This window comes from Micromonospora sp. NPDC049175 (assembly GCF_043197345.1).
Classification (GTDB): domain Bacteria; phylum Actinomycetota; class Actinomycetes; order Mycobacteriales; family Micromonosporaceae; genus Micromonospora.
Genome location: NZ_JBICSY010000002.1, coordinates 169115 through 226785 on the forward strand (window position 1 = coordinate 169115; position 57671 = coordinate 226785).

Annotated in this window: 47 protein-coding genes and 1 pseudogene (2 of these 48 running past the window's edge); 26 read left to right on the top strand and 22 right to left on the bottom strand. The window is 70.0% G+C overall.

Going from position 1 to position 57671, the window contains the following annotated elements:
* Nucleotides 1–2686, bottom strand: partial view of a replicative DNA helicase gene (gene dnaB, locus ACGFH8_RS07620; RefSeq protein WP_393364994.1) — the 5' portion only. The gene continues 71 nt to the left of window position 1, outside the view; 2686 of the gene's 2757 nt are visible here — the first part of the coding sequence; its start codon is at nucleotides 2684–2686; the stop codon falls past the left edge of the window.
* 396 nt (nucleotides 2687–3082) lie between these two features.
* Between dnaB and ACGFH8_RS07625 the strand changes: the two genes are divergently transcribed.
* On the top strand, nucleotides 3083–4630 hold the full coding sequence (locus ACGFH8_RS07625; protein ID WP_393364997.1) for a hypothetical protein: 1548 nt from the start codon (nucleotides 3083–3085) through the stop codon (nucleotides 4628–4630).
* A gap of 136 nt (nucleotides 4631–4766) precedes the next feature.
* On the opposite strand, the gene rplI is transcribed toward ACGFH8_RS07625, so the two are convergent.
* The 4 genes from rplI to rpsF form a co-directional block, all read right to left on the bottom strand.
* Nucleotides 4767–5213 carry a 50S ribosomal protein L9 gene (rplI, locus tag ACGFH8_RS07630; protein ID WP_357242916.1) on the bottom strand — a complete coding sequence of 149 codons (447 nt, stop codon included), beginning with the start codon at nucleotides 5211–5213 and terminating at the stop codon, nucleotides 4767–4769.
* 14 nt (nucleotides 5214–5227) lie between these two features.
* Nucleotides 5228–5509 carry a 30S ribosomal protein S18 gene (rpsR, locus tag ACGFH8_RS07635; RefSeq protein WP_051723758.1) on the bottom strand — a complete coding sequence of 94 codons (282 nt, stop codon included), beginning with the start codon at nucleotides 5507–5509 and terminating at the stop codon, nucleotides 5228–5230.
* Nucleotides 5509–6048: a single-stranded DNA-binding protein gene (locus ACGFH8_RS07640; RefSeq protein WP_030487687.1), complete on the bottom strand. Its 540-nt coding sequence runs from the start codon at nucleotides 6046–6048 to the stop codon at nucleotides 5509–5511. Before ACGFH8_RS07640 ends, rpsR begins: the two co-directional genes overlap by 1 nt.
* An 80-nt stretch (nucleotides 6049–6128) precedes the next feature.
* Complete coding sequence (gene rpsF, locus ACGFH8_RS07645; protein WP_036391391.1) at nucleotides 6129–6419, bottom strand: 30S ribosomal protein S6; 291 nt, start codon at nucleotides 6417–6419, stop codon at nucleotides 6129–6131.
* Nucleotides 6420–7056: 637 nt separating this feature from the next.
* Here rpsF and ACGFH8_RS07650 point away from each other — a divergent pair.
* Both ACGFH8_RS07650 and ACGFH8_RS07655 read left to right on the top strand, forming a co-directional pair.
* The gene (locus ACGFH8_RS07650) at nucleotides 7057–7848 is read left to right on the top strand and encodes a deoxyribonuclease IV (protein ID WP_393365002.1); all 792 of its coding nucleotides are present in this window, start codon (nucleotides 7057–7059) and stop codon (nucleotides 7846–7848) included.
* Nucleotides 7845–10427: a hypothetical protein gene (locus ACGFH8_RS07655; RefSeq protein WP_393365005.1), complete on the top strand. Its 2583-nt coding sequence runs from the start codon at nucleotides 7845–7847 to the stop codon at nucleotides 10425–10427. Before ACGFH8_RS07650 ends, ACGFH8_RS07655 begins: the two co-directional genes overlap by 4 nt.
* Before the next feature lie 93 nt (nucleotides 10428–10520).
* Here the strand turns inward: ACGFH8_RS07655 and ACGFH8_RS07660 are convergent, their stop codons facing one another.
* The 3 genes from ACGFH8_RS07660 to ACGFH8_RS07670 all read right to left on the bottom strand — a co-directional run bounded on the left by ACGFH8_RS07660 (nucleotide 10521) and on the right by ACGFH8_RS07670 (nucleotide 15692).
* A complete protein-coding gene (locus ACGFH8_RS07660; protein ID WP_393365007.1) occupies nucleotides 10521–12029 on the bottom strand; it encodes a glycosyltransferase family 87 protein in 1509 nt (502 codons plus the stop codon).
* A 127-nt stretch (nucleotides 12030–12156) separates the two neighbouring features.
* Nucleotides 12157–15045 (bottom strand): transglycosylase domain-containing protein, encoded by a 2889-nt coding sequence (locus ACGFH8_RS07665; RefSeq protein ID WP_393365010.1) that lies wholly within the window; start codon nucleotides 15043–15045, stop codon nucleotides 12157–12159.
* A gap of 197 nt (nucleotides 15046–15242) precedes the next feature.
* Nucleotides 15243–15692, bottom strand: coding sequence for a DUF5318 domain-containing protein (locus ACGFH8_RS07670; RefSeq protein ID WP_393365013.1), 450 nt, complete (start codon nucleotides 15690–15692; stop codon nucleotides 15243–15245).
* Nucleotides 15693–15868: 176 nt separating this feature from the next.
* Between ACGFH8_RS07670 and ACGFH8_RS07675 the strand changes: the two genes are divergently transcribed.
* From ACGFH8_RS07675 to ACGFH8_RS07685, 3 genes are all read left to right on the top strand, one after another.
* Nucleotides 15869–16507 carry a PadR family transcriptional regulator gene (locus ACGFH8_RS07675; protein ID WP_393365016.1) on the top strand — a complete coding sequence of 213 codons (639 nt, stop codon included), beginning with the start codon at nucleotides 15869–15871 and terminating at the stop codon, nucleotides 16505–16507.
* Nucleotides 16508–16530: 23 nt separating this feature from the next.
* Entirely contained in the window at nucleotides 16531–17610 is a 1080-nt protein-coding gene (locus ACGFH8_RS07680) for an inositol-3-phosphate synthase (protein WP_393365019.1), read from the top strand.
* Nucleotides 17611–17774: 164 nt separating this feature from the next.
* A complete protein-coding gene (locus tag ACGFH8_RS07685) occupies nucleotides 17775–18416 on the top strand; it encodes a hypothetical protein (RefSeq protein WP_393365022.1) in 642 nt (213 codons plus the stop codon).
* Nucleotides 18417–18434: 18 nt separating this feature from the next.
* Here ACGFH8_RS07685 and ACGFH8_RS07690 read toward each other — a convergent pair whose 3' ends face one another.
* On the bottom strand, nucleotides 18435–18914 hold the full coding sequence (locus ACGFH8_RS07690) for a methylated-DNA--[protein]-cysteine S-methyltransferase (RefSeq protein WP_393365025.1): 480 nt from the start codon (nucleotides 18912–18914) through the stop codon (nucleotides 18435–18437).
* 158 nt (nucleotides 18915–19072) lie between these two features.
* Here ACGFH8_RS07690 and ACGFH8_RS07695 point away from each other — a divergent pair, with 158 nt between their 5' ends.
* Genes ACGFH8_RS07695 through ACGFH8_RS07705 form a run of 3 tightly spaced genes read left to right on the top strand, consistent with a single transcriptional unit; the run spans nucleotide 19073 to nucleotide 21379 of the window.
* Complete coding sequence (locus ACGFH8_RS07695) at nucleotides 19073–19270, top strand: hypothetical protein (RefSeq protein ID WP_393365028.1); 198 nt, start codon at nucleotides 19073–19075, stop codon at nucleotides 19268–19270.
* 41 nt (nucleotides 19271–19311) lie between these two features.
* Nucleotides 19312–19833 (top strand): hypothetical protein, encoded by a 522-nt coding sequence (locus ACGFH8_RS07700; RefSeq protein WP_393367007.1) that lies wholly within the window; start codon nucleotides 19312–19314, stop codon nucleotides 19831–19833.
* Between the two features lie 28 nt (nucleotides 19834–19861).
* Complete coding sequence (locus ACGFH8_RS07705; RefSeq protein ID WP_393365031.1) at nucleotides 19862–21379, top strand: flotillin family protein; 1518 nt, start codon at nucleotides 19862–19864, stop codon at nucleotides 21377–21379.
* Nucleotides 21380–21524: 145 nt separating this feature from the next.
* On the opposite strand, the gene ACGFH8_RS07710 is transcribed toward ACGFH8_RS07705, so the two are convergent.
* The gene (locus ACGFH8_RS07710; RefSeq protein ID WP_393365034.1) at nucleotides 21525–22985 is read right to left on the bottom strand and encodes a CCA tRNA nucleotidyltransferase; all 1461 of its coding nucleotides are present in this window, start codon (nucleotides 22983–22985) and stop codon (nucleotides 21525–21527) included.
* A 126-nt stretch (nucleotides 22986–23111) separates the two neighbouring features.
* On the opposite strand from ACGFH8_RS07710, the gene murJ reads away from it, so the two are divergent.
* From murJ to ACGFH8_RS07745, 7 genes are all read left to right on the top strand, one after another.
* On the top strand, nucleotides 23112–24851 hold the full coding sequence (murJ, locus tag ACGFH8_RS07715) for a murein biosynthesis integral membrane protein MurJ (RefSeq protein ID WP_393365037.1): 1740 nt from the start codon (nucleotides 23112–23114) through the stop codon (nucleotides 24849–24851).
* 445 nt (nucleotides 24852–25296) lie between these two features.
* Entirely contained in the window at nucleotides 25297–26898 is a 1602-nt protein-coding gene (locus ACGFH8_RS07720) for a protein kinase family protein (RefSeq protein WP_393365040.1), read from the top strand.
* Between the two features lie 43 nt (nucleotides 26899–26941).
* Nucleotides 26942–27658 (top strand): RNA polymerase sigma factor SigM, encoded by a 717-nt coding sequence (sigM, locus tag ACGFH8_RS07725; RefSeq protein WP_393367009.1) that lies wholly within the window; start codon nucleotides 26942–26944, stop codon nucleotides 27656–27658.
* Nucleotides 27655–28635: a hypothetical protein gene (locus ACGFH8_RS07730; protein ID WP_393365043.1), complete on the top strand. Its 981-nt coding sequence runs from the start codon at nucleotides 27655–27657 to the stop codon at nucleotides 28633–28635. Before sigM ends, ACGFH8_RS07730 begins: the two co-directional genes overlap by 4 nt.
* A 182-nt stretch (nucleotides 28636–28817) precedes the next feature.
* Nucleotides 28818–29768, top strand: a complete 951-nt coding sequence (trxB, locus tag ACGFH8_RS07735; RefSeq protein ID WP_393365046.1) for a thioredoxin-disulfide reductase — start codon at nucleotides 28818–28820, stop codon at nucleotides 29766–29768.
* A 31-nt stretch (nucleotides 29769–29799) separates the two neighbouring features.
* Nucleotides 29800–30123 carry a thioredoxin gene (gene trxA / locus ACGFH8_RS07740; protein WP_053651673.1) on the top strand — a complete coding sequence of 108 codons (324 nt, stop codon included), beginning with the start codon at nucleotides 29800–29802 and terminating at the stop codon, nucleotides 30121–30123.
* 186 nt (nucleotides 30124–30309) lie between these two features.
* Nucleotides 30310–31473 (top strand): N-acetylmuramoyl-L-alanine amidase, encoded by a 1164-nt coding sequence (locus ACGFH8_RS07745; protein WP_393365049.1) that lies wholly within the window; start codon nucleotides 30310–30312, stop codon nucleotides 31471–31473.
* A 16-nt stretch (nucleotides 31474–31489) separates the two neighbouring features.
* On the opposite strand, the gene ACGFH8_RS07750 is transcribed toward ACGFH8_RS07745, so the two are convergent.
* The gene (locus tag ACGFH8_RS07750; protein ID WP_393365052.1) at nucleotides 31490–32155 is read right to left on the bottom strand and encodes a GNAT family N-acetyltransferase; all 666 of its coding nucleotides are present in this window, start codon (nucleotides 32153–32155) and stop codon (nucleotides 31490–31492) included.
* A gap of 293 nt (nucleotides 32156–32448) precedes the next feature.
* Here ACGFH8_RS07750 and ACGFH8_RS07755 point away from each other — a divergent pair, with 293 nt between their 5' ends.
* On the top strand, nucleotides 32449–33762 hold the full coding sequence (locus tag ACGFH8_RS07755) for a PLP-dependent aminotransferase family protein (protein WP_393365054.1): 1314 nt from the start codon (nucleotides 32449–32451) through the stop codon (nucleotides 33760–33762).
* A 7-nt stretch (nucleotides 33763–33769) separates the two neighbouring features.
* Nucleotides 33770–34774, top strand: coding sequence for a D-alanine--D-alanine ligase (locus ACGFH8_RS07760; RefSeq protein WP_393365056.1), 1005 nt, complete (start codon nucleotides 33770–33772; stop codon nucleotides 34772–34774).
* A 640-nt stretch (nucleotides 34775–35414) separates the two neighbouring features.
* Here the strand turns inward: ACGFH8_RS07760 and ACGFH8_RS07765 are convergent.
* From ACGFH8_RS07765 to rpmH, 9 genes and pseudogenes are all read right to left on the bottom strand, one after another.
* Nucleotides 35415–36278: pseudogene (locus ACGFH8_RS07765) on the bottom strand (hypothetical protein); the annotation flags it as partial.
* A gap of 2154 nt (nucleotides 36279–38432) precedes the next feature.
* Nucleotides 38433–39446, bottom strand: coding sequence for a ParB/RepB/Spo0J family partition protein (locus ACGFH8_RS07770; RefSeq protein WP_393365058.1), 1014 nt, complete (start codon nucleotides 39444–39446; stop codon nucleotides 38433–38435).
* 27 nt (nucleotides 39447–39473) lie between these two features.
* Entirely contained in the window at nucleotides 39474–40445 is a 972-nt protein-coding gene (locus ACGFH8_RS07775) for a ParA family protein (protein ID WP_393367011.1), read from the bottom strand.
* Between the two features lie 605 nt (nucleotides 40446–41050).
* A complete protein-coding gene (rsmG, locus tag ACGFH8_RS07780; RefSeq protein WP_393367012.1) occupies nucleotides 41051–41761 on the bottom strand; it encodes a 16S rRNA (guanine(527)-N(7))-methyltransferase RsmG in 711 nt (236 codons plus the stop codon).
* A 142-nt stretch (nucleotides 41762–41903) separates the two neighbouring features.
* Nucleotides 41904–42524: a protein jag gene (locus ACGFH8_RS07785; RefSeq protein WP_393365060.1), complete on the bottom strand. Its 621-nt coding sequence runs from the start codon at nucleotides 42522–42524 to the stop codon at nucleotides 41904–41906.
* 211 nt (nucleotides 42525–42735) lie between these two features.
* Complete coding sequence (yidC, locus tag ACGFH8_RS07790; RefSeq protein WP_393365062.1) at nucleotides 42736–43731, bottom strand: membrane protein insertase YidC; 996 nt, start codon at nucleotides 43729–43731, stop codon at nucleotides 42736–42738.
* 2 nt (nucleotides 43732–43733) lie between these two features.
* Entirely contained in the window at nucleotides 43734–44024 is a 291-nt protein-coding gene (yidD, locus tag ACGFH8_RS07795; RefSeq protein ID WP_393365064.1) for a membrane protein insertion efficiency factor YidD, read from the bottom strand.
* Nucleotides 44021–44437 (bottom strand): ribonuclease P protein component, encoded by a 417-nt coding sequence (rnpA, locus tag ACGFH8_RS07800; RefSeq protein ID WP_393365066.1) that lies wholly within the window; start codon nucleotides 44435–44437, stop codon nucleotides 44021–44023. Before rnpA ends, yidD begins: the two co-directional genes overlap by 4 nt.
* 33 nt (nucleotides 44438–44470) lie before the next feature.
* Complete coding sequence (rpmH, locus tag ACGFH8_RS07805) at nucleotides 44471–44608, bottom strand: 50S ribosomal protein L34 (RefSeq protein WP_007453904.1); 138 nt, start codon at nucleotides 44606–44608, stop codon at nucleotides 44471–44473.
* A gap of 632 nt (nucleotides 44609–45240) precedes the next feature.
* Between rpmH and dnaA the strand changes: the two genes are divergently transcribed.
* The 5 genes from dnaA (at nucleotide 45241) to ACGFH8_RS07830 (ending at nucleotide 51638) form a co-directional block, all read left to right on the top strand.
* The gene (dnaA, locus tag ACGFH8_RS07810) at nucleotides 45241–47067 is read left to right on the top strand and encodes a chromosomal replication initiator protein DnaA (protein ID WP_393365068.1); all 1827 of its coding nucleotides are present in this window, start codon (nucleotides 45241–45243) and stop codon (nucleotides 47065–47067) included.
* 773 nt (nucleotides 47068–47840) lie between these two features.
* On the top strand, nucleotides 47841–48974 hold the full coding sequence (gene dnaN, locus ACGFH8_RS07815; RefSeq protein WP_393365070.1) for a DNA polymerase III subunit beta: 1134 nt from the start codon (nucleotides 47841–47843) through the stop codon (nucleotides 48972–48974).
* 40 nt (nucleotides 48975–49014) lie between these two features.
* A complete protein-coding gene (gnd, locus tag ACGFH8_RS07820) occupies nucleotides 49015–49887 on the top strand; it encodes a phosphogluconate dehydrogenase (NAD(+)-dependent, decarboxylating) (protein WP_393365072.1) in 873 nt (290 codons plus the stop codon).
* 16 nt (nucleotides 49888–49903) lie between these two features.
* Nucleotides 49904–51037: a DNA replication/repair protein RecF gene (gene recF / locus ACGFH8_RS07825; RefSeq protein ID WP_393365074.1), complete on the top strand. Its 1134-nt coding sequence runs from the start codon at nucleotides 49904–49906 to the stop codon at nucleotides 51035–51037.
* On the top strand, nucleotides 51027–51638 hold the full coding sequence (locus tag ACGFH8_RS07830; protein WP_393365076.1) for a DUF721 domain-containing protein: 612 nt from the start codon (nucleotides 51027–51029) through the stop codon (nucleotides 51636–51638). The genes recF and ACGFH8_RS07830 overlap by 11 nt, the downstream gene beginning before the upstream one ends.
* A gap of 9 nt (nucleotides 51639–51647) precedes the next feature.
* On the opposite strand, the gene ACGFH8_RS07835 is transcribed toward ACGFH8_RS07830, so the two are convergent.
* Nucleotides 51648–51872, bottom strand: coding sequence for a hypothetical protein (locus ACGFH8_RS07835; protein WP_393365078.1), 225 nt, complete (start codon nucleotides 51870–51872; stop codon nucleotides 51648–51650).
* 118 nt (nucleotides 51873–51990) lie between these two features.
* Between ACGFH8_RS07835 and ACGFH8_RS07840 the strand changes: the two genes are divergently transcribed.
* Entirely contained in the window at nucleotides 51991–52506 is a 516-nt protein-coding gene (locus ACGFH8_RS07840; protein WP_393365080.1) for a MarR family winged helix-turn-helix transcriptional regulator, read from the top strand.
* On the opposite strand, the gene ACGFH8_RS07845 is transcribed toward ACGFH8_RS07840, so the two are convergent.
* The gene (locus tag ACGFH8_RS07845; protein WP_393365082.1) at nucleotides 52491–53045 is read right to left on the bottom strand and encodes a hypothetical protein; all 555 of its coding nucleotides are present in this window, start codon (nucleotides 53043–53045) and stop codon (nucleotides 52491–52493) included. The genes ACGFH8_RS07840 and ACGFH8_RS07845 overlap by 16 nt on opposite strands.
* 523 nt (nucleotides 53046–53568) lie before the next feature.
* On the opposite strand from ACGFH8_RS07845, the gene gyrB reads away from it, so the two are divergent.
* Together gyrB and gyrA are read left to right on the top strand one after the other, a co-directional pair.
* On the top strand, nucleotides 53569–55515 hold the full coding sequence (gene gyrB / locus ACGFH8_RS07850) for a DNA topoisomerase (ATP-hydrolyzing) subunit B (protein WP_393365084.1): 1947 nt from the start codon (nucleotides 53569–53571) through the stop codon (nucleotides 55513–55515).
* A gap of 130 nt (nucleotides 55516–55645) precedes the next feature.
* On the top strand, nucleotides 55646–57671 hold the 5' portion of the coding sequence (gyrA, locus tag ACGFH8_RS07855) for a DNA gyrase subunit A (protein ID WP_393365086.1). The gene runs 497 nt beyond the window's last position; 2026 of the gene's 2523 nt are visible here — the first part of the coding sequence; the start codon lies at nucleotides 55646–55648; its stop codon lies beyond the right edge, outside the window.

The window sequence follows — 57671 nt, forward strand, 5'->3', positions numbered from 1 at the left end:
CATTCCGATGCTTGGCAATTATGAAATCCGCTTCGCCCGCCCGCGGCGACTCCTTGTCGTAGTAGTCGTCACGATGCAGAAGTATGACAACATCGGCATCTTGCTCAATTGATCCCGATTCCCGCAAATCGGACAACTGGGGTCGCTTGTCGGTACGTTGCTCGGGGCCACGGTTCAGCTGACTCACCGCGATCACCGGACACTCGACCTCCTTGGCCAGCAGCTTCAGGCCACGGGACAGGTCGGCGACCTCCTGCTGGCGGCTCTCGGTGCGCTTCGGCGAGGTCATCAGCTGGAGATAGTCGACGACGATCATCTTGAGGTCGTGCCGCTGCTTGAGCCGCCGAGCCTTCGCCCGGATCTCCATCAGGTTCATGCTCGGTGTGTCGTCGACGAAGAGCGGCGCCTCGCTGATCTCACCCATGCACCGGGCCAGCTTGGTCCAGTCGTCGTCGGAGAGCTGCCCGCTGCGCAGCACGTGCAGTGGCACCCGCGCCTCGGCGGAGAGCAGTCGCATGACGATCTCGACCTTGCTCATTTCCAGGGAGAAGATCGCGGCAGCCTGATTGGCGCGAATAGCAGCATTTCGGGCGAAGTCCATGCTCGCCGTGCTGTTGTGCGTAGGAATCATCGCCCGACCGGCCAGATACAGATGATCGTCGTTGTCAACGGTCACGCACCGCACCGGCACGCTGGGGACCGGGCGGACGTCGACGATGAAGCGGGTTCCGGATCGGGCGGTGCCCTCCCCCCGCCGTCGTGCCGCGTGCAGTTCCCGCTTTCGGGCAAGCCCGAAGACCTGGTCCCTGGTCGTGAAGTTCACGTTGTATGCGACCGACGTCTCCGGCTTGCGCCCGTCGACCGCTCTGCGACTGATCGAGCAGCGGTATCCCAGACTGACGATCAGCTCATACACACCGGCAGCCAGTCGCGCTGAGGTGGTGGTGAATTGCGCATTTCCCGTGCCAGTGACAGTCCCGTCGGTGTCGAGCAGCCCTGCGAGCAGGGCTCGGCGCTGCCCTTCAGACGCGCGCAGGTAGGCATCGGGTATGTGCTTGAAGTTCAGCACTCCCGACTCTCGCAGACTTCGTACCAGGGAGGAAGGGCGGTTCCCGCAGGCCGCGCAGCCATTTCGACGCCTGTCGCAGACCGGGCACTTCCTGGGCAGGATCGTGTAGAGGGTCGAGACAGCGCCTGACTGCCTGACCTCGAAGCCATCCTCTTCGATACGCCGCAAAATACCGGGGTCAACGGTCGTGATCCGGCTGTCGGCGCTGCTGCCGTCACCCAACCACGCCCCGAGCGTGTACGGCGGGATCGGGAGGAGTCGATCGGGAAGGCTGAGAGGGGCCGCGTTCGTAACCGCGTGATTGAGGCGACGATCTGCCGTCTCCGTGCGCAGCGTCGCCCGAATCTGCTCGGTCGTCACGACCCCCGGCTGCATGCTGTCACCGGGGTCAGCGGTCCAGCGCTCAACCCGGTGGAGCAATCCTCCAAGGAGCGCACGGGTGGAATACGCACGCGCGGGACGTTTCCCCGGCCTGCCGCGCATCGAGGAGGAAGCCTCCCGCGGCAACTCACGGGCGACCCTTTGGGCTGTGTGTACGAGCTCTGCGCCGGTCGTGCTGGCCAACTCGTTGATGGTGACGGTGTCAGTGGTCGAGGCGGTCGTGGCGACGGCGCGCAGCCGTTCAACGGTCTCCGGGCGCCATTGGTTGCGACGCCTGTCGTCGCCCGCTCTGCGGCTCGCTCGGGTGGTGGTCTTCCACAGATGCTCAGCGTCCGCCACGATGATGGACCCGTCGGAAAACTCAACCTCGTAACAAGGACGGTCGTGACGCACCTCGAAGGCATGGGTGACAGTGGTGGGACGACCGTTCGCGCCGATGAGCCGGTCACCGACCTGTACCTCACCCATCGTGGTCCAGCCATCGGGGGTCGGCAGGGGTGTGTCGAGCGCGAGCGCCTTTCCCAGACCGGGCCGGCCAGCGACAATAATCAACTGTCCGGCGTGCAGGCCGTTGAGCAGTCGGTCCAGGTCGCTGAAGCCGGTCGGTACGCCGGTCATCATCCCGCCCTGCGCGCCCACCGCCTCGATCTCGTCGAGTGTCGGCTGCAACATGTCGGCCAGGATCGCGAAGTCCTCGCTGACCCGCCGTTCGGTGACGTCGTAGACGGCCTGCTGGGCGAGGTCCACGACGTCGTCGACGTCGCGACTGCCGCCACCGGCGGTGCCGTAGCCCAGTTGCACGATCTTGGTGCCGGCCTCGACCAGCCGGCGCAGCACCGCACGTTCGCTGACGATGCGCGCGTAGTAGGCCGCGTTCGCCGCGGTGGGCACGCTGGCGATGAGGGTGTGCAGGTAGGGCGCGCCGCCGATGCGGGCGAGATCGCCGGAGTCGGTCAGGGCGGCGGCCACGGTGATCGGGTCGGCCGGCTCACCCCGGCCGTAGATGTCGAGGATGATGTCGAAGATGGTGGCGTGCACCGGCCGGTAGAAGTCGTTGGTCTTGAGGATCTCGACGACGTCGGCGATGGCGTCCTTGGAGAGCAGCATGCCGCCGAGGACGCACTGCTCCGCGGCGACGTCCTGGGGTGGGGTCTTGTCGAACTGGCCGTCGCGCGGCGCCTGTGGCTGGCCGCCACCGGACCGTGAGTCCGCCCGCCTGTCGTCGGTGACCGACACGGGTCCCCCTCCAGTGCGTCGGATCTGATTCCAGCTCTACCGCTGGGGTCTGACGATTCCGTCCGACCGGGCCGGTCGATCGGGGGCCATCGCGCCGGCGGTCGGGGGCCAACCATACGGACCCCGAGGTCAGAGACTCAACAACGCCGGTGGACGAGCCTCGGGACAACCTGTGGATGCCGGGGGAGATGATGTGCGCAGGGTGTGCACAGCCTGTGGATAACCATTGGGGAATTCTTGGCCTTAGGTCGTTGACCTGGGAAAACATGCTCCCCAGCCTGTGGAGGAGAATATTTCGGTCGGGCCTGTGACACGATCGTCCCGTACTATCTCCAGCGAACGGCTACACCTGGACAGCGGATTCCGCTTTCGGTTCAGAAGGGTCACACTCCGGCCGTGAGTTACCGGGACTGGGGACGCGGGGATGGCAGCCCGCGCGAGCGCCAGCCGACCGCCTCGTGGGGTGAGCGCGCGGCGTCTCTTCCGGTTGATCCGTACGACGAGGACGGTCGCTACCGCACCTCCAGCCGGCGGCGCGCGTTGGACCGCGGCCAGGACGAGCCCGTCGACGCCTACCTGCCCCGGTGGGCGCTGGAGTCGGGTGTTCGGCACGCTGATGGCGGCGGTCGCCACGCGGCACCGGACGACGAGGAAGAGCCCGAACGCGAACCCGAGCGGCCGAGTTCGGGTGCCGGCCGGCGGTCGATCGAGTCGTCTGGCAGCCGGCGGCGGGGCACCGACACGAGTTGGCGGGAGCAGACGGCGATCGGCGCGGCTCCCGAGTCGGACCACACCCGGGAGTGGACGCTCGACCGTCCGCAGGAGCAGGGGTACGCCGGCCGCCGGCGCGCGGACGCCGGGGAGGACGAGCCGGTTTCCGGTGCTGTCCCGGACCGCCGTCCCCGTCGCGCGCCCGCTGGCCGTCCGCAGGTGGTCTGGTCGGGCGGGGATCTGGAGTCCGCTCCGAGCGAGCCGGTGCCGGGCCCGGAGGTGAGCCGTCCCACCCGGCGCAGCCGCCGTGCGGCGGAGGAGTCGTGGTCCCGGCCGGCGGCCGACCCGTGGGCACGTGGGTCGGATCGGGTGGCTGAGCCCGAGCCGTCGTACCCGCCCGCGGTGGATCCGTGGGACGCCTCTGGGGTGCACGGGTGGCCGCCGGGGCCGGGTGCGGACGGCACGGATCTGAGCGAGCAGTGGTCGGCGGTGGAGAGCGTCGGTGGCTGGGAGCGGTCTGATCGCACCGGTCAGTGGGAGCGGTCCGCGATCGAGGACGACAAGTGGGACCAGACACTGCCGCCGCGCTCGGACCGGGGTGCCGCGGCGGAGGGTTGGCCGGCCCGGGACGACGGGTTCTGGTCCGGCACTCGGCTGGCCGGCGATGATCCCCGGTGGACGGATCCGCTGCCGTCCGCGCCCCGATCGCCGGTGGTGGGTTACACGGCTCCGAGGCCGCGCAGCGCCGCGGTGCCGCCGGTGGGTACGCCACGGCGTCGGGCGGATCGGCCGGCCACCGGGACGGCGTCGGTGCGTCGGCGGGTCGAGTCGGCGGCCACGGGCGCCTGGGCTCGCCGCCTGGAGGACGACCTGCTCGACCCGGATCCGGGTGGACCCTTCCGGCCGCTGCTGTACACGGCGGCCTGTTATCTGACGCCGGCGGTGCTGATCTTCGTGTGGTTGTTGACCTTGGACAGTCAGGCGCCCGCTGGTTGTGTGACAGACATCAGCGGGGGTGGGTGCGACTCACCTCGGTCCCGCGCGTTGGAGTCGTTGCTGGCTGGCTCGCCACGCTTCGGGTTGGCGCTGGTGAGCAGTCTGGTGGTGGCGGCGCTGCTGCGTCGGGTGGGCACGACCTGGCGTTCGGCGACCATCGCGCTCGCCGCCGCGGTGGTGGGCGGCGGTCTGTCCACGGTGCTGATCAGCGCGGTGACCGGCCAGCCGATCGGCTGACCGGGGCGCGGGCAGGCCGGGGCGCGCGCCGGGCCGGGCCGCGGGCGAGGGCGGGGCAGGAGCGAGGGCGGACGGCGTACGCACGAGGGCCCGCACCGATCGCTCGGTGCGGGCCCTCGTGGTGGTGTTGCGGACGTCAGCCCTGAAGGACGTTCAGGTTGAACGACGCGGTCACGTCGGGGTGAAGCTTGATCTTCACCGGGTAGGTGCCGGTCGACTTGATGTGACCGGGCACCTCCAGTCGGCGACGGTCGAGGACCGGGCCGCTGGCCGCCTTGACGGCGTCGACGATCTCGGCCGGAGTGACCGAGCCGAAGAGCCGTCCGCCGTCGCCGGCGCGGACCTTCAGGTTGACCTTGAGACCCTCGAGCTGGGCCTTGACCTCGTTGGCGTGGTCGAGGTCCCGGATCTCGCGAGCCCCACGGGCTCGCTTGATGACGGTGACCTGCTTTTCCGCGCCCTTGGTCCAGGCGATCGCGAAGCCCTGCGGCAGCAGGTAGTTACGGCCGTAGCCGTCCTTGACCTCGACGACGTCGCCCGGGGCACCGAGGCCGGACACTTCCTGAGTCAGGATGATCTTCATATCGGTGCCTCCTCTCAGCGGGTGGTGGCCGTGTACGGCAGGAGCGCCATCTCACGGGCGTTCTTGACCGCACGGGCGATCTGGCGCTGCTGCTGCGAGGTAACGCCGGTCACCCGACGAGCGCGGATCTTGCCGCGATCGGAGATGAACTTGCGCAGCAGCGCGGTGTCCTTGTAATCGATGTAGGCGATCCCGTCCTTGTCGAGCGGGTTCACCTTCTTCTTGGGCTTGCGCAGTGCCGCAGCCTTGGCCGTTGCACGTGCTCCTGGTTTGCGATCGCGAGCGCTAGGCGCCATTAGAACGGTGGCTCCTCATCAAAATTGGCGCCCGAACCGGCACGCGCGGGAGAGGGAGAGGGAGCAGCCGAAGCCCAGGGGTCGTCGAAGTTGCCTCCGCCGCCACCCTGACCGCCGCCACCGCCGCCACCGAAGCCGCCGCCACCGCCGCCGGAGCGGGACATCTTCTGCACCTTCGCCGTGGCGTAGCGCAGCGACGGGCCGATCTCGTCGACCTCAAGCTCGATGACAGTGCGCTTCTCACCCTCGCGGGTCTCGTACGACCGCTGACGCAGCCGGCCCGACACGATCACCCGAGCGCCACGCTGCAGCGACTCGGCGACATGCTCGGCGGCCTGCCGCCACACGGTGCATGCGAGGAACAGCGGCTCGCCGTCCTTCCATTCGTTCGACGCCTTGTCCATGAAACGGGGCGTCGAAGCGACTCGGAACTTGGCGACCGCAGCCCCGGAGGGGGTGAACCGCAACTCGGGGTCATCGGTCAGATTGCCGATGACCGTGATGGTGGTGTCTCCTGCCATGACCATCTCCTCGCGCACTCAGCGTCTCGTCGTACAGGCTCGCAGAGCCGTACGACAGAGTCGCGGAGGCTGATCCGGACGAACCGGGGTTGGATGCTCTAGCGCATTTCCGGTCGGATGACCTTGGTGCGCAGCACGGACTCGTTGAGGCGCAGCTGACGGTCCAGCTCGGCCACCGCAGCAGGCGTGGCCTGCAGGTCGATGACGGCGTAGATGCCCTCGGCCTTTTTGTTGATCTCGTACGCGAGGCGCCGACGGCCCCACACGTCGGTCTTCTCAACCGAGCCACCCGCGGTCCGAATCACGTTCAGGTACGTGTCGAGCGACGGTGCGACGGTGCGCTCCTCGAGGCTGGAGTCGAGGATGACCATTAGTTCGTAGTGACGCAAGACGTGCTCACCTCCTGTGGGCTAAGCGGCCACGGTCCTTCCGTGGCAGGAGGTCTTGTGTCGCTGCCCGCACGCGCCGAGGGAACTCGGCCGGACGCGGACAACCGGACCAGGATACCCGGTCCGAACGATCATGCCCGGGGCGGTCGGGTCAGCACCCGGACACGCTGACGGGGGTCCACCGCCCGACCGTTACCGATCGGTGGTGGACCCCCGTCCAACGAGGCCGCGGGGCGTCCCGTCCGCATTCCTTGGGTGGGACCTGGGGAGGAACGACCACACCGATGAGGTTGGACTGGAGACGCCCCGCGGAGCTTTATCGTGTTGTTATCTGACGATACAACAGCTCTCGTACCTTGTCGGAGCAAAAAGCACAAATTTCCCGGATTCTTCGTCGGTCGGAATCCGCCCGACGAGGGGGCCGCCCCCGCCGCGCCGGGCCGCGTGGCGGAGGCAACCTCGCTGTCGGCCGTCGACCCCGGTCGCCGTACGCGGCGCTCGCACCGCCGGCTGACCCGGCTGTGGTCGCCGGTTCAATCCCATCAACGACCGTCGGTCCGAGCGGTGACGTCAACGTCCCACGACACCGCCCCGACCGTCGCGGCGGCGGTCCGGCCCGCGACGTAGGCTCGCTCGCATGCGTATCGGAGCCCACGTCGACTCGACCGACCCGCTGGCGGAGGCGGCCGCCCGGTCCGCCGACACCGTGCAGTTCTTCCTCGCCGACCCTCAGGGGTGGAAGGCGCCCAAGCCCCGGGAAGACGCCGAGCGGCTGCGCGCGGCCGAGGTCGACCTCTACGTGCACGCGCCGTACGTCATAAACGTGGCGACCCTCAACAACCGCATCCGGATTCCGAGCCGGAAGCTGTTGCTCGGGCATGCCACCGCCGCCGCGGCCATCGGCGCCAAGGGCTTGATCGTCCACGGCGGGCACGTCAACGCCGGGGACGACCTGGCCGTCGGCTTCGACAACTGGCGCAAGACCTTCGCGTACGCGGCCGACTCCGGTGGCTTCGGCGTGCCGGTCCTGATCGAGAACACCGCCGGGGGCGACAACGCGTGCGCCCGCCGACTGGACGCGCTCGCCCGACTCTGGGACGCCATCGGCGACCACGAGGTCGGCTTCTGCCTGGACACCTGCCACGCGTACGCGGGCGGCGAGGAGCTGCTCGGGCTCGTCGACCGGGTCAAGGCGATCACCGGACGGATCGACCTGATCCACGCCAACAACTCCAAGGGCGCGTTCAACTCCGGCCAGGACCGGCACGACAACCTGGACGGCGGGACGATCGACCCGGAACTGGTGGTGGCGGTGATTCGGGCGGCCGGGGCGCCGGTGGTCGTCGAGACACCGGGAGGTGTGGCCGGTCAGACCGCCGACATCGACTTCCTCCGTCAGCAGCTCGGGACGGAGAGCCCGGAAGCATGACGACCGGACAGCCCGGGACCGGCGCGGCCCGGCCCGCCCCCACCGGCGCGAAAGCCGAGAACCAACCCGCCACCGCGTCCACGACGGCCAGCCCGACCCAGCCGGCCGACAGCTCGGGCACCGACAGGGCGCCCGAATCCGCCGAGGCATCGGCCGCGACGACCGCGGAAAGCGCCGAGCGGTCCCCGCGCCCGACCGACGACGCGAAGCCCAAAGCGGCGAGGAACGGCAGGCCCACGAACGCCAGCGCCGCCACCGGTGAGATCGAACCCGCTCCCGAGAAGGACACCGCGGCCAAGACCAGCGGTACGGGAAAAGCCAGCGACACGGCCAAGACCAGCGACACAGGCAAAACCAGCGACACGGCCAAGACCAGCGACACAGCCAAGACCAGCGACACAGCCAAGACCAGCGACACAGCCAAAGCCGGCGATACGGGCAAGACCAGCGACACAGCCAAAGCCAGCGATACGGGCAAGACCAGCGACACAGCCAAAGCCAGCGACGCGGCCAAGACCAGCGACACGGGCAAGACCATCGACGCGGCCCAGGACGTCGCCGGTACGGACGCACCGAAGCGCGGCTGGATCAGCCGCCTGACCAAGCGCGGCAAAGCGGCCAAGGGGGACAGCGCCAAGGCCGGCGCCGTCAAGGTCGGCGACCCGGTCAAGGACGGTGACCCGGTCAAGGACGGCGACTCGAAGGACGGCGACTCGAAGGACGACGCGGCCACGAGCGGTGGCACGGCCAAGAGCGCGAAGGCGAGCGACGCCAACGGTCCGGATGGCGAGGCCAAGCCGGCCGACCCGGATCGCTGGGAGGCGTTCGCTTCCGCTCCGGAGCCGAAACCGTCAATCGTGAGCCGGGCCAGCCGGGCCGTCGGCCGCTTCCTGATCCACGAGTGGACGCTCGCCGCCCTCGGCTCGCTGGCGCTGGCCGTGCTGATGACCTGGCCGACGTTGCGCTACCCGCGTTACACACTCCCGCAGGACTACTGGGACCCGAGCCTGCAGGCCTGGCAGATGGCCTGGTCCGGGCACATCCTGCTGACCGACCCGGCGCACCTGTGGCAGTCCAACACGTTCTTCCCCGAGCTGTGGAGCTTCGCGTTCTCCGACACACTGCTCGGGTACGCCCCGGCCGGGATGCTCGGCAGCGGCCCCGAGGACGCGATTCTTCGCTACAACATCATGTTCGTGCTGGCGCACGCGCTCGCCACGTTCGGGGCGTACGCCCTGGCTCGGCAGTTGGGCGCCGGTCGGATCGGTGCCGCCGTCGCCGGTGTCACCTACACCTACGCGCCGTGGTTGCTGTCCCAGGCCGGGCACCTGCACGTGCTTTCCAACGGCGGGATTCCGCTGGCGTTTGCGATGTTGGCGCGCGGGCACGGCTGGTCTCTGCGGCACGGTTACCGCCCCGAGCGGCGGCACGACGGTTGGGTCTACGGCGGCTGGCTGGTGGCGGCCTGGCAGCTCAGCCTCGGCTTCGGCATCGGGCTGCCGTTCGCGTACTTCCTGGGTGGCGCGGTGCTTGTCGCCGTCGTCCTCTTCTTCGTACGGCGGCTGCGCACCCGCCAGGCCGTGCCCTTCGGTCGTCGGTTGTTCGTCGCGAACGTGCTCGGTGGGGTGTTGTTCGCCGGTGTGGGTGTGCTCCTGGCGCTCCCGTTCTTCCGGGTCACCGAGCTGCACCCGTACGCCGAGCGCACCATCGACGACGTCAGCGTCTTCTCGCCGCCGGCGTCGGGTTTCGTGACGTCACCCGCGGAGTCGTTGATCTGGGGTGGGCTGCACAAGGGCGCCCGTGCGGCGCTGCCGTGGCACCCGGAGATGACGCTGTTGCCGGGCTACGTGCTCTACGCGCTCGCCCTGGGTGGGCTGTTCTTCTCGGTCTGGCGGCTGCGGCACCGACTGCTGCTGCTCACCGGGGTGTTGGTGACGATGGCCTTCGCGATGGGCACCCGGTTCTTCGACGGCACCTTCACCTACGTGCCGCTCTTCGAGCACGTGCCGGGCTGGAGTGCTCTGCGTACCCCCGGTCGGTTGATGTTGTGGACCACGTTGTTGTTGGGCCTGCTCGCGGCGGGAGCGGTCACCGCGCTCACCGATCGGGTCCGCGAGCTGACCGCGCAGCGGATCCCGTCGTGGCCGGGGCCGTGGCTGCGGATGGCCACGTTGCTGCCGCTGCTGTTGGTGACCGTCGAGGGGCTGAACAACACCCCGCACCCGGTGGTGCCGACTCAGCCGGCCGCGCTGCGGGCGGCCGAGGGGCCTCTGCTGGTGCTGCCCAGCAGTCAGAACCTGGACCAGCACGTGATGCTCTGGTCGACCAGCGGGTTCCCCGATGTGGTCAACGGCGGCAGCGGCTTCACGCCCCGTCAGCTTGACGACGTCCGTCGGGTGAGTCAGTCGTTCCCCAACCAGACGAGCGTCGACTACCTGCGCACGCTCGGCGTCCGGACGGTGGTGCTGCTGCGCGGCCAGGTGGCCGGCACGCCGTGGGAGATCACCATCGACGCGCCTGTCGAGTCGCTCGGCATCACCCGGCAGGAAGTCGGCGACGCTGTCGTCTATCGCCTGTGACGCTTTGGGGCGGGTTTTCGGGGGAGCCCCAACCGGCTCCAGGCGGCTCCCCCGAAACTCCTGACGTGGTGTGGGCCGAGTTCGGCCCGACTGTCAGGTGGCCGCGGCGGGCTCGGGTTCGGGTTCGTTTGTCGTCGGGCGGCGGCGCCAGCGGTCCAGCCACGGCGCATCCGGTGCGCCGTCGAGGACGCCGCCGTCCGGGTCGTCCGAGTAGGTGGCCCGCACGGCGTCCCGCTCGGGGTGCAGGATCTCCTTGACCACAAGCACGCAGAGCACCACCACTGTGGTCAGCCGCAACGTCGAGGCCAGCACGAACACCCCCTCCGGGAAGACCGGGCGGCTGGTCGCCGCGCCGAGCAGCTCACCGTAGAAGGCGACGAAGTAGCAGACCTCGGCGATCTGCCAGGCCAGGAAGGCTCCCCACTTCGGCCGGGCCAGCACCACGAGCGGCAGGAGCCACAGCACGAACTGCTGCGACCAGACCTTGCTGAAGATGAGGAACGCCGCGACGACCAGGAAGGCGAGCTGGCCCAGCCGCGGTCGGCGCGGTGCCCGCAACGCCAGCACGGCCACCCCGAGGCAGGCCAGCCCGAACAGCGCGTACGAGATGTTGTTGAGGGTGGGGATGTTGGCGTTCAGCCACTCGAACGGGCCGAGCTGGCCGGGGTCGTTGCCGACCTTGCCGTCCAGGTAGCGCCCGATGTACCAGAGGGTGCCCCAGTCGATCGGCCGGGTGGTGTTCAGCTCGAAGAACCGGTCCCAGTTGTCCGGGTAGGCCCGTGCGGCGGGCAGGTTCACCAGCACCACGGCGGCGACCGCCGTGCCGACGGCGGTGAGTGCGGCACGGAGCCGGCCGGCCCGTAGTCCGAGGACGAGGATCGGCCCGAGCACGAACAGCGGCCACAGTTTCGCCGCGCCGGCCAGCCCGAGCAGGACACCGGCGACCGCAGGTCGTTTTCGGGCCCAGGCCAGCAGGCCGAAGGCGGCCAGCCCGATGGCCAGCAGGTCCCAGTTGACGGTGGCGGTGAGCACCAGCGCCGGGGCGAGTGCGAACAACGCGGCGTCCCAGGGTCGTCTGCGGCGCAGCGCCAGGATCACCGCCACCGTGGCGACCGCGAGCGCGCCGAGCACGAGCGCGTTGAGGTTGTAGAACCACTGGCCCTGGTTGATGCTCGGGTCGCCGTCACCCACGGCGTGCACCGGCAGGCCCAGCGCGCCCATGAAGTAGCCGGTCAGTACTGGGTACTCCACGGGGTGGTCACGGTAGGGAACCTTGCCCTCGTTGAGCCCTTCGGCGTAGTACAGGGCGAGGACGTCGGTGTAGCAGAACCGGTTGTACTGGACGTTGTTCTGCCAGGCGCCGTCCTGGCAGGGCGACTTCTGCACCCAGTGCAGCGCGAGGGTGAGGCAGGCCAGGGCCAGCACGATCCGGACGGCGGTCCAGAAGCGTCGCTCCTGGCCGGCTGGCCGGTCCAGCGCTGTCGCGTGGTCGCCCAGTGGGCCGCCGATGGCGCCGGAGAGGCCGCGGACGAACCCGTCGGACCGGGACGGGTGGTCGGTGGTTCCGGCGTCGTCGATGCCGGGCGTCGACTGGGTGCTCATGAAAAGGCATCCTGCCGTATGACCGGGGTACCCGTCCTGTCCCGACGCGGAGAGATCTGGGTACGGAAACGCCGCCGCCGGCCGAACAGGTCGTCCGGCCGGCGGCGGCGTCGTGTGGAGCTGGGGGTCAGTCCCGGTTGGGCGGTACGCCGGGCAGCAGTCCGCCACCACCACCACCACCGCCGCCCGGGCCACCAGGCCCGCCGGGATTACCACCGGGATTACCACCCGGATTGCCGCCGGGGTTACCACCCGGGTTGCCGCCGGGGACCGTGCAGAACGGGTCGGTCAGCGGGTCGCAGGGAACACCCGGTTGACCCGGGAGACCGGGCAGACCCGGGAGGGTCGGCGGCGGCTCCTTGCCGTTGCCCTTCGTGACGTCACCCTCGCCGGTGACGTTGGGCAGGGGGATCTCCTCCAGGCCCTTGAGCGCGGTGTTCATGTACTTCTCCCAGATCGGGCCGGGGAGCGTCGAACCACCGATGTCCTTGCCGCTGGCGAGCCGGATCTCCGGATGCTTCGGGTCGCGGCTGCCCACCCACACCGCTGTGGCGTTCTGCGGGGTGTAGCCCACCGTCCAGGCGTGCGAGTTGTCGTCCTTGTCGTACTCCCAGGTGCCGGTCTTGGCGGCGGCCTGGCGGCCGTTCTCCAGGGAGATGCTGTTGACGCGCGGGATCTGCTTCAGGACACCTGTCACCTCGTCGGTGACCTTCTTGGGGATCCGCTGATCCACCTTGATGCGCTCGCTGCCGACGACCTTCCACTTGCCGGTGTCCTTGTCCTGCTGCTCCACCTTGATGACGAAGTGAGCCTTGATGTACTTGCCGTCGTTGGCGAAGGTGGCCAAAGCGTTGGCGTGGTCGAACACGGTGATCGGGTACTTGCCGAAACCGGTGTACTGGTCGAACGGGTTCGGCCCCTTCTTCGACAGGTCGAAGGCCTGCGGCGGGTCGACGCCCCACATGGTGGTCACGCCGGCCTTCCGGGCCATGTCGACGACCTTGTCCGCGCCGAGCGTGTCGGCGACCCAGTAGAAGGGCACGTTGTACGACTGGATCGTCGACTCTTCGAGGGTGCAGTACTTGCCGCACTTGAGGTTGGTACGGCCGGCGTTGCCGATCGTGTCCCTGGACTCCTTGGGCTTGTACGGCGTCGGGTCCCAGTGCGACTTGACCGAGATGCCCGCCTCGATGGCGGCGGCCAGGGTGTACACCTTCATCGACGAGCCCGGCTGGTGGCCACCGGTCAGGTCGCCGTTCTTGTCGGTGTTCTTGCCGGCGTAGTCGAAGTCGGCGCCGCTGTCACCGCCGTAGTAGGCGAGCACGCGACCCTTCGACGGGTCGATCGACACCACCGCGGCCATCAGGTTCTTCGGCTGGTCGTTGAGCTCGGAGCCCTTCTTGGACTGCATCGCCGTGTTCTCGGCGGCGGTCTGCAGCTTCGGGTCGATGGTGGTGGTGATCCGGTAGCCGTCGTCGCGCAGCGCGTCCACGCAACTCCTCTTGCCCTCCGCGCCGTTGTCGGAGCAGAGGCCCATCGCGTCCATCTCTTCGCGGACGTAGTTGATGACGTTGCCCCGTGGGCTGTCGACACCGAACCCGTTCCCGCCCTTCTTCGGCGGCAGCACCTTCGGGTACTCGGTCGGCGACGCGGGCTCCCCCGCGGCGTCGACCCAGCCTTCCTTCTTCATGCCGCCGATCACGTAGTCCCACCGCGACTTGGCGTCGGGCAGGTTGACCGCGGGGTCGAAGCCCTGGTGGGTCTTGCTCGGCTGCGGCTGTTTGATGACCGCCGCGAGCACGGCGCCCTCACCCACGGACAGGTCCTTCGCCGCCTTGCCGAAGTACGTCTGTGCCGCGGCCTCGATGCCGTAGGCACCGCGTCCGAAGTAGATGACGTTGAGGTAGTGCTGCATGATCTCCGGCTTGTCGTACTGCTCGCTCAGCTTGGAGGCGAGGATGGCCTCCTTCACCTTCCGGCCGTACGAGTCGTCCTGGAGATTCTCGAACGCGTTGCGGGCGTACTGCTGGGTGATGGTCGAGGCGCCCTGCTTGTCGCCACCGGAGATGTTGTTCCATCCGGCCCGGACGATGCCCTTGTAGTCGACGCCGGAGTGCCGGTAGAAGTTGCGGTCCTCGGCGGCAGCCACCGCGTGCTGCACGTGCACCGGGATCTGGTCGATGGTGACGAAGGTGCGGTTCTCGCTGCCCAGCTTGGCCAACTGCGTCTTGCCGTCCTTGGCGTAGACGGTGGTGGACAGCGGCAGCGGCAACTCGTTGGGCATGACCACGTTCGTCGAGTAGTAGGTGAACCCGACCACGCCGACACCGGCCAGCATGATGAAGATCGCGACTCCGGCGATCAGCAGGTTCATCCGCTTGCGCTTCTTCGACCGCGCCGCACCCGCGCCGCCCGCACCACGACCGCCCCGGCCCGGGCCGTTGGGTCCACCGGGACCGTTGGGTCCACCCGGCCCACCTGGCCCACCGGAGACCGGGGAGACACTCGCTCGGGCGACCGCCGCCCGGCCACCCACCGACGCGGAGCCGACGCTGGCGCGGCCCGCCGAGGCGGATCCCACCGAGGCGGCACCGACCACCGCCCGACCCGCGGGCGCTCCGGGTGCCGGGGACACCGGCACCGAGGCCCGTCCGGCGCCGGCCCGTCCGGCGCCAGCGCGGCCGGCGGCCGCTCCGGGTGCCGGCGACACCGGCACGGAGGCACGTCCCGGTCGGCCCGGGGCTGCCGAGCCCACCGAGGCGGATCCGGCCGCCGCGCCACCGCGCGGTGGCACCGAGGCCGATCCGCCGACCGTGGCCCGCCCACCGGCGGCCGGCGGCGTCACCGAGGCGCGACCCGGTGTTGCCGCTCCGCCCTCCGAAGCCGACCAGCCACCTCCGCGGGAGTCACCGCCGGGCCGGCGGTACGCGTCGTCCGCGCCCGCCCCGGAGTCGCCCGCCGGGCCCGGGTACTGGGCCCGTCCGCGCGCAGAACTGGGATCGCCGTACGAGTTCATTCCTCACACCCTGCCGGTCGCGGTGGGGCGCGACTGCGCCGCCACCGGGTTGCCGTGAGTTGCTTCACCCGGGACAGCGGCACGGGGGTGCCGCCTCGCCGAAGTCAATGCCGTATCAATCGGGCCAATCGGACTATCGAGCGATTGGCCGTCCCGGGTTCTGTCGATGGCCCCGGGGCCGGTCCAACCAGCTGCGATCACCGTTGCGCCTCTCGCCTCCGCCGACCTACACCGTCGACGGCCGCCACACTCTGCTCGCCGGTGCCGTCGCTGTCGCCGGTCAGACCGTCCCGGCCGAGCAGGTACTGCTCGACGAGATGGTTCCAGTCGCAGCCGAGGCACACCTCCACCACAAAGACCTGGAACTCACGCAGCGTCATCGCCAACACGGGCAACTCGGTAAGTGTCCGTGCCTGCCCGGCGGACTGCTTGAGCTCGTCGCCGTAAATGTAGTGGACGAGGGTCAGGTTTTCACTGCGGCAGATCGGGCAGCGCCGGTCGGTCGGCTCGCCGTGGAACCGGGCGGCGTTCTTCAGGTACGGCGACGCGTCGCAGACGTCGTACGTGCCGACCCGGCCGGCCAGGAGCTCACGCAGCACTGCTCGCTTCTGAAGCGAGTAGTCCACGACCTGGCGCTGCGTACGCATGCGGAGAAGGGTACGCGGTCCGGCCCGAGCAGGCGACCATGCTCACGATCCGTGACGAGGACGTCTCGGATCGGGGGTTTGCCCTGGCCGGCGCGACCCGCTAACGTGCGATGTATCGGTCCGATACATCGCGGCGGTTACCGCTCCACGCCGGAGGGGAAAAGAGAGGGTGGCCAGTGCTCGAGTTCGCCATCCTCGGCCTCCTGCAGGAGTCTCCGATGCATGGCTATGAGCTGCGCAAGGAGCTGACCGCCAAACTCGGCGCGATCCGGGCGGCGATCAGCTACGGCTCGCTCTACCCGACCCTACGCAGGCTCCAGGCGGCGGGTTGGATCACCGAAGCTGCTGAGACACCCGCCACTGCCGAGGAGGTTCCCGCGCTGACCAGCCGACGAGGTCGGGTGGTCTACAAAATCACCGCGGACGGCAAGGAACGCTTCGCCCAGCTGATCGCACAGGCCGGGCCCGAGACGTACGACGACACGGGCTTCGGGGTGCACTTCGCGTTCTTCGCCCGTACCGACCAGGCGACCCGACTGCGCATTCTGGAGGGTCGCCGCCGCAAGATCGAGGAGCGTCGCGAAGGGCTTCGCGACGTGCTGGGCCGGGCAGCCGAGCGCCTCGACGCTTACACCTTGGAACTACAGCGCCACGGCCTTGACGCCTGTGAGCGCGAGGTCCGCTGGCTGGAGGAGCTCATCGCCAACGAGCGCTCCGGCCGAGCCCCGACGGTCCCGGACATCGGGACGGCCGGCGGCCGACGAGAAGACAACAGCCCGCCTCCGCCTGGAGAGACCAGGAATGAGCGGCCGTGACAGAAAAGAAGGAGGCAGACGCTATGGGCTCCGTCCGCGTCGCCATCGTCGGTGTGGGTAACTGCGCCTCGTCCCTGGTTCAGGGCGTCGAGTACTACCGGAACGCCAACCCGAACGACCGCGTCCCGGGTCTCATGCACGTCGCCTTCGGCGACTACCACGTCAACACCGTGGAGTTCGTCGCGGCGTTCGACGTGGACGCCAAGAAGGTGGGCATGGACCTCGCGGAGGCGATCGTCGCCAGCGAGAACAACACCATCAAGCTCTGCGACGTGCCGCCGACCGGCGTCAGCGTGCAGCGCGGTCCGACCTTCGACGGTCTGGGCCAGTACTACCGCGAGATCGTCGAGGAGTCCGACGCCACCCCGGTCGACGTGGCGCAGGCGCTGCGCGACGCGCAGGTCGACGTCGTCGTCTGCTACCTCCCGGTCGGCTCCGAGCAGGCCGCCAAGTTCTACGCCCAGGCCGCGATCGACGCCGGCTGCGCGTTCGTCAACGCCCTGCCGGTCTTCATCGCCTCCGACCCGGAGTGGGCCCAGAAGTTCACCGACGCGGGCCTGCCGATCGTCGGCGACGACATCAAGAGCCAGGTCGGCGCCACCATCGTGCACCGCGCGCTGGCGAAGCTCTTCGAGGACCGCGGCGTCGAGCTGCTGCGCACGTACCAGCTCAACTTCGGCGGCAACATGGACTTCATGAACATGCTGGAGCGCAAGCGGCTGGTCTCGAAGAAGATCTCGAAGACCCAGTCGGTCACCTCGCAGATCCCGCACGAGATGAGCAAGAGCGACGTGCACATCGGCCCGTCGGACCACGTGCCGTGGCTGGACGACCGCAAGTGGGCGTACATCCGCCTGGAGGGCCGTTCGTTCGGTGACACCCCGCTGAACGCCGAGCTGAAGCTCGAGGTGTGGGACTCGCCGAACTCGGCCGGCGTCATCATCGACGCGGTCCGCGCCGCGAAGATCGCGCTGGACCGGAAGATCGGCGGCCCGATCCTGTCGGCCTCGTCGTACTTCATGAAGTCCCCGCCGGTGCAGTACGCCGACCACGACGCCCACCAGGCCGTCGAGGAGTTCATCGCCGGCGAGGTCGAGCGCTGACCCGCTGAGCGGCAAGCACGGCCGAGGGCCGGGTCCGTCGGGACCCGGCCCTCGCCGCGTCCAGCTCGACATCTCACCGGTACGCGACAGATTGGTGATCCCTGCCACCGACTTCGGGACAGCAGACGGCCGTCGCCCCGTCCGACACTTGGATCATGCAAGAGATGACAGGCACGGCAACACACCGGGGAGGCCCGGCCCGACCGCCGCGACCCCGAATCGTCACCGTCTCCTGCCTGCTGCTGGCGCTGGCCGCCGTCGCGGAGTTGGCGGTGCTGCCGCTCACCTACTGGCATCAGGCGTTCTTCGAAACCGCCGCCGAGTCCTTCGAACCCGAGAGCGGGGTGGCCTTCGCGGCCGTGGGCAGCGTCGCCGTACTGGGGGCCGACCTGTTGACCGCGGTGCTGGCGATCGGCCTCCTCGTGCTGAGCGCCGTCAACGCCGTCGGCGTGAACGGGGCACGGATCGCCTCCTGGGTGGCGGCACCCCTTTTCGCGTGCTGCGCCACGGTCGGCGTGGCCCGGTCACCGCGACCGCTCTCGTTCATGTACTCCGACGAGAACCTGGACCGGATCACCGCCCTGGCCCGGGACCGCATGCCGGAGTGGTTGGAACCCCTGCTGTTCATCCTGGGCGTGGGCGCGCCATTGGCGGTGACCGTCGCGCTGGTGCTGCTGGCCCTGCCGTCGGCAAACGCGTTCTTCCGGCGGTGGGGGGTCGACCCCGCCTACCCCGAGGTCAGCGTGCCGATGGTTTCCGAAGGTGAACCCATCGGCCGCCCGGACTCGCCATCCGGCAGAGAGTGACGCGCCGCCGGGGCCCGCTCAGGACCAGGCGTGGCGCAGCGCGACCCCGGCCTCCAGCTCCAACAGCTTGACCTTGCGAGCCAAGCCGCCGCCGAACCCGACGAGCTTTCCGCCCGCGCCGACGATGCGGTGGCACGGCACGAGCACCGGGATCGGGTTGCGGTTGCAGGCCACGCCCACCGCTCGTGCCGCCCCGGGATCGCCGAGCAGACGCGCCACCTCGCCGTAGGTGAGCGTCTCGCCGTACGGAATGCGGGTCATCTCCCGCCACACCGCCCGCTCGAACGCCGAGCCGCCCGGCTGCGACATCGGCACCGTGAACGCGGTCAGCTCACCGGCGAAGTACGCCCGCAGCTCGGCCACGGCCAACCGGGCGGGCTCGTCAACGGGCTCGTCGGTCGCCGACTCCACCCTGCCGAAGTGCGCCGCACGAACACCCTCGGCCTCGGTGCCGACCGAGAACTCGCCGATCGGCGAGTCGAGCACAGTCCACCTCATCCCGACATTGTCCCGCGCGGTGAGGCAAAGTTTCCCCTCCGCCGGGCGTCTGAGCTACGGAGGTGGACGGTGGCGGAGATCGACGGGGAGTTCACCGTGTTCGTTCGGGAGCGGGGCGGCGCTCTGCTGCGCGCCAGGGCCAGCAGGAGCCGCTGCTGGTGGAGACGTCCACCGGCCGGGTTGTCAACCCGCTGCCCACCGCCGACGTCACCTGGGTCGGCGACGACCGGCTGCTCTATCGTCCGCCGGACGAGTCGGGCGATTTCGTGCTCGCCGACCCGACGGGTCGTGAGCTGATCCGCCAGCCACTGCCCGAACAGTTGGCCGAGTTGGAGGTGAGCGTGGCGCCACGCTGAGCCGTTCGGCCGATCATGGACCTTTGCACGACGTCGATACCGTGCGGGTCGTGGCCACGGGAACGCTCATCTTTCTGATCATCGGCGGGGCGGGTGTCGGGGTTCTGGCGCTCGCCCTGCTCGGCAGCGAGTTGCTGCACTTCGGGCACGCCGACGTGGACGGGCCGATCTCCACCGAGACGGTCGCGGGGTTCGCCGGCGCGTTCGGATTCGGCGGGGCGATCGTGAACGAGCTGCTCGGCGCGCGTACCCCCGCACTGATCGCGGGCGCGGCGGCCGGCGGCCTGCTCGCGGCCGTGCCCACCGCGTGGTTGGCGTCTCGACTGAGCCGGGCGGCGCGGAACATGCGCACCGATCCCACCCCCACCCGTGACGACCTGGTCGGCGCGCTCGGCCTGGTCGTCACCCCGGTGCCAGCCAACGGGTACGGCGAGGTCCGCGTTCGCCTCGCCGGCCAACCGGTGAAGCTCAGCGCCCGCGCGGACCAGCCGATCCCGCTCGGCGCCCAGGTCTTCGTCGTGCAGGCGTTGAGCGAGACAAGCGTGCACGTCGAGACCTACTGATCCACTCCTCGTAGACGGGACTCCTGATATGGCCCTGCTCATCGCCATCGGTGGCGCGGTTGTCCTCGCGCTCATCCTGGTGCTCTTCGTGCTCTCCCGGATCAAGGTGGCCGGGCCGAACGAGGCGTTCATCGTCACCGGCCGCAAGGGCCGCACCACGCAGACCGCCGACGGCGGCCGGTCGACCGACAACTCCGGGCAGAAGGTCGTGCTGGGCGCCTCGGTCTTCGTGCTGCCGGTGGTGCAGAAGCTCCAGTCGCTCGACCTGTCCAGCCGACGCATCGACGTCGGCATCCGGGGCGCGGTCAGCAAGCAGGGCATCCGCGCCGATCTGCACGGTGTGGCGATCGTCAAGGTCGGCGGCACCGAGGACGCGATCCGGGCCGCCGCCCAGCGGTTCCTGCACCAGCAGGACGAGATCGACAACTTCACCCGGGAGGTCCTGGCCGGCGCGCTGCGGTCGATCGTCGGCCGCCTCACGGTCGAGGAGGTCATCCGGGACCGGGCGGCGTTCGCCAACGCGGTCGCCGAGGAGGCCGAGCACTCGATGACCAACCAGGGTCTGGTGCTGGACACCTTCCAGCTTCAGGACATCCTGGCCGAGGGCTCCTACCTGCAGGACCTGGGCCGGCCCGAGGCCGCCCGGGTGCTCAAGGACGCGGCCATCGCCGAGGCGCGCGCCCGGCAGCAGGCGGAGCAGGAACGCCTGCTCGCCGAGGAGGCCATCGCGGAGGCCAACCGGAACCTGTCCCTGAAGCAGGCCGGCATCCAGGCCGAGATCGACGCGGCGAAGGCGAAGTCCGCGGCCGCCGGGCCGCTCGCCCAGGCGGAGCGGGACCAGGCGATCCTCTCCGAGCAGCAGAAGGTCGCCGAGCGCAACGCCGAACTCAAGCAGCGCCAACTGGACACCGAGGTACGCAAGCCCGCCGACGCGGCCCGGTACAAGGTGGAGCAGGAGGCCGAGGCGTCCCGCGCCGCGGCGGTGCTGCACGCCGACGCGCAGCGGCAGTCCGTGATCGCCGCCGCGCAGGCCTCCGCCGAGCAGGCGCGGCTCACCGGTGAGGGCGAGCGGGCCCGACGTGCCGCGCTCGCCGAGGCGAACGCGATCGAGGGCGCCAAGGAGGGTGAGGCCGAGCAGCGCCGCCGTTCGGCGATCGCCGAGGCGGTGGAGCGGGAGGGTCAGGCCGAGGCCGCGGCCATCCTGGCCCGGGGTGAGGCCGAGGCGGACGCGATGGCGCGCAAGGCCGAGGCGTTCGCCGCGTACGGGGAGGCGGCGGTGTTGGACCTGCTGGTCAAGGTGCTGCCGCAGGTGGTGGAGGCGGCCAGCGCGCCGATCGGGGCGATCGACAAGATGACCGTCATCTCGACCGACGGCGCGTCGTCGCTGACGAAGTCGGTGGCCGGCAACGTGGCCCAGGGGCTCCAACTCGGCAGTGACCTGACCGGCATCGACCTGGCCGGTCTGCTGGCTCGGCTCGGCTCGGCGTCGACGTCGACCGGCAACGGCGCCGTGTCCGTCGACGGGCAGGCCGTCGAGACCCGCTGACGGCGTACGCGACGGGCGTCGCTCCCGGTTCGGGGGTGGCGCCCGTCGGCGTCTTCGCAGATCCACTCGGGTTCCTGGAAATCGGGGCATCCGAGGTGCCCGGACACCGCGACATCACCAAAGCCGAGCCGATCAGGTTCGGCGCTTAGGTGATCAGGCCCTCGGCGCGGGCCCAGCGCAGCAGTTCCGCCTCGGCGGCGTCGCGGTCCAGCGGGCCGTGCTCCAGGCGCTGCTCCTTGAGGTGCTTCCAGGCCCGGCCGACGACCGGCCCCGGAGGTACGCCGAGCAGCTCCATGATCGCGTTGCCGTCCAGGTCGGGGCGGACCCGGGCCAGGTCCTCCTCGGCCTCGATCCGGGCGATCCGCTCCTCCAGCGCGTCGTAGTCGGCCGCGAGCTGGGCGGCCTTGCGCCGGTTACGGGTCGTGCAGTCCGAGCGGGTCAGCTTGTGCAGCCGGGGCAGCAGGTCACCGGCATCGGCGACGTAGCGACGCACCGCCGAGTCGGTCCACTCGCCCCGCCCGTACCCGTAGAAACGCAGGTGCAGCGCGACAAGCGCGGTCACCTTCGCGGTGACGTCCTTGGGGTAACGCATCGCCTTCATCCGGGCCTTGGTCAGCCGAGCGCCGACCACCTCGTGGTGGTGGAAACTGACCCGACCATCGGACCCGACCGCCTTCGTCGCCGGCTTGCCCGCGTCGTGCAGGAGGGCGGCCATCCGCAGGATGAAGTCGCAGCCCTCCTCCTCGTAGGAGACCGCGTTCTCGACGACCGTCAGGGTGTGCTCGTAGACGTCCTTGTGCTGCGCGTGCTCGTCGATCTCCAGCTTCAACCCGGTCAGCTCCGGCAGGAACCGCTCGGCCAGGCCGGTGTCGACGAGCAGCCGGAGCCCGGTGATCGGGTCCGCGCCGCAGAGCAGCTTGGTGAACTCGTCCCGGATCCGCTCGGCGGTGATCCGGTCCAGGTCGGCGGCCATCTCGGTCATGGCCCGGTGCACGTCCGGGTGCACGGCGAAGCGCAACTGGGCGGCGAACCGGGCGGCCCGCAGCATCCGCAACGGGTCGTCACCGAACGACTCACCCGGGGTGCTCGGAGTCCGGATCACCTTTGCCGAGATGTCGCCCAAGCCGCCGTGCGGGTCGGTGAACCGGTGCTCCGGCAGGCTGACCGCCATCGCGTTGATCGTGAAGTCGCGCCGCTTGAGGTCCTCGTCGAGGCTTGTGCCGTACACCACCACCGGGTTGCGGCTGACCTGGTCGTAGGACTCGGCACGGAAGGTGGTGATCTCCAGCCGGAGGCCGTCGCGCTGCGCGCCGATGGTGCCGAACTCGCGACCGGTCTCCCAGATCGACTCGGCCCAACCCTTGATGATCCGCAGCGTCTCGTCGGGGTGCGCGTCGGTGCAGAAGTCGAGGTCGTCACCGAGTCGGCCGAGCAGGGCATCCCGCACCGAACCGCCCACCAGGTGCAACTCGTGGCCGGCGCGGACGAACCGGCGGCCCAACTCGTCGGCGACCGGGGAGACCCGGAGCAGTTCGGCGACGGCGTTGCGCTGCGCGGCGGTGAGTTCGCGGCGGTCGGCGGCGTGGGGAGCGGAGGCTTCGGACATGGGATCGCCAGCCTATCGGGCCGGGGTGTGATCCGATCCGCCGGGCGTGGGTAACGGGTGGGGGTTGACTATGGTCTGTGGCGTGCGGGTCGGTGTCCGGCTCGACGTACCCCTGGGAGGCTGGAGATGAGCGGCGGGCTCTACCGCAGCGCCAACGCCACGCCGGACGGTAACGTGCCGCCGGCTGACGGGGCGGTCTTCATCTCCGCGGAGCCGCTGAACCAGCCCGGGGTGGAGGCCACGGCGCCCCCGCCCGAGGTCGTCGGCGAGACAAGCGCCGCCGCGAACAGCGCCGTCATGGCGATCGGCAGCCTGGTCAGCCGGGGCACCGGCTTCATCCGGAACCTGATGATCGGTGCCGCCCTCGGCAACCTGATCGGCAACGCCTACACGACCGCCATCTTCCTCCCCAACCAGGTGTACGAGTTCCTGCTCGGCGGCGTGCTGACAAGTGTGCTGATCCCGGTGCTGGTCCGTCGGCGCAAGAGCGACGCGGACCGGGGCGAGGCGTACGCGCAGCGGCTGCTCTCCCTCGCGGTGCTGGCACTGGCCGTGGCGGCCCTGATCGCCGTGGTATCGGCGTCCGGGCTGACCGCCATCTACGCCAGCGGCAAGGACGAGGCCTACACCGAACTGATCACACGCCTGTCGTGGCTGGTGCTGCCGATGCTGTTCTTCACCGGCGTCAGCGCGTTGATCGCGGCGGTGCTGAACACCCGGGGCCACTTCGCCGCGCCGATGTGGGCGCCCATCCTCAACAACCTGGTGGTGATCGGCGTCTTCGGTCTCTACATCCTGGTCTACGGGGCGAAGGGGCTGCAGCCGTCGGACATGGGCCTCGGCCGGATCCTGCTTGTCGGCGGCGGCACCCTGCTCGGTGTCGCGGTGCAGACCGCCGGCCTGCTGCCGGCGTTGCGCAAGGTCGGCTTCCGCTGGAAGTGGCGGTTCGACTTCCGCGAGCTGGGGCTGCGTGAGCTGGCCAAGCTCGGCGCCTGGATGTTCTGCTACGTGGCGGTCAACCAGCTCGGCCTCTTCGTGGTGGTCAACCTCCTCACCCGGGCCGCGGGCACGGACCAGGCCGGCATCCTGATCTACAACAACGTCTTCCTGCTGCTGATGATGGCGCACGGCATCATCGCCGTCTCGATCATCACCGCGCTGATGCCCCGGATGGCCGCCGCGGCGGCCGACGGCCGGTTCCACGACGTCACCGCCGACCTTTCCCGGGGTGTCCGGATGGTGACAGCGGTGCTCGCGCCGATCGCGGTCTGCTATGCCGTGCTGTCCACCCCGATCTCGGTCGTGGTCTTCCGGTACGGCGCGTTCACCGCCGAGAACGCTACGGCGACGTCCACCGTGCTGCTGACCGCCGCGCTCGCCCTGGTGCCGTTCGCGATCAGTCAGCTCTTCACCTTCGCCTTCTACGCGCTGCCGGACACCCGCACCCCGGCCCTGATCAACATCCCGGTGGTGGCGCTGCGGGTGGGCGTGCAGATCGTGCTCTTCGCCGCGTTCGCCGCGCACTTCGCGGCGGCCGGGATGATGATCGGCAACGCGGTCTCGTACGTGGCGGCGGCGGTTGCCTCCGCCTGGTTGCTGCGGCCTCGGGTCGGCCGGATCGGGCTGGGCGCCATCATGCGCACCCTCGGCCGGGTCGTGGTCGCCGCGCTCGGCGCGGCGCTGATCGGCTGGCTGGTGCTCGCCCTGCTGCCGGGCGACGACCGGCCGAGCTGGTTCGAGGCAGTGATCCAACTCGTCGTCGGTGGCGCGGTGATCGGCGGGAGCTACCTGGGTCTGGCCACGCTGCTGCGGATCGGCGAGATCACCGAAGTGGTCGGCATGGTCCGTCGCCGCCTCGGTCGCTGACCGCCAGCACCCGATCACAAAAAGTTTGCCCACACACGGAACGTGACCACGGATCACCAGGCTGGGGACACAGCTGTGGATAACTCCGCGATTCGCCGGTCAACTGCCGCATCGGCCTGTGGATAACCAACCGTACGGCTGAGCGTGGCAAGCCGATCGGCGGGAACAGGCACGGTGGCGGGAGCGCCACGCCAGCCCAGCCCCGGCGTCGGTCACTTGCGGTGAAGCCGTAGATTAGCTAGTACATGTGCCAGCAACGTGGCTGACAACGGTCGTAACCGGACGAGTTCTTCGACTGCCGGAAGCCCGTCGGGTACGGCGGGAAGATGACATGTCGGGGAGACGGGCAACCCGGGTAAGGTCGCTCTCGACGGGTACGGCAGGGGCCGACGCTGCGCGTCGACACCGGTCGGCCGGTTCCTTCAACGGCAGAGCGGGAAGCCACATGCCCAGCAGTGCGGGTCCATCGATCGACACGATCACCGAGGGAGGACGGGTGACCCAGGTCGGCGAGGGTCAGGAGGCGGACGAAAGCGCTCCTCCGGTTATGACCTTCGGTGCTCCCACGGCCGGTGAAGTCCTCGCCGAGCGGTACGAACTGGTTGAGCACATCAACAACGACAGCGCGGGTCGGCTGGTCTGGCGCGGGGTCGACGTCATCCTGCGCCGTCCCGTCGCGGTGGTGCTGCGCTACCCGGGTGGCGACTCCGCCACCGAGATGCTCCAGGCCGCCGTCGCGGCCAGCCGGGTCATCCACCCCAACCTGGTCGGCGTCTACGACGCGATCGACGAGGCCGAGCGGGCGTACGTGGTGCGCGAGTGGGTCGACGGGCAGTCCCTGCGCGACCTCGCGGCCGACGGTCCACTGGATCCGGCCCGTGCCACCGCGATCGGTAACGCCGTCGCGAGCGCGCTCGCCGCCGTCCACGCCACAGGCATGGTCCACGGCAACGTCCACCCCGGCACCGTCATGATCAGTGACGAGGGCCGGGTGGTCCTGGCCGACGCCCGCACCGACGGCGCGGACAGCCAGGAGAACGACATCCGGGCGGTCGGCGGCATCCTCTACTTCGCGCTCACCGGCTCGTGGCCACACGCCGAGGCGCCGCTGCACGGCGCCACCGCCGGTCACGGGCGGGCCGCCATCCCGGACGCCGTTCGCGACGCCGGAGGTGGCATCGCCGCGCCACGTCAGGTCCGGGCGGGCGTGCCCGCGTACCTGGACGACCTGACAATGGATCTGCTCGACGCCGAGATCGCGCCGCCGTCGTCCGATGTGCTCGCCGCCGAGCTGGCCCGACTCGACGTGCCGGCCGAGGAGGAGCACTACCTCGAAAACAGCGGCCCGCTGCGGTTCGCCGCCGACACCGGCGAAGAGCCGTCGCCGTTGGCCGCGGCCGGTGGTCGCAAGGTCGCCGTGGGCATCGCCGGCCTGCTGGCGGTAGCCCTGGTGGGTCTGCTGATCGGCATCAGCACGCTTGGCGACAAGGACCCGCAGGCCAGCCAGAGCCCCGCGCCGTCGGCAAGCGCCCCGGCCAACGACGCCACTCCGGCCGCCGTCGCGGTCCGCAAGCTGCCCGTGAAGGATGTTCGGATCATCGACCCGGACAGCAAGAACCGCAGCGAGGTCGGCGGCGCGGAGAAGGTCATCGACGGTGACGAGGACAAGGGCTGGGAGACCGAGACGTACCGCGACCGGCCCAACTTCGGCAACCTGAAGAAGGGCATGGGCGTCTGGATCGACCTCGGCGAGCCGCACAGCGTCAAGTCGGTCCAGGCAGGGCTGTCGGCCACGGGCGCGTCCGCCCAACTCCTCGCCGGCACCACCAACCCGCCGTCAAGTCCCAGCGGCGACAAGCAGCTGGTCGCGGACTACAAGACGCCGATCGGCCAGCCGTTCGAGGATCACGACGGCACCACCATGACGTTCAACGGCTTCGACGCCGACACCAAATACCGGTACCTGCTGTTCTGGATCACCGAGCTGCCGCCGGCCGAGGGTGGTTTCAAGCTGGGGGTGCAGGAGATCACGGTCCAGGGGTCGTGATCCTGGCATCTCCGCCGTGGCACCGCATCCGCAGGACGTGGTGATGGACGGGCGCGCCGCCGCTACCGATCTGGAGCTGCTGCGCGCCCACGTCGACGGCGACGGACAGGCCTTCGCCGAGTTGTTCCACAGGCACCGCGACCGGCTCTGGGCGGTCGCCCTGCGTACGCTCGGTGATCGTGAAGAGGCCGCCGACGCGCTCCAGGACGCGCTGCTCTCCGCGCACCGGGCGGCCGCCCGGTTCCGCGGTGACTCCGCCGTCACCACCTGGATGCACCGGATCGTGGTAAACGCCTGCCTGGATCGGATCCGTCGCCGGCAGGCGCACCCGACCGTGCCGCTGCCGGACGGCAACCGGGCGGGGGACGGCTCGGGCATCGGGGGGATCGAGCCGGTCGCGCCCGCACCGGACCACGACACCGCGCTTGTGGTCCGCGAGGCGTTGGCCGCGCTGCCCCTCGAGCAACGTGCCGCGCTGGTGCTCGTGGACGTGCAGGGCTACCCGGTCGCCGAGGTGGCCCGGATCCTCGGTGTCGCCGAGGGGACGGTGAAGAGTCGGTGCGCCCGGGGGCGGGCGCGGCTGGCCGTGCTGCTCGGGCACCTTCGGCCCGCCGGCACCTCGCCGCCGTCGGCCCGCCCGGACCCGACCGGCCCGACCAGGGAGGTGCCGGGCGTCACGCCGGGGAACCCAGGCCCGGTCGAGGGCGTCGGATCGGGGTCGGTGCGATACCGGCGGGACGCCAACCAGGAGGACACGTGACGACCGAGGGGTTCCGGGAGGTCGACGACGATCTCCTCGCTGACTACCTCGGCGGGGCGTTGGACGGCACCCCGCAGCAGGAGGAGGTCGCCCGGCTGGTGTCCACGGACCCGGCCTGGACCGAGGCGTACGCGCTGCTGGCCCCCGCGCTCGCGGAGGTCCGCGCGGACCTGGGCCGCTGGGCCGAGCCGTCGCCGCGGATGCCGCAGGCGATCACCGACCGTCTCGTCGCCGCGCTTGCCGACGCGGGGCCGTCGGTCGCAGACAGCGACGAGGACACCGCCGACGTCGACTGCCCCACGACATCGCCTGTCGTGCCGGTGCAGGGCGGGTCCCGTCGGTGGGCGACCATCCCCGCACCGGCCCGTGCCGGTCGCCAGGCGTCCACCGGCCCGGGTCGCCGGCACGGTTGGCTCCGTCGTGGCACGCCGGTGGCCGCCGCCGTGATCGCCGTCGTCGCGGTCGGGCTCGGCCTCGACCAGCTGTCGATGCGCGCGAGCGACGACTCCGGCACCAGCGCCATCAATCGGCCGGTCGTCGCGCCCGCGGGCGACGCGGCGGTCCGCACCACCGGCCCGACACTGCGCAGCGGTACGGACTACACCCCGCAGACCCTCGGCAACGCGCCGGCCGTCGACCGGCAGACCACGTCCGGCCAGACGAGCGGCGCCGCGCCTGGTTCGCAGCCGGGGGTGGGCACCGAGCAGGAGCGACGCTCGTCGCCCGACGGGCCGGACCAGTTGGCCCGGCTGACCACCGAGGCCGCACTGAGCACCTGCCTGGCCGAGGTCGCGGCGGAGCACGGATCCGCTCCACTGGCGGTCGAAATGATCGACTACGCGCGTTTCCGGGGCGAGCAGACGCTCATCATCCGATTCAGCGACGCGACCGGGGCCCGCTGGGCCTGGGTGAGCGGCCCGGAGTGCGGAGTGCCGGGGTCCGGCGCGGACAGCCGGTATTCGGCGCGGGTAGGGTGAATCCACGGTCATCGGCACGATGAGCACCCACGTGACCTGACCCACCAGATGCCCGTCTCGGGAATCCACGCTTCGTACGATGACGTTCTGGAAGTCAGCTGTCGACCCCACCCAGGCGTCGGCAACTCGGATCAGCACCGGTGCGCTCACCGACGCTGAACACACACACTCGGGAGACGGCAGTGGACGAGGTCCGCAACCTGATCATCATCGGCTCCGGGCCGGCCGGTTACACCGCGGCGGTCTACGCCGCACGCGCCAACCTGAAGCCACTGATCATTGAGGGCGTGCAGTCCGGTGGCGCGCTGATGACCACCACCGAGGTGGAAAACTTCCCCGGCTTCGCCGACGGCATCCTCGGCCCCGAGCTGATGGACAACATGCGTAAGCAGGCCGAGCGGTTCGGTGCCGAGTTCCTCACCGACGACGTGACCCGGGTCGAGCTGGTCGACACCGGCGACGCCGGTTCCGGCGCGGTGAGCACCGTCTGGGTCGGCGAGACCGCGTACCGGGCCCGATCCATCATCCTCTCCACCGGTTCGGCCTGGCGTCCGCTGGGCGTGCCCGGCGAGCAGGAATACCTGGGCCACGGCGTCTCCTCCTGCGCCACCTGCGACGGCTTCTTTTTCCGCAACCAGCACATCGTCGTCGTCGGCGGCGGCGACTCGGCGATGGAGGAGGCCAGCTTCCTCACCCGCTTCGCGGATTCGGTCACGATCATCCACCGCCGCGACTCGTTCCGGGCCAGCAAGATCATGGCGGAGCGGGCGTTGGGCAACGAGAAGATCAAGGTCGAGTGGAACAGCACCGTCGAGGAGATCCTCGGCGACGACGGCAAGGTCACCGGCGTACGGGTCCGCAACGTGCACACAGGTGACACCAAGGTGCTGGACGTGACAGGCGTGTTCGTGGCCATCGGTCACGACCCCCGCAGCGAACTCTTCCGTGGTCAGGTCGAGATGGACGACGAGGGCTACGTCAAGGTCCAGGCCCCCGGCACCCGCACCAACGTCCCCGGCGTCTTCGCCGCCGGTGACGTGGTCGACCACACCTACCGTCAGGCGATCACCGCGGCCGGCACAGGCTGTGCCGCGGCGCTCGACGCCGAACGGTTCATCGCGACGCTCAGCTGAAACAGGAAACACATCCCGGAGGAGGGGCACAGTGGGAAATACCAAGGCGGTCACCGACAAGAGCTTCGTCGCTGACGTGCTGCAGGCCGACAAGCCGGTTCTGGTGGACTTCTGGGCCGAGTGGTGCGGTCCGTGCCGCAAGGTGTCGCCGCTGCTCGAGGAGATCGCCGGCGAGATGGGCGACCGGGTCAGCATCGTCAAACTCAACATCGACGAGAACCCGGAAACCGCACGCGCCTACCGGGTGATGTCGGTGCCGACGCTCACCGTGTTCAAGAACGGCCAGCCGGTGCAGTCCATCGCCGGCGCCAAGCCGAAGGGCGAGCTGGTCCGACTCATCGAATCGGCTCTCTGACCAACAGGAACATCCACCGAACCCCGCCCCGCTCGTCGGGTGCGGGGTTCGGTGTCTTTCCGGCCGCTGTCTTTCCGGCCGCGCCGCTCGACGTTTTTCCCGGCCACGCCACCTCGCCGCCCGGGAACGCATAGCCTCAACCCTGGGCCGCCCGGCCAGCCAGTGTCGTGCAGAGGGGGTCGTGCCGTGCGTCCGATCCGATCCGGTGACCGGGGCCCCGCGGTCACGGAGATCCGCAGCATCCTGACCGGCCTCGACCTGCTCACCACCGCGGGACCGGCCACCGACGAGTTCGACCTCGACACCGAGCGGGCGGTCCGCGCGTTCCAGCAGTCCCGGGGCCTCAGCGTGGACGGCCGGGTCGGCGCGGAAACCTGGCGCGCCCTGGATGCCGCCCGTTGGCGGCTCGGCGCCCGCACCCTCTACCACGCGGTCCCCGACCCGCTCAGCGGCGAGGACGTCCGGTCACTGCAGGAGCGGCTGCTGGAGATGGGGTACGACGTGGGCCGGGCGGACGCCGTCTACGGCATCCGGACGTCCCGCGCGGTGGCCCAGTTCCAGCGCGAGGTCGGCCTCACCCCCGACGGGTCCTGCGGCCCGCACACGATGAACGCGTTGCGCCGGATCGGCCGCAAGGTGGTCGGTGGCCGACCCCAGTGGCTGCGCGAATCCGACGCGATCCGGCAGTCCGGGCCCGCGCTGGTCGGCAAGACGGTGGTCGTCGACCCCGGGCACGGGGGCACCGATCCCGGGATGGTGGTGCCCGACGGGTCGCTGCGCTGGACGGAGGCGGACCTGGTGCATGACCTGGCCAGCCGGCTGGAAGGGCGACTCGCCGCGACCGGGGTACGGGTGCAGCTCACCCGCGGGCCGTCGCCCGACAGGTGCCTACCGGACACCGACCGGGCCCTGCTGGCCAACTCGCTGGGCGCCGACGTGTTCATCTCGTTGCACCTGGACGGCCACGCCAACCCCGATGCGGAGGGCGTCGCCACCTACCACTACGGCACCGACAACGGCGTGACGTCGGCGACCGGTGAGCGCCTGGCCGGGCTGGTGCAGCGGGAGATCGTCGCCCGGACGGGCCTCCGGGACTGCCGTACCCACGCCAAGACCTGGGACCTGCTGCGGCTGACGCGGATGCCGGCCGTCCGGGTCGAGGTCGGCTACCTCACCTCGCCCACGGACCGCGCCCAACTTGTCGATCCCCGTTTCCGTGACCGGGTCGTGGAGGCGATCGTGGCGGCGGTGCAGCGGATGTACTACCCGATCGAGCGGGACGTGCCCACCGGCTCGCTGGACGTCAGCGAACTGCGTGCCGTCGTGACCGCCGGCACGGTGGTCGACTGATCCGCCGGTTCGGCGATCAGGTGTTCGTGGAGCGGGTGGCCGGAGCGGGGCGGACCGGACGGAGCAGGGTCTCCGGGCTCATCGAGCCGAGCAACTTCTCCAGCGCGTACTCGACGTCGGACTTCCAGCTCAGCGCGGTCCGCAGCTCGAGGCGCAGCCGGGGGAAGCGCGGATGCGGACGTACGGTCTTGAACCCCACCGAGAGGAAGAAGTCGACGGGTGCCACGCAGCCGCCCACGGGGTCGTCCGCGTCGCCGAACTTGGCGTCGCCGAACGCCTCGATGGCCTTGATCCCCCGCTTGGTCAGGTCCCGGGCGACGCCCTGCACCAGCATCCGGCCCAACCCGCCACCGGCGAACGCGGCGACCACGTTTGCGGTCATCAGCAGTGCCGCGTCCGCGGAGACCGGCGAGGTCGGGAACGCCATCGAGCGGGGCACGTAGGCGGGCGGCGCGTACGTCACGAAACCCGCGGGCATGCCGTCGACGTACGCGAGCTTGCCGCAGGAGCCCCACTCCAGCAGCGTCTGGGAGACCCACGCCTCCTTCTCCAAGCCCGGATCGCCGGCGGCGCAGGCCCGGTCGGCGGAGACCGGATCAAGCTCCCAGTAGACGCACTGCCGGCACGGGCGAGGAACGTCTTCCAACGTGTCGAGGGTCAGGCTGACCAGACGTCGCGACATATGGCGCATCCCCACAATAGGCTCGGTGGTAGGTGCGGCCCGTAACGACAGCGCCGCCTTCCTGCTCCGACGAGCGATCGTACGCCGCCAATCGGCGATCCGGGAGGGGACGCGCAGATGCCCACCTCACCGGGGGACGCCCCGCAGGGTCCGCCATGTGGTCGATCCGTATTTGTGGGGCGGCAGCCTGGTTCTGGCGGACTAGGATCGACAATCGGTGTCCCATCGTCATGGTTATCGGTGTATGGGGTACCCGGAGCGGTAGCCGCCCGAGCAGCGATCGAGGTGAGGTCATGACCGGCACGACACTCGACGACTACACCGACCGGTATGCCCGGCGGGTACGCGGGATGACCGCCTCCGAGATTCGAGCACTGTTCGCGGTGGCAAGTCGTCCAGAGGTCGTCTCGCTCGCCGGTGGCGCACCGTACATCGCCGCACTTCCGCTGGACGCGGTCGGTGAGATGCTCGGCCGGCTCGGCTCCGAGCACGGCGTCACCACCCTCCAGTACGGCATCGGCCAGGGCACCCTCGAGCTGCGCGAGCGGATCTGCGAGGTGATGTCGCTCTCCGGGATCGACGCCGCGTGTGGCGCCTCCCCCGAGGACGTCGTGGTCACCGTCGGCGGGCAGCAGGCACTGGACCTGGTGGCTCGGCTCTTCCTCGACCCGGGTGACGTGGTGCTGGCCGAGGGGCCGACGTACGTCGGTGCGCTCGGGGTGTTCCAGGCCGCCCAGGCACAGGTCGTGCACGTGCCGATGGACGCGGACGGGCTGATCCCGGAGGCGCTGGAGACGGCCATCGCCGACCTGGCCCGCGCGGGCCGGCGGGTGAAGTTCCTCTACACGATCCCCACCTACCAGAACCCCGCCGGCGTCACCCTCAGCGAGGAACGCCGCGAACGGGTGCTCGACATCTGTGAGCGCGCCGGCCTGCTCGTCGTCGAGGACGACCCGTACGGTCAGCTCGGGTTCGAGGGTGAGGCCCCGGCGCCCCTGCGGGCCCGCCGCCGCGATGGGGTCTTCTACCTCAGCACCTTCTCCAAGACCTTCGCACCCGGCCTGCGGGTCGGTTGGATCCTGGCGCCGCACGCGGTCCGCGACAAACTCGTCATCGCCAGCGAGGCGCAGATTCTCTGCCCCAGCGTCTATGCCCAGACCGCGGTCTCCACCTACCTGGGCACGATGCCCTGGCGGCAGCAACTCAAGGTCTACCGCGAGGTCTACCGGGAACGCCGGGACGCGCTGCTCGACGCGATGGCCGACCTGATGCCCGAGGGCACCACCTGGACCACGCCGGCCGGCGGTCTCTTCGTGTGGGCCACCCTGCCCGAGGGCCTCGACTCCAAGGCCATGATGCCCCGCGCGGTCGCCGCCCGGGTCGCCTACGTGCCCGGCACCGGCTTCTACGCCGACGGCACCGGCACCGGCGCGATGCGACTCAACTTCAGCTTCCCGCCACCGGAGCGGATCCGCGAGGGCGTCCGTCGGCTGGCCGGTGTGATGGAGCAGGAGATCGCGATGCGCCGGGTCTTCGGTGCCGTGGGCGGCGCCGCCGGCCGACGCGGCCAGGCCGGCTCCGACGTGCCCGGGCCCGACTTGGCATGATGCCGGCATGGGTACGACCGCCGCCGAGCGCCTCCTCGTGACCGATTCCGCCGTTCCGGCCGACCTGCGCGTCGTCGTGCTCGCCGGTGGGCTCTCCTACGAACGGGACGTGTCACTGCGCTCCGGTCGCCGGGTGCTCGACGCGCTGCGCGCCGTCGGCGTGGAGGCCGAGCTGCGGGACGCCGACGTGGCCCTGCTGCCGGCGCTCGCCGCCGACCCGCCGGACGCCGTCGTCATCGCACTGCACGGCGCCACAGGTGAAGACGGATCGCTGCGCGGTGTGCTGGACCTGTGCGACATCCCGTACGTCGGCTGCGACGCCCGAGCTTCCCGGGTCGCCTGGGACAAGCCGTCGGCCAAGGCGGTGCTCCGCGAGGCCGGTATCCCCACCCCGGACTGGGTGGCCCTCCCACACGACCGCTTCTCCGAGCTGGGCGCGGTCGCCGTCCTGGATCGGATCGTCGACCGGCTGGGCCTGCCGCTGATGGTGAAGCCCGCACAGGGCGGGTCGGGGCTGGGAGGCGCGGTGGTCCGGGACGCCGCAGCGCTGCCCGCCGCGATGGTGGGCTGCTTCGCGTACGACTCGACGGCCCTGGTGGAGCGGTACGTGCCCGGCATGGACGTGGCGGTCTCCGTGATCGACCTGGGCAACGGGCCACAGGCGCTGCCACCGGTGGAGATCGTGCCGCGCAACGGGGTGTACGACTACGCGGCCCGCTACACGGCCGGGCGGACCACCTGGCACGCTCCGGCCCGGCTGGACCCGGAGGTGTCCGCCACCGTCGCCGACGTGGCCCTCGCCGCGCACACCGCGCTCGGTCTGCGGGACCTCTCGCGGGTCGACGTCATCGTGGACGCCGCCGGCCAGCCCCACGTGCTCGAGGTCAACGTCTCGCCGGGCATGACGGAGACGTCGCTACTGCCACTCGCCGTGCAGGCAGCGGGGCTGGACTTCGGCCGACTCCTCGGCACCCTGGTCGCCCGTGCGGCGACCCGCGTCACCGCCCCCTGACCAACTTCCCATCACCTCGGCGCGAGCCGACCACGAGGCGTGCGCGGTTGCCGCGCGTCGGGACGGCCGCGCCATCCTCATGGTCGGTCCGCGCTCAGGGAGCCGTCCGTGCGTCGGATGCGCCCGGGCCGTCGGGAAGCGCGGATGCGGCAGGTGAGGCAACCGCAGTCCCGCCGTCCGGTTCGGCGCTGCCGGGGTTGGCGCTGCCGGGTTCGGCGCTGTCGGGGTTGGCGCTGTCGGGGTTGGCGCTGTCGGGGTTGGCGCTGTCGGGGTTGGCGCTGTCGGGGTTGGCGCTGTCGGGGTTGGCGCTGTCCGCTTCGGCGCTGTCGCGGGTGGCGCTGTCGGGGTTGGCGCTGTCGCGGGTGGCCTCCGGGGCGGTCTCGTTGGCCGCGCCGGGGGTGGCTTCGACATCGGTGCTGCCCGCCCGGTCGCGACGGGCCGCGGCACCGCCGAGGTCTGTGGATCCGCCGGGAATTGGCTCCTCGGTGCCAACGACGGCGGATGCTGACGTGCCGGATGTGGGCGCGCCGGCTGCTCGGGTTCCGGCCGCTGAGATGCCAGCAGCTGAGGTGCCGGTCGCTGAGGTGCCGGTCGCTGCGGTGCCGGCTGCTGCGGTGCCGGCTGCTGGGGCGGTGGATGCGCCGTCGGCCGGCTCGTTGGTGGCGGATGCCAAAAGAGCCGGTTCACCCGTCGGTTCGGTGTCCGCCGGCGAGTCGGTGTCCGAGCCCAGGACGACGGGATCGGCTGCGGGTGCCCCGTCACCGTCGGTCTGACCGGCGCTGGCGGTGGGTTCCGGCGCTGGTTCCGGGGTTTCCTCTGCTGCCTCGATGACCGAGGCTGCCGAGGCTGCTGCCTCCGCCGATGCTGCCTGGGCGGCGGCAGCGGCATCCGCAGCGGCGGACTGGGCCAGCAGACTGGACGGCGCCTGCCACTGAATCCGGGGTGGCTCGGCCAGCGGACGGCCGCCGAACTCGGCGAGCCAGGCGGCGACAAGCGCCAGATTCTCCCGCCACTGCGCCTCGGAGATCGGCGGCAGGATCGAATCCCACAGCGACAGGAAGGTGCCCCGCAGTTGGAGACGGCCGTACGGCCGGGCGAGGAACCACATGTGCAGGTGGGCCGAGCCGTCTCCCCACCGGTTCACGTGCACCCGCGCCACGCCGTCGAGCGACCTGATGGCTCGTTCCAGCCGCACGGTCATCACGCCCAGCTCGGCGGCGAGCAGGTTCGGCAGGTCACCAAGGTCGAGGTGCGTTCGCGATTCCAGGATGAGCACCATGGGCAGACCGGTGGGCCGGTCCATGGCACGGACCCGCCACCGCTCGCCGACCCAGATGTAGGCCTCATCGGGTGCGTTGCAAGCGGTGCATTCCCGGAGACCCTCGCCCTTCCGGGGTGGTTCGACCGGGACCGGATCATCGAGTTGCTTCACGTGGAGGTCCCCCTCGAAGGGAAACGACGGCCACTGCGTGAAGTCCGGGACTGAGGGAGGGGTGTCGTGCACGACGCTGACCCTAACCGAGTCTGGCACCGCTGTCCCTACCTGTTTGACCGCTCCCGACCGACCGGATCAGTGCCCTCGGTCGGCCAGGTGTGCCACGTCACCACCGAGCGGCGAACCGATATCCACAGGCTGCCGAGATCGCCAACACAGGCCGTCATCCACAGGCTCGCACCCGCTCTCACGCGCTGTTTCACGTGAAACAGGGGGTGCCTGTGGACAAAGGGTGTGGATAACTTTTCGGCCGGTCGGTCGTTGTCCGCAGGCCGCTGAACCGCGCGGCGACAACCAGTCGACACCGCCGGCTCATCCGCGCCAATCTGCCGTCCTCCGCCGCCGCGAAGGCTGCCCAAACGCGGGGTCGTCGGATGGCGGGTGCCGGGGCGGCGGGGTTCCGGGGCGGCGGGAGTGCCGAGGTCCCGAGGGCGGCCGTCTCGGCCGCGTCTAAAGGAGCACAAGATCGCGCTCGATCATTGATGTAGTGGCTTCTGCCGTCACCGAGGCCACTACATCCTGGTTCGAGCACGATCATGGCCCAGGTGCCAGGTGCCAGGTGCCAGGTGCCAGGTGCCAGGTGCCGGATGCCAGGTGCCGGGTGCCAGGTGCCGGGTGCCGGGTGCCGGATGCCGGGTGCCAGGTGCCGGGTGCCGGGTGCCGGGTGCCGGGTGCCGGGTGCCGGGTGCCGGGTGCCAGGTGCCGGGTATCGGGTATCGGGTGCCGGGTCCACCTGGCGCTGGCTGACCGCCGAACGCCGATAGGCTCCGAGCGTTCCCCGAAGTCGATCTTCGTGCCGAGCCGTAACCCAGGGGGTGTCCACGCCGACGCCTCGTTGAGAAGGTCGCCGCGCCTCCGCTTGACGAGCGCCAGAGGGTGCAGGCGAGTGCTGCGTCCCTCAAGGGATGTGGGGCTGCACCGATCGTCGGACGACACATCACGCCTCGGCTCGGCGTAGAGGGCGCCCAATCGCGGACCACAGGACACAGGCACAGGGCCCGCCGACATCGAGCACGCTGGCACAGAGCACCCGGACACAGAGCAGCCAGACACAGAGCAGCCGAACCTCAGGGCCCGCAGGCACAGAGCCCACGGACACGCAGGACACGGCCTCATCGACGGACCGATGGTCGATGACCCCTCAGCAGAAGGTGAACCCTTCGGAGTGTCAGGGCGACGGGCACGCGAGGCAGCAACCGAGCGACGACGACGGGACGCGCCGGAGGGCGTCACGTACCGACGGCCGGAGGGCAGAGCGGTCGTTCACGGACCAAGACGCGAGGCACGGCCGACCGTCCAACCCCAACGGGGAGCCTGGCCGGCCCGGCCACGAAGCAGAGACGAGAGGCGCGCCGGCGTCACGAAACAAAGACGAGAGGCGCGGCCCGCGCAACGAACCAAGGATGGGAGGCGTGGCCGGCACCAGAACCGGAGACGGGAGGCGCGGCTGACCATCACGCACCAACGACTGGAGTGCCCGCTGGGCCTCGACGCCAGCGGCCGGAAGTTTCTGCTCGCCGTCCTCAGACCACCCGCCGAGCCTTGGACCCGGCGGAACCGTCCGTTGCAGCAGCGCGCTCGCGACGACACCAACGACGGAAGACTCGCCGACCAGAGGAGCGCCAGCGACCGGAAGCACCCGCACCGAGCCGGGAAACCAATGACCGGGAGGCAGCAGCCGAACGTCAGGCGGCAGACGAGGGGAGACAGCGGAGTCGCCGGGGGTCGTATTCGCGCCGAGAGGCCTTCGATGAGGTCTGGGCCAACGGGAGGTCACCCTACGGCGGACGAGGCGGCAGCGGGCCACTCAGCGGCCGCAACGGACCTCATGGTCATTCCGGTGAGTTCGAGGGGTTGCCCACATGGGCCGATCTCCGTTTCACGTGAAACAAGCCCTGCGCACCGCTGCGGTCGTCGGCCCACCGCGTCGAGGAGGATTGACCGCGTCGACTGCCGGACGCCCGAGGGATAGCCCGGACGTTCGATGGCAGGAAATTGTCACGGTCCGCCCCGACCGGCCACCGACCACGAACTCACGCACCAGAGAATCCGAGCTGGACGAGCGTGAAACGGCGCCCGTTTCACGTGAAACACGGCCGGCCGGACGCGGAACGGCCGCGCCACCCGGAGAGGGTGCGCGGCCGTGGGCGAAGGGGTGCGGGCTCAGTCCCCGCTTTCCTCCTGCTGCACTCCGATGATGCCGACGATCCGCTCCAGGTCGTCCACCGTCGCGAACTCGATGGTGATCTTCCCCTTGCTCCGGCCGATGTCGACCTTTACCCGGGTATCGAACCGGTCGGACAGTCGATCGGCGAGATCGGTCAGGGCCGGCGCGTGCGCCTTCGGCCGGCGCTTCGCGGCTTGGTTCTTCGCCGGCCCATCGTTGAGCGTGAGGGCGACGATCTCCTCGGTCGCCCGAACGGACAGGCCCTCCGCCACGATCCGCAATGCCAACTGCTCCTGCGCCTCGGTGCCGTCGAGGCTCAGCAGGGCGCGCGCGTGCCCCGCCGAGAGGATCCCCGCGGCGACCCGGCGCTGCACCTGGGCCGGCAGGTTCAGCAGCCGGATCGTGTTGGAGATCTGCGGGCGGCTCCGGCCGATCCTGCGGGCCAACTCTTCGTGGGTGGCCCCGAACTCCTCCAGCAGTTGCTGGTAGGCGGCGGCCTCTTCGAGAGGGTTCAGGTTGGCTCGGTGGATGTTCTCGAGCAGAGCGTCGCGGAGCATGGCGTCGTCACGGGTGTCCCGGATGATCGCCGGGATACTCTCCCGCCCGACCGCCTGGGCGGCCCGCCAACGCCGCTCGCCCATCACCAGTTCGTACTTCTCGTCGTCGAGTTGCCGGACGACGATGGGCTGGAGGAAGCCGACCTCCTGGATCGAGGTCTTGAGTTCCTCCAAGGCCTCTTCGTCGAACACCTGGCGGGGCTGCTTCGGGTTGGGCAGGATCGCGTCGACGGAGATCTCGGCGAATCGCGCTCCGGGTACCGGGCTGAGCGTGGACTCCGGCTCGTGCACCGTCGCCCCGACGGGCGGCGCCGGGATGGCCGGGGTGCCGGTGTCGTCCGCGTACTCGTTCTCCGGCTCCGCCGTTACGGTCTCGGCGGCATCCGGCACCGGCCCGGTCGGGATCAGCGCTCCCAGGCCCCTACCCAGACCGCCCCGAGGACGGTTCTTCATGCCTCGCCTCCCAGCGACTCGTCCGCACTACGCATTCCGGCCCACCGGCTCCTTGACGCCTCGCTCGGCAATCTCCTGGGCGGCCTCGAAGTAACTCGTGGCTCCCCGCGATCCGGGATCGTAGGTCATCACCGACTGGCCGTAGCTGGGTGCCTCGGAGACCCGGACGTTGCGGGGGATGACCGCCTGGAGAACCTTGTCGCCGAAGTGGTTCCGGACGTCCTGCTCGACGGCGTCGGCCAACCGGGTACGCCTGTCGTACATCGTCAGGAGGATTGTGGAGACGTCGAGCTTCGGGTTGAGGTGTTGGCGTACCAGGTTGATGTTGTTGATCAGCTGGTTGAGCCCTTCCAAGGCGTAGTACTCGCACTGGATCGGGATCAGCACCTCCTGCGCGGCAACGAGGGCGTTGACCGTGAGCAGGCCGAGCGACGGCGGGCAGTCGATGAAGACGTAGTCGAACTCGCCCGGGTAGGCAGCGATGGCCCGGTCCAGGCGCGACTCCCGTGCCACCACCGACACCAGCTCGATCTCGGCGCCGGCCAGGTCGATGGTCGCGGGTACGCACCAGAGGTTGGGGATGCCCTCGACCGCCTGGGCCACCTCGGCCAGGGGGACGCTGTTGATCAGGCAGTCGTAGACGTCCGGGATTCCGGTGTGGTGCGGGACGTTGAGCCCGGTGGAGGCGTTGCCCTGCGGGTCGAGGTCCACCACGAGCACCCGGTTGCCGTGCAGGGCGAGCGCCACTGCAAGGTTGACGGTGGTCGTGGTCTTGCCCACGCCGCCCTTCTGGTTGGCGACGCACATGACCCGGGTCCGGTCGGGCCGAGGCATGGTCACCTCGCCACTGGGATTCAGGATCTGCACGGCGCGCATCGCCTCCATAGCCAACGGTGGGTCATCCTCTTCGCGCGTCGGGGTTTCACGTGAAACGTACGTGGGGTCGGTCGCCACGGCAGCCAACGACTCGGTCGAAGCGACAGGTGGGTCGGCGATCACCGGCGCGGCGTCCCGAACGGCCGCCGCGCTGGGCTGGTGCGGGACCGCCGGCTCGAAGCGAACAGCCCTCGCGCTGTTACGCCGCCCCAATGTCTGCCGCACCTCGACGACATTGGCGGGTCGGGTCGACCCCTCCGGTGCCCGTCGAGCCGCCGCCGGGTCCACGACGTCGGGCCCGGTCGGTTGAGCCGTTGGTTCTCCGGCGAACGCCGGCGGATCGCCGTCCGTAGGTCGGGTCGCTGGCCCGGTCGTACCGGGCGACCAGCTCGGGTAGTCGGTTTCACGTGAAACGGGATCGCCTGTCGACCCGGTCACGCGTGGATCGTCGTACCTGCCGTCGTCATGCACCTGTCATCCCTGCCCGCTTCGGATGGTCGGTCCGCGCCCCGGTCAACTTGGCCACACCCACGCTCGCAACCCAGAGCGTACGGCTCTCGGGAGCGGTCGGAGACCCGCGACGTCCGTCGCCCGCTCCACACTATCGACGCGCGGTCAGCCTACGGCGGACGGGCGCGGCCGGTCCACGTCGGGTTCTCATCCCCTCGTCCATCCGTACCGGTACAACGAGGCAACCCACCCGCCGGAAGCCCACGTGCCACGAGGTGTCAGCGTCGGCGGGGGCGGCTGCTCCGGGAGCGCTTGGTGGCCGCCACCCGCGCCGGGCCGATCATCCGCTCACGAACGATCTCCACGACGGTGGTGGGCGGATCGATCACCCCGGTCCCACAGAGGCGCACCGCCGGCTCCCCGCCACCGAGTCGCGCCACCACCTCGGCGTGCTCCTCGATCTCCGCGGACGCGGACGAACCCTTCAGCGCCAGCAGCCGGCCCCCACGGACCGCCAGGGGGAGACTCCAACCCGCCAGGCGATCCAGTGGCGCGACCGCTCGGGCGGTCACCACGTCGCCGCTTATCGGTTCCCGGCCGCTCGAGCCGGTGGCCGCCTCGTCCGCCCGACCGCGGAACACCCGCACCGACTTGGCCAGACCGAGTCGTTCGACGACCTCGATCAGGAACGACGTGCGTCGGGCCAGCGGCTCGATCAGGGTGACCGTGAGATCCGGGCGCGCGATGGCCAGGACCAGACCCGGCAGTCCGGCTCCGGAGCCGACGTCGAGAACTGTCGCGTCGGACGGGATCAGCTCGGCGACCGCGGCGCAGTTGAGCAGGTGCCGATCCCAGATGCGAGGTGCTTCTCGGGGGCCGATCAGACCGCGGACCACGCCGTCGGTGACCAACAGTTCGGCGTACGCGGCGGCCAGGTCGAGACGATCGCCGAAGAGGGTGAGTGCGGCCGGGGCCAGCTCCGGCGGCACCGCCGCGTCGGCAGGCGACGGGGCGGAGTCGAGCCGGTCTGATTCGGCGCCGGCCCCAGCGGGTTGGACAGCGGACGGCCCGAGCGGCGTGCCGCCCGGGCCGGTCACGGCGTCGGCCGTGTTGTCGTCGTGGGTCACCCGGTCAGTCCGCCGGCCGTACGACGATGCGCCGGTTCGGCTCCACGCCCTCGGACTCGCTCGCCACACCGGACATGGCGTTGACCACGTCGTGCACGCACTTGCGCTCGAACGCGGACATCGCCTCCAGGCGGACCGGCTCGCCGTACTCCTTGACCTTCTCGACGGCGTTCTTGGCGACCGCGGCGAGTTCCTTGCGGCGGTTCGCCCGGTAGCCGCCGACGTCGAGCAGCAGCCGGCTCGGCGTCCCGGTCTGCCGGAAGACGGCGAGGCGGGTCAGCTCCTGGAGCGCCTCCAGGGTGGCCCCCCGCTGGCCGACCAGGTTCTGCAACCGCTCACCGACGACCTCGACCATCGGGCGCCCAGCGGCGACCAACTCGTCGATGTCGCCGTCGTAGTCGAGGATGTCGAGCAGCCCTTCGACGTAGTCGGCCGCGATCTCGCTCTGCCGGAACAGGTCGCTCTCGCTGACCGCCTTCTTCACCCTGCCGCCGGCAGCGGTGTCGGTGTCCTCGTCGGCAGCGTTGTCGTCGTCGGTCTCGGTGTCGTCACCGTCCACCGCGAGCGTTGCGGTCTCCTCCTCGTCCAGGGACTGCTCGGCGTGGGGGATGCTGGTCTCGGTCACGGTCTCATCTCCGTACTCGCTCGGCCGGACCGTCGGGTCCGACTGGTTTCCCGGGGCCGGCGGGAGGTCGCCGGTGCCCGCGGGCACGTCTGTACGGGCAGTGTCGCCCGTGGCCGCAGGATGTGCGGTCGGTTCCGCTCGGCGCCACCGGACGGCGGCTGCACGGTGCGGCACGGGCCGCCGCCGGTCACCCGGCGACGGCCCGCACAGGTCAGCCCTGCCGCTTGGCGGGACGGCTCTTCTTCGGGTTGTTCACCGGCTTGGCCCCTGGCTTCGGCCCGGCCACCTTGGGCGCGGTCGCCTTGACCGGCGCCGGCGGGGCCGCCTTGCCACGACCGAACAGACCACCGGACTTGGCGGGCTGCACCGGGTTGCGCGTCGCCGCGGGGGCGACGGCCTTCTTGGCGGTCACCGGCGGCGGGAACTTCCGCAGCACCCACTGCTGCTGGCCAAGGGTGAAGAGGTTGTTGGTGACCCAGTAGATGATGACGCCGATCGGGAAGATCGCGCCGGAGATCAGCAGCGACGCCGGGATGCCGTAGAGCATCAGCCGCTGGATCATCCGCTGCTGCGGGTCCTCCGCCCAGCCGGTCTTCAGGATCATCTGACGGCTGGTCAGGTAGGTGGTCGCGATCATGATCAGGACCAGGATGCCGGCAATGATCTTGACGGTGCTGCCGGTGGCGCCGAGGCGGGACAACTCGTCGGCCGTCGAGCCGAACTTGCCGGCGATCGGGGCGGTGAAGAGCTTCGCCTGCGAGGCGCTCGTGAACTGGTCGACGCTCCACCCGTACAGGGTCTTGCCCTGGTTCGCCGGGTCCAGTCGCTTCAACGTGTGGAAGAGACCCAGGAAGACCGGGATCTGAAGGAACATCGGAAGGCAACCCATCAGCGGGTTGGCCTTCTCCTTCTTGTAGAGCTCCATCATTTCTTTCTGGAGCGTCTCCCGGTCACCCTTGTGCTTCTCCTGAAGCTCCTTGACCTTGGGCTGGAGCGCCTGCATCGCCCGCTGGGACTTGATCTGCTTGACGAAGACCGGGAACAGGATCACCCGGACGGTGACCACCAGGAAGATGATGGACAGGATCCAGGCGAAGTTGGTGCCGATCACCGCACCAACCGGCACCCCGATGGCGTCCCAGGCGGAGTGCCAGGTCAGCAGGATCCACGAGATCGCGTAGTAGATCCAGTCGAGGCTAAAGTCCACTCTCAGGCTCCAGTCACATCAGCACGACGGCGGCCGCCCGGCTCCGGCACCGGGTCATACCCACCAGGGTGGAAGGGGTGGCAGCGCAACAGCCGCCGGACCGCCAGCGCGGCTCCCCGGAGCGCGCCGTGCCGAGCGACCGCCTCCTGGGCGTACGCGCTGCACGACGGGTAGAACCGACAGCGGGCCGGCAACGCCGGACTTATCCACCGACGGTACGCGATGATGGGCGCGATCAGCACCTTGGCACCGGTTGTCCGCGGACGTGGGTTGGTCTCCTCGGCACCTGTCATCGGGACCGCCGCTCGCGAGGGGACCGGGCGACCGCGATGGCGGCGTCCAGGTCGGTGGCGAGGCGAGGGTACGACGCCTCCGCCGCTGCGGGCAGCGCCCGGACGACGAGGGTGCTGCCGGCGGGCAGGGAGGTCAACCGATCCTGGACCAGGGCCCGCAGCCGACGCTTGACCCGGTTGCGGATCACCGCGTTGCCGACGGCCTTGGACACGACGAAGCCGGCGCGGGACGGCGCGGGTGACTGCTCCGCACTGTCGTCCCGCACCGGCTCCGACGAGGTCGAAAGGTTGGGGTCGACGACCACCGGCACGGTCAGGTGGACCACGACGGCGCCACGTCCGACGCGTCGGCCACCGCGAACCGCTGCGGCGAAGTCAGTGCTGCGCCGCAGTCGCTGCGCGGCGGCCAGCACGACTGCTCACGTCCCCTGACCGGCCCGGTCGGCTCAGGCCGACAGGGTGGTGCGACCCTTGGCGCGACGGCTCGAGAGGATGGCACGGCCGGCACGGGTGCGCATGCGCAGCCGGAAGCCGTGGGTCTTCGCGCGCCGGCGGTTGTTCGGCTGGTAGGTGCGCTTGCTCACGTCAGGCTCTCCGTTTTCGTACGCGCCCCGCGCGACGGGATCGCCGGGGTCGTGTGGTGGTGTCCAGGCCACCTCGACGGTGGCCTCCGATCGGTGCTGTCCGGCGGTGCGGGACCTCGACGATGCGGGGGAATGCGACCGCGGACAGCAAGCACCCATCACCCTAGCAGAGGGCGAGAAAGCAACCGTTCCAGCCTACGCAGGGGGGCAATGACCGTCAAACACCCCGAGGAGCGGCCAACAGGACGCGCCCGAGGCCGAGGGGTGGTTTTCGCTGATGCCGACAAGGGTGTCGCCGCGTCGCCGGTTGATGGCGCAGGGACAACGCTGTTACCGTGCCCGATTGCGGTGAGCGTCTTCAAGCGCCGGTCGTCGCGCAGGCAAGACCGGACAAGGTAGTGAATCGTTCGGCACGGTGAACCCGCTTCAGCGCCCGGTCAGGCAGGGGGCAGGTCCCACCCGCGTCCGGCAGCGGCCACAATCGGTCGGTACACAGGCTGTGGATAACTTGTGGATGACCACCGGTCGGCCGACCGGGTGGGGTGTTGTTCCACCCGCGAACGCGGCGGGCCCGGGATGGCCGGCTGGCAGACAGCGGCGGCCGGGAGCAGAAGCGAGGGGGTGGCACGACGGTGGCCGGTACGACCGACCTTGCCGCAGTGTGGTTAGCGGCGACCGACGAGCTTGCCGACGAGATCATCTCTGCTCAGCAGCGCGCCTACCTCCGACTGACCCGGCTGCGGGCGATCGTCGAGGACACCGCGCTGCTCTCCGTCCCGGACGCGTTCACCCGCGACGTGATCGAGTCACGGCTACGCCCGGCGATCACCGAGGCGCTCACCCGCCGGCTCGGCCGGCCGATCCAGGTGGCGGTCACCGTCCGGGTGGCCGAGGACGCCACGGGCCGACCAGCCGGCACCGTCTACCGCAGCGCCCCGGAGACCAGCCCGTTCGACGTCGAGGGTCCGGCTGCCGCACCCTTCGACGACCACGGCGCACGAGCGCACGCCGACAGCATGATCCCTGAGCAGTCACACGCGCCGCGGACCTCCGAGCCGGTCGCGCCACCCGCACCCGCGGGTCCGCCGCTCGCGCCGAGCGTCGACGCGCATCGTCCCGGGATGATCCCCGCCAGCCGGGACGGGCAGGAGGCGCTGTTCAGCGCCTCCTTCGCGGAACCGATGCGGTCGCCCCGACCAGGGCCGGACCGGCGCGGCTACGACGAGCAGGCCGCCCGCCTCGACCCGCCCGGCCCGGACACCCGGCCCTACGAGCCGCGCTACCGGGAAGATTCGGGGTCGCCACGCGACCAGCACGTGATCCGCTCGATGCCCCGCGACAGCGGCACGGACAGCGGCCCGGGGCGCAGCGGAGTCGACCACCGGGCCGGTGGCCGCGACGATCGCCGGCTGCCCGGCGCCGACACCGGCGGCAACCGACTCAACCCGAAGTACATGTTCGAGACGTTCGTCATCGGGTCGTCCAACCGGTTCGCCCACGCCGCGAGCGTGGCGGTGGCGGAGTCACCGGCGAAGGCGTACAACCCGCTCTTCATCTACGGGCACTCCGGGCTGGGCAAGACGCACCTGCTACACGCCATCGGGCACTACGCCACGACGCTCGGCAACGCCCGCTCGGTCCGGTACGTCTCGACCGAGGAGTTCACGAACGACTTCATCAACTCGCTCCGGGACGACAAGACCAGCGCGTTCCAGCGGCGCTACCGCGACGTCGACATCCTGCTGATCGACGACATCCAGTTCCTGGAGAACCGCGAGCGTACGCAGGAGGAGTTCTTCCACACCTTCAACACCCTGCACAACGCCAACAAGCAGATCGTGATCACCTCCGACCGGTCGCCGCGTCAGCTCGCCACCCTCGAGGACCGGATGCGTACCCGGTTCGAGTGGGGGCTGCTGGCCGACATCCAGCCACCGGACCTGGAGACGCGGATCGCGATCCTGCAGAAGAAGGCGGCGCAGGAGCGGATGTACGCCCCGCCGGACGTGTTGGAGTTCATCGCCTCGCGGGTGTCGAACTCGATCCGGGAACTGGAGGGCGCCCTGATCCGGGTGACGGCGTTCGCCAGCCTGACCCGGTCGACAGTCGAGCTGTCCCTGGCCGAGGAGGTGCTCCGGGACTTCATGCCCGACGGCGCCGGGCCGGAGATCAACGCCGACCAGATCATGGCTTCGACCGCCGACTACTTCGGGGTGAGCCTGGAGGACCTGCGCGGTCAGTCCAGGTCCCGGGTGCTGGTGAACGCTCGGCAGGTGGCCATGTACCTGTGTCGGGAGTTGACCGAGCTGTCGCTGCCCCGGATCGGGCAGGCCTTCGGCGGCCGGGACCACACCACGGTGATGCACGCCGACCGGAAGATCCGTCAGCAGATGGCGGAGCGTCGTTCGCTCTACAACCAGATCGCCGAGCTGACCAACCGGATCAAGCAGAACAGCTGAGGCGTACGCCGCCGTGGCGGCGGCACGCAGCCCAGGAAACGCCCGACCGGATCTCCGGTCGGGCGTTTTTTCGGTCCTCCACCTGGACTCTCGACATGGTGTAGGCCACAGCATGGAGGCCGTGACCGCCTCGACTCCCACTCGTTGTCCACAGCTCGTTGTCCACCGTCGGTGGATAACTACGGTCCGTCCATCTCCGGTTACCCACAGGCTGTGGAGAAACCCTGTGTACGGAGCTGTGGACGCCTGGGGACAACCGTCAGGTTTTCCACCGACGACAGTCGACCTGTGTACGAGCTGTTGAAGGTTCTGGGGATGACGGCAATGGTGATCTTCATCGTCGTCCACAGGCTTGGGGAGAAAGTCGGTGGATTACCGGTGGACAACCGGTGGACAACGGTGGACAACCGAGCGCCGAGATCGGGCTGTGGACAGGCAAGCCGGTTGTACCCCCGGTTCTCCACAGGTAAATCACCTGTAGATAACCTGTCTGAGCTGCGCAAACCCGGGTTTTCCACAGTTTGCACAGGTGCGATGAAGACGATGAGTTATCTCTTCTAAGAGAACAAAAACCAATCATCACCGTTGGGCTTTCTGTGGATCGTGCCGAACGCTGCCCGATCGACAGGTCGGCACCGACACGAAACATGGGGTCGGGCGCACAGCCGATACCCCCGCGCCCTAAGGTGCGATGGGTACCCGCACGGTCGGGCGGGACGGTAGGCAGCGGTCGGCATGAGAGAGTTGTCGCTGACGTCGACGCGGAGGCATTGATGAAGTTCCGAGTGGAGCGCGACGCGCTCGCCGAGGCCGTGGCGTGGACCGCGAAGAGCCTGCCCAACCGGCCATCCGTACCGGTGCTCGCCGGGGTGATGCTCCGGGTCACCGACGGCAACCTGCGGGTTTCCGGGTTCGACTACGAGGTCTCCAGCCAGGTGACCGTCGAGGTGCATGGTGACGCCGACGGCGCCGCCCTCGTCTCCGGCCGCCTGCTCGCCGAGATCACCAAGGCGTTGCCGGCCAAGCCGGTGGACATCGCCGCGGTCGGCGCCCACCTCGAGCTGGTCTGTGGCAGCGCCCGGTTCACCCTGCCCACCATGCCGGTGGAGGACTACCCCGCGCTGCCCGAGATGCCGCAGAGCGCCGGCACCGTCGACGCCGCCGCGTTCGCCACCGCGGTGTCGCAGGTGGCCATCGCCGCCGGCCGGGACGAGACGCTGCCGATGATGACCGGCGTCCGCGTCGAGCTCTCCGGCAACACCCTGTCGATGCTCGCCACCGACCGTTACCGGTTGGCGCTGCGCGAGATCCAGTGGCAGCCGGACGACCCCGAGGTGAGCATCAACGCCCTGGTGCCCGCCCGCACCCTGAACGACACCGCCAAGGCCCTCGGGCCGCTGGGCGGCGAGGTCACCCTCGCCCTCGCCCAGGGCGCTGCCGGCGAGGGCATGGTCGGCCTGGCCGGGGGCACCCGGCGCACCACCAGCCGCCTGCTCGACGGCGCCAACTACCCGCCGGTGCGTTCGCTCTTCCCGGCCACCCACAACGCCGCCGCCCGGGTCTCGGTGAGCACCCTCATCGAGGTGGTCAAGCGGGTCGCGCTCGTCGCCGAGCGGACCACCCCGGTGCTGCTGAGCTTCAGCGCCGACGGCCTGGTGGTCGAGGCGGGCGGTTCCGAGGAGGCGCGGGCCAGCGAGGCGATGGAGGCCACCTTCACCGGTGACGCGCTGACCATCGGCTTCAACCCGCAGTACCTCATCGACGGCCTGGCCAACCTCGGTTCCCAGACCGCCGTGCTCTCGTTCGTCGACGCCTTCAAGCCCGCGGTGATCTCGCCCGCCGGCGAGGATGGAGAGGTCATTCCGGGGTACCGGTACCTCATCATGCCGATCCGCGTCTCGCGCTGATCGCGCCCAGCAACACCCAGATCCACGGAGGTAGAAACACATGCAGCTCGGCCTTGTAGGACTCGGCCGGATGGGCGGCAACATGCGGGAGCGGTTGCGCGCCGCTGGTCACGACGTTGTCGGCTTCGACCACAATGCGCAGATCAGCGACGTGACGAGCCTCGCGGGCCTGGCTGAGAAGCTTGAGTCGCCCCGCGCGGTCTGGGTCATGGTGCCCGCGGGTGTCACCGATGCCACCATCGACGAACTGGCCGAGGTGCTCGGCGAGGGCGACATCATCATCGACGGCGGCAACTCGCGCTTCAGCGACGACGCACCCCGCGCCGAGCGGCTCAACGAGCGGGGCATCGGCTACGTCGACGTCGGCGTCTCCGGCGGCGTCTGGGGCCGGCAGAACGGCTACGGGCTGATGGTCGGCGGCGCCCAGGAGCACGTGGACCGTCTGATGCCGATCTTCAGCGCGCTCAAGCCGGAGGGCGAGTTCGGCTTCGTGCACGCCGGGCCGGTCGGCGCCGGGCACTACTCGAAGATGGTGCACAACGGCATCGAGTACGGCCTGATGCACGCCTACGCCGAGGGCTACGAGCTGATGGCGGCCTCGGAGTTGGTGACGAACGTGCCGGGCGTCATCAAGTCCTGGCGGGAGGGCACAGTCGTCCGTTCCTGGCTGCTCGACCTGCTGGACCGGGCGCTCGACGAGGACCCGGAGCTGGCCGACCTGAGCGGCTACACCGAGGACACCGGCGAGGGCCGGTGGACCGTCGACGAGGCGGTCCGGCTGGGGGTGCCGCTGAACGTCATCACCGCGTCGCTGTTCGCCCGGTTCACCTCGCGGCAGGACGACTCGCCCACCATGAAGGCCGTCTCCGCGCTGCGTCAGCAGTTCGGTGGCCACGCCGTCCACAAGCGCTGAGCGGTATCCACAACCTGTGTATGTCCACCGGCTGGAACTTGTCGACTTCCGCTCGTACGAGCGGGTGGCCGTCGACCTCCAGCCGGGGGCGAACGTCCTGACCGGCCCCAACGGCGTCGGCAAGACGAACCTCGTCGAGGCGCTGGGCTACGTGGCGACCCTGGACTCACACCGGGTCGCCACCGACGCTCCGCTGGTCCGGATGGGCGCCACCGCCGCGGTGATCCGCTGCGCGGTGGTGCACGACGGTCGGGAGCTCCTCGTCGAGTTGGAGATCGTGCCCGGCAAGGCCAACCGGGCCCGGCTGGGCCGCTCGCCGGCGCGGCGGGCCCGGGACGTGCTCGGCGCCCTGCGACTCGTGCTCTTCGCCCCGGAAGACCTTGAGCTGGTCCGGGGCGACCCGTCCGAGCGCCGCCGCTACCTGGACGACCTGCTGGTCAACCGGCAGCCCCGGTACGCGGGCGTGCGGGCCGACTACGAGCGGGTGGTCAAGCAGCGCAACGCCCTGCTGCGCACCGCGTACCTGGCTCGCAAGACCGGCGGGACCCGCGGCGGTGACCTCGGCACCCTCGCCGTCTGGGACACCCACCTGGCCCAGCACGGCGCGGAGCTGCTCGCCGGTCGACTGGAACTCGTGGCCGCGCTCACCCCGCACGTCGCCAAGGCGTACGACGCGGTGGCAGCCGGCCGGGGCGCGGCGAGCATCGCCTACCGACCCTCGATCGAGCTGGCCGAGCCGACCACCGACCGGGCCGCGCTGGCCGACGCGCTGACCACCGCACTGGCCGCGTCCCGCTCCGCCGAGATCGAACGCGGCACCACACTCGTCGGTCCCCACCGTGACGAGCTGGCGCTGGCCCTCGGCCCGCTGCCCGCCAAGGGGTACGCCAGCCACGGCGAGTCCTGGTCGTTCGCGCTCGCGCTGCGGCTGGCCGGGTACGACCTGCTGCGCGCCGACGGGATCGAGCCGGTCCTGGTGCTCGACGACGTCTTCGCGGAGCTGGACACCGGCCGCCGGGAACGGCTGGCGGAGCTGGTCGGCGGGGCGAGTCAACTGCTCGTCACCTGCGCCGTGGACGATGATGTGCCAGCGGCTCTGCGCGGCACCCGCTACCAGGTCGGCGAAGGGACGGTACACCGTGTCGGATGAGCCACGCCCCGGACGACCGGAGACCGGCAAGGGTGACGCCGCAGCCGCGCGTACCCCCGGGGCGGAAGCGACCGGCGGTGAGCCGGCGGCCGCCGGGCCGGAGCTGGCTCGGGCGGTGCTCGACGCGGCGCTGTCCCGCCGGCAGGCGGCGGCCCGTGCCCGGCGTACCCCCGGTGGCGCGGGCGGCGACGCGGCCGGCGGGTCGGGGCGGCGGTTGCGCGGCTACTCCGGGCCCGGCCCCGACCCCCGCGATCCGCAGCCGCTCAGCGCGGTGCTCAACCGGCTGGTGAAGGCGCGGGGCTGGCAGCAGCCGGCGGCGGAGGCCACCGTGTTCGGCGCCTGGGAGCGGGTCGTCGGCGCGGAGGTCGCCCAGCACAGTCGCCCGGTCAAGCTGGAGAACGGCGAGCTGACCGTGGAGGCGCGTTCGACCGCGTGGGCGACCCAGTTGCGTCTGCTCGCCGGCTCGCTGCTCAAGCAGATCGCCAGCGAGGTCGGCCACAACGTGGTGCGCAAGCTGCACATCCACGGCCCGGCCGCGCCCTCCTGGGGGAAGGGGCCACGCCGGGTACGCGGCCGGGGCCCCCGCGACACGTACGGCTGAGGAGCTGCCTCAGCCGTTGCGGGCCTCGCGGGCCGCTCGCCTGCGTTCGCGCTGTTCCCGGGTGTAGCGCTTGCGTTCGGCCAGGTCGCGTTTCCACGCCTCCCGGGCCTCGGTCGAGCCGCCCTGCACCGCACCCTGGACACCCTCGGCCGGGCCGGCGAGGTGCCGGAAGGCCCAGCTCAGGAGTCGGCCGCCCTCGCCCGGGGCCCTGCTGACCGCGCCGTCCTCGCTCATCTGCCGCCCTTTCCCGCTTCGCGTTCGTCCGCCCGCCGCACGAGCAGATGATTGGGGTACCAATGGTTTGTACACCAATGATCGGTAGAGTAGTCACCGTGCCTGGGGAGAGCAACCGATGAACGAACGACCGGATCGCGTCGACCCGTTGGCGCTGGAGCAGCAGGTCTGCTTCGCCCTGTCGGTGGCCGCGCGCAGCGTGGTGGCCGTCTACCGGCCACTCCTGGAACCGATGGGGCTCACCCATCCGCAGTACCTGGTCATGCTGGCGCTCTGGCAGCACGCGCCGCTGTCCGGTCGCGACCTCAGCCGCCTGTTGCAGCTCGACCCGGGCACGCTCTCACCCCTGCTCAAGCGGCTCGAAGCGGCCGGCTACCTACGCCGGGAACGCGACCCCGGCGACGAGCGCAGCCTCGCCGTCACCCTCACCGCCAGTGGCGCCGCGCTGCGGAGCCAGGCGGAGCTGATCCCGGCCGCGATCGTGCGGCGACTCGGGCTGCCCGTCGAGGACCTGCAACACCTGCACGCGGTGCTCACCCAGGTGATCGCCGCTGCCAACCGACCGGGCAGCGACCAGCCCGCGGCGGAGACCGGCGCGGCGGGCAGCGGCGCGGCGGGTCAGGCGTCGGCGTAGACGGCGAAACCACGCTCCGCGCAGCGCCTGTAGAAGGCGGCGAGCACGCCCAACTCGGCGCAGGTGAAGTTCCACTGCGGCGGGTCACCGCGCTCGTCGCGCAGCGCGTCGAGTCGGGTCTCCAGCCACCGCAGCTGCTGCTCGGCCAGCCTGCCGTCGCCGAGCAACGAGCGCAGCACCGTGCTCACCGAGTCGAAGGTGACCGCCTCACCGTGCGCCCGGTGCCCGGCCACGAATCGCTCGATGCCGCTGGCGATCCAGGAGCAGCCGTCCGGGTCGATCACCGGGTCCTCGTCCTCGGCGGCGGCGTCTGTGGCGTACAACACACCTTCCAGGCCGAGCAGCAGATCCACCAACTCGGTGTACGCGGTCGCCCGGATGGTGCCGGTCTTCGCGATCAGCTCGGCCAGCGCCGCCGTCGGTGCGGAGATGCGCGGCAGGTCGACGATCTCGCCGAAGTCGACGAACTCGGCCGGCGCGACCGGATCGTAGAAGCGGCCGGTACGCGGCCAGTGCACCGCGACGTTGTCCAGCCCCATCTGTCACCTCTTAAAGAGCACGTGTCGGGTCGATCGGGTCGATCGTCCCGGTTCCGGCCGGTAAAGATCAAGCCTGGTTCCGGAGCGCCGCAAACGTACGGCACTGAGGCTCCGGCCGCGACCCCCGACCCGCCCGAGCGCGGGTCAACCCGTTCGGGGACGGCGCGTGCGATCGGACCTTGGCGTGTGGGGGGAGTCGCGGGCAACGGGGTTCTGCCGGCTACGGACTTCTCAGCAGCCTCTCTGAGGGTGCCGAGTGGTGGTTCTGTCCCCCGCGCACAGTAGGATTGACGGTGAGACGAAGACCCGGTGCGGGAGAGGGACGGGGCCAGTTGGCCCCAGGTTCATTCTCCACGTCGGGTCGAGCCGATCGCGATCCGCGGGCAACCGCGGCGACCGGCGCGTTCGACCCGCTGTCCGGAGGTCTCCGGCACCGGTCCACGCGCCGACGTCGCGTCCTGTCCGCCGAACCCGCGCCCGACGCGCCCCTACCGGCGCGGCTGACGCGAGAAAGTGGCCGAGGGTGGCAGCGCAGGACAAGCAGGAGTACGGCGCAGAGTCGATCACCGTTCTCGAGGGGCTGGAGGCGGTTCGCAAGCGCCCCGGTATGTACATCGGGTCCACCGGCGAGCGCGGTCTGCACCACCTCGTCTGGGAGGTCGTCGACAACGCGGTGGACGAGGCCCTCGCCGGATACTGCGACACCATCGACGTGGTGCTGCTCGCCGACGGCGGCGTGCGGGTCACCGACAACGGCCGCGGTTTCCCGGTCGACCTCCACCCGAAGCTCAAGAAGCCGGGTGTCGAGGTCGCGTTGACCATCCTGCACGCGGGCGGCAAGTTCGACGGCAAGGCGTACGCGGTCTCCGGCGGTCTGCACGGCGTCGGCGTCTCCGTGGTGAACGCGCTCTCCACCAAGATGTTCGTCGAGATCCACAAGTCCGGCTCGGTGTGGCGGCAGCACTACACCCACTCCAAGCCGAGTCCGCTGGAGAAGGGCGAGACCACCGACCGCACCGGCTCGGCAGTCTCCTTCTGGCCGGACCCCGATGTCTTCGAGACCGTCGACTTCGACTTCCAGACCATCTACCGACGCCTGCAGGAGATGGCCTTCCTCAACCGCGCCCTGCGCATCCACCTGCTCGACGAGCGGGTGGCCGAGGAGGAGGACGGCCGGCAGCGCGAGGTCACCTTCTACTACGAGGGTGGCATCGCCGACTTCGTCCGGCACCTCAACGCCTCCAAGAGCCCGATCCACAAGACAGTGGTCGAGTTCGAGGCCGAGGAAGAGGGCATGTCCCTCGAGATCGCCATGCAGTGGAACGAGTCGTACGGCGAGTCGGTCTACACCTTCGCCAACACGATCAACACCCACGAGGGCGGCACCCACGAGGAGGGCTTCCGGTCGGCGCTGACGAGCGTCGTCAACCGGTACGGCACCGACAAGAAGCTCCTCAAGGGCGACGAGAAGCTCTCCGGCGAGGACATCCGCGAAGGTCTCGCGGCGATCATCTCGGTCAAGCTGGCCAACCCGCAGTTCGAGGGCCAGACCAAGACCAAGCTGGGCAACACCCCGGTGAAGAGCTTCGTGCAGCGGGTCTGCAACGACCGGCTCGTCGACTGGTTCGACCGCAACCCGGCCGAGGCCAAGATGATCATCACGAAGGCCTCCCAGGCGGCTCGGGCCCGCATCGCCGCGCAGCAGGCGCGCAAGCTGGCCCGGCGCAAGTCGCTGCTGGAGTCCGGCTCGATGCCGGGCAAGCTTGCCGACTGCCAGTCGACCGACCCGCGGGAGTCCGAGGTGTTCATCGTCGAGGGTGACTCGGCCGGCGGCTCGGCCAAGCAGGGCCGTGACCCACGGACCCAGGCGATCCTGCCGATCCGCGGCAAGATCCTCAACGTGGAGAAGGCCCGGATCGACCGGGTGCTCAAGAACAACGAGGTCCAGGCGCTGATCACCGCGCTCGGCACCGGCATCCACGACGACTTCGACATGGAGAAGCTGCGGTACCACAAGGTGGTGCTGATGGCCGACGCGGACGTCGACGGCCAGCACATCCAGACGTTGCTGCTCACCCTGCTGTTCCGCTTCATGCGGCCGCTTGTCGAGATGGGCAACGTCTACCTGGCGGCCCCGCCGCTCTACAAGATCAAGTGGAACAAGAAGGGCGACGACGCGCAGTACGCCTACTCCGACCGCGAGCGGGACGGGCTGATCGCGCTGCGCCAGCAGAAGAAGCCGAACGCGAAGCCGGACGACATCCAGCGCTTCAAGGGCCTCGGCGAGATGAACTATCCCGAGCTGTGGGAAACCACTATGAACCCGGCCACGCGTACCCTGCGTCAGGTCACGCTCGACGACGCGGCGACCGCCGACGAGTTGTTCAGCGTGCTGATGGGTGAGGACGTCGAGGCGCGGCGGTCGTTCATCCAGCGCAACGCCAAGGACGTCCGGTTCCTGGACATCTGACGGACTGCGGTGGAGCGGCCGGGCGCTGCCCGGCCGCTCCACCGGTCCACAGAGTTATCCACAGCTTGGCCGGTATCCACAGCGGTTATCCACAGCACGAAAACGACTCTGAGTCTGATAAGGGTATACAGTGACCGATTCTCCCGAGTCCACACCGAACGAGCCCGAGGTCCCCGCCGAGGCCATCGCCGCGGTGGTCGCGCACGACCGGATCGAACCGGTCGGGCTCGAGGTGGAGATGCAGCGCTCCTACCTCGACTACGCGATGAGCGTCATCGTCGGGCGTGCGCTGCCGGACGTCCGGGACGGCCTCAAGCCGGTCCACCGCAAGATCCTCTACGCGATGTTCGACTCCGGCTACCGTCCGGACCGCGGCTACGTGAAGTGCTCCCGCGTCGTCGGCGACGTGATGGGCCAGTTCCACCCGCACGGCGACTCGGCGATCTACGACGCGCTGGTCCGGATGGCGCAGCCCTGGTCACTGCGCTACCCGCTTGTCGACGGCAACGGCAACTTCGGCTCGCCCGGTAACGACCCGGCCGCCGCCATGCGTTACACCGAGTGCAAGCTCGACCCGCTGGCCATGGAGATGCTGCGGGACATCGACGAGGACACCGTCGACCTCCAGGACAACTACGACGGCCGGGCCAAGGAGCCCACGATCCTGCCGTCGCGGATCCCCAACCTGCTGGTGAACGGCTCCGAGGGCATCGCGGTCGGCATGGCCACCAAGATCCCGCCGCACAACCTGCGGGAGATCGGCGCGGCGGTCCAGTGGTGCCTCGACAATCCCGAGGAGGACGAGGAGACCACCCTCGAAGCCCTGCTCGGCATCGTCAAGGGTCCGGACTTCCCGACCTACGGCCTCATCGTCGGCCAGACGGCGATCCAGGACGCGTACCGCACGGGTCGGGGCTCGATCCGGATGCGCGCCGTGGTGGAGGTCGAGGAGGACAAGCGGGGTCGGCCCTGCCTGGTCGTCAGCGAGTTGCCCTACCAGGTCAACCCGGACAACCTCGCCGAGCGGATCGCCGAGCTGATCAAGGAGGGCAAGCTCGCCGGGATCGCCGACATCCGCGACGAGTCCTCCGGCCGTACCGGCATGCGGATCGTGTTGGTGCTCAAGCGCGACGCGGTCGCGAAGGTCGTGCTGAACAACCTCTACAAGCACACCCAGCTCCAGGAGACCTTCGGCGCCAACATGCTGGCCCTGGTCGACGGGGTGCCGCGCACGCTCAACCTGGCGCAGTTCATCCGCTACTACGTCGAGCACCAGATCGACGTGATCCGTCGGCGGACCGCTTTCCGGCTGCGCAAGGCCGAGGAGCGGGCGCACATCCTGCGCGGTCTGGGCAAGGCGCTGGACGCGCTGGACGAGGTGATCGCGCTGATCCGGCGCTCGCCGACCGTCGACGACGCGCGGCAGGGCCTGATCCGGCTGTTGGAGATCGACGAGATCCAGGCGACCGCGATCCTGGACATGCAGCTGCGCCGCCTCGCCGCGTTGGAGCGGCAGCGGATCGTGGACGACCTGGCCAAGCTCGAGATCGAGATCGCCGACCTCAAGGACATCCTGGCCAAGCCGGAGCGGCAGCGGAAGATCGTCTCCGAGGAGCTCGGCGAGATCGTCGCCAAGTGGGGCGACGACAGGCGTACGCAGATCATCCCGTTCGACGGCGAGGTCTCGATGGAGGACCTCATCGCCCGCGAGGATGTGGTCGTCACGATCACCCGGACCGGGTACGCCAAGCGGACCAAGGTCGATCTCTACCGCTCGCAGCGACGCGGGGGGAAGGGCGTCAGTGGCGCTACGCTGCGGCAGGACGACATCGTCAGCCACTTCTTCGTCTGCTCGACCCACGACTGGATCTTGTTCCTGACGAACAAGGGCCGTGTGTACCGGGCCAAGGCGTACGAGTTGCCGGAGGCCAGTAGGGTAGCCAAGGGCCAACACGTGGCCAACCTGCTCGCCTTCCTACCCGACGAGCAGATAGCGCAGATCATTGAGATCCCGAACTACCAGGTAGCCCCCTATCTGGTACTGGCCACGAAGAACGGCCTGGTGAAGAAGACGCGGCTCGAGGAGTTCGACTCCAACCGTTCCGGCGGCATCATCGCGATCAACCTGCGCGATGAGGACGAGCTGGTCGGTGCTG

Excerpts from the sequence above, each read along its gene's own strand:
- rplI (WP_357242916.1), bottom strand. The coding sequence starts at position 5,213 with ATGAAGATCATCCTGACTCAGGAAGTGTCCGGCCTCGGTGCCCCGGGC.
- rpsR (WP_051723758.1), bottom strand. The coding sequence starts at position 5,509 with ATGGCGCCTAGCGCTCGCGATCGCAAACCAGGAGCACGTGCAACGGCC.
- ACGFH8_RS07650 (WP_393365002.1), top strand. The coding sequence starts at position 7,057 with ATGCGTATCGGAGCCCACGTCGACTCGACCGACCCGCTGGCGGAGGCG.
- ACGFH8_RS07655 (WP_393365005.1), top strand. The coding sequence starts at position 7,845 with ATGACGACCGGACAGCCCGGGACCGGCGCGGCCCGGCCCGCCCCCACC.
- ACGFH8_RS07660 (WP_393365007.1), bottom strand. The coding sequence starts at position 12,029 with ATGAGCACCCAGTCGACGCCCGGCATCGACGACGCCGGAACCACCGAC.
- ACGFH8_RS07665 (WP_393365010.1), bottom strand. The coding sequence starts at position 15,045 with ATGAACTCGTACGGCGATCCCAGTTCTGCGCGCGGACGGGCCCAGTAC.
- ACGFH8_RS07670 (WP_393365013.1), bottom strand. The coding sequence starts at position 15,692 with ATGCGTACGCAGCGCCAGGTCGTGGACTACTCGCTTCAGAAGCGAGCA.
- ACGFH8_RS07680 (WP_393365019.1), top strand. The coding sequence starts at position 16,531 with ATGGGCTCCGTCCGCGTCGCCATCGTCGGTGTGGGTAACTGCGCCTCG.
- ACGFH8_RS07685 (WP_393365022.1), top strand. The coding sequence starts at position 17,775 with ATGACAGGCACGGCAACACACCGGGGAGGCCCGGCCCGACCGCCGCGA.
- ACGFH8_RS07690 (WP_393365025.1), bottom strand. The coding sequence starts at position 18,914 with ATGAGGTGGACTGTGCTCGACTCGCCGATCGGCGAGTTCTCGGTCGGC.
- ACGFH8_RS07705 (WP_393365031.1), top strand. The coding sequence starts at position 19,862 with ATGGCCCTGCTCATCGCCATCGGTGGCGCGGTTGTCCTCGCGCTCATC.
- ACGFH8_RS07710 (WP_393365034.1), bottom strand. The coding sequence starts at position 22,985 with ATGTCCGAAGCCTCCGCTCCCCACGCCGCCGACCGCCGCGAACTCACC.
- murJ (WP_393365037.1), top strand. The coding sequence starts at position 23,112 with ATGAGCGGCGGGCTCTACCGCAGCGCCAACGCCACGCCGGACGGTAAC.
- ACGFH8_RS07720 (WP_393365040.1), top strand. The coding sequence starts at position 25,297 with ATGCCCAGCAGTGCGGGTCCATCGATCGACACGATCACCGAGGGAGGA.
- sigM (WP_393367009.1), top strand. The coding sequence starts at position 26,942 with ATGGACGGGCGCGCCGCCGCTACCGATCTGGAGCTGCTGCGCGCCCAC.
- ACGFH8_RS07750 (WP_393365052.1), bottom strand. The coding sequence starts at position 32,155 with ATGTCGCGACGTCTGGTCAGCCTGACCCTCGACACGTTGGAAGACGTT.
- ACGFH8_RS07755 (WP_393365054.1), top strand. The coding sequence starts at position 32,449 with ATGACCGGCACGACACTCGACGACTACACCGACCGGTATGCCCGGCGG.
- ACGFH8_RS07760 (WP_393365056.1), top strand. The coding sequence starts at position 33,770 with ATGGGTACGACCGCCGCCGAGCGCCTCCTCGTGACCGATTCCGCCGTT.
- ACGFH8_RS07770 (WP_393365058.1), bottom strand. The coding sequence starts at position 39,446 with ATGAAGAACCGTCCTCGGGGCGGTCTGGGTAGGGGCCTGGGAGCGCTG.
- yidD (WP_393365064.1), bottom strand. The coding sequence starts at position 44,024 with ATGACAGGTGCCGAGGAGACCAACCCACGTCCGCGGACAACCGGTGCC.
- dnaN (WP_393365070.1), top strand. The coding sequence starts at position 47,841 with ATGAAGTTCCGAGTGGAGCGCGACGCGCTCGCCGAGGCCGTGGCGTGG.
- gnd (WP_393365072.1), top strand. The coding sequence starts at position 49,015 with ATGCAGCTCGGCCTTGTAGGACTCGGCCGGATGGGCGGCAACATGCGG.
- ACGFH8_RS07835 (WP_393365078.1), bottom strand. The coding sequence starts at position 51,872 with ATGAGCGAGGACGGCGCGGTCAGCAGGGCCCCGGGCGAGGGCGGCCGA.
- ACGFH8_RS07840 (WP_393365080.1), top strand. The coding sequence starts at position 51,991 with ATGAACGAACGACCGGATCGCGTCGACCCGTTGGCGCTGGAGCAGCAG.
- ACGFH8_RS07845 (WP_393365082.1), bottom strand. The coding sequence starts at position 53,045 with ATGGGGCTGGACAACGTCGCGGTGCACTGGCCGCGTACCGGCCGCTTC.